Source organism: Blastocatellia bacterium, assembly GCA_025054955.1.
Classification (GTDB): Bacteria; Acidobacteriota; Blastocatellia; order HR10; family J050; genus JANWZE01.
The window spans coordinates 57,672-115,342 of sequence record JANWZE010000031.1 but is presented as its reverse complement, the minus strand read 5'-3'; the positions used below and the strand labels follow the sequence as shown (position 1 = coordinate 115,342).

At 54.9% G+C, this 57,671-nt stretch carries 40 protein-coding genes and 1 pseudogene (1 of these 41 only partly in view); 23 read left to right on the top strand and 18 right to left on the bottom strand.

All coding sequences use genetic code 11. From position 1 onward, the window contains the following. The first annotated feature begins 71 nt into the window (after positions 1–71). From NZ823_04150 to NZ823_04140, 3 genes are all read left to right on the top strand, one after another. Positions 72–686 (top strand): sigma-70 family RNA polymerase sigma factor, encoded by a 615-nt coding sequence (locus NZ823_04150; protein MCS6804320.1) that lies wholly within the window; start codon positions 72–74, stop codon positions 684–686. Between the two features lie 430 nt (positions 687–1,116). Continuing rightward, entirely contained in the window at positions 1,117–1,923 is an 807-nt protein-coding gene (locus NZ823_04145) for an MBL fold metallo-hydrolase (protein ID MCS6804319.1), read from the top strand. Positions 1,924–1,959: 36 nt separating this feature from the next. Next, a complete protein-coding gene (locus NZ823_04140; protein ID MCS6804318.1) occupies positions 1,960–3,483 on the top strand; it encodes a right-handed parallel beta-helix repeat-containing protein in 1,524 nt (507 codons plus the stop codon). A 615-nt stretch (positions 3,484–4,098) separates the two neighbouring features. Here NZ823_04140 and NZ823_04135 read toward each other — a convergent pair. Both NZ823_04135 and NZ823_04130 read right to left on the bottom strand, forming a co-directional pair. Further along, on the bottom strand, positions 4,099–4,782 hold the full coding sequence (locus tag NZ823_04135) for a nitroreductase family protein (GenBank protein ID MCS6804317.1): 684 nt from the start codon (positions 4,780–4,782) through the stop codon (positions 4,099–4,101). 73 nt (positions 4,783–4,855) lie between these two features. Next, complete coding sequence (locus NZ823_04130; GenBank protein ID MCS6804316.1) at positions 4,856–5,233, bottom strand: roadblock/LC7 domain-containing protein; 378 nt, start codon at positions 5,231–5,233, stop codon at positions 4,856–4,858. 402 nt (positions 5,234–5,635) lie between these two features. On the opposite strand from NZ823_04130, the gene NZ823_04125 reads away from it, so the two are divergent. Then, a complete protein-coding gene (locus NZ823_04125) occupies positions 5,636–9,349 on the top strand; it encodes a carboxypeptidase-like regulatory domain-containing protein (GenBank protein ID MCS6804315.1) in 3,714 nt (1,237 codons plus the stop codon). 355 nt (positions 9,350–9,704) lie between these two features. Beyond that, entirely contained in the window at positions 9,705–10,427 is a 723-nt protein-coding gene (locus NZ823_04120; protein ID MCS6804314.1) for a response regulator, read from the top strand. A 462-nt stretch (positions 10,428–10,889) separates the two neighbouring features. Here NZ823_04120 and NZ823_04115 read toward each other — a convergent pair whose 3' ends face one another. The 9 genes from NZ823_04115 to NZ823_04075 all read right to left on the bottom strand — a co-directional run bounded on the left by NZ823_04115 (position 10,890) and on the right by NZ823_04075 (position 23,577). Continuing rightward, positions 10,890–12,638 (bottom strand): FG-GAP-like repeat-containing protein, encoded by a 1,749-nt coding sequence (locus NZ823_04115; GenBank protein ID MCS6804313.1) that lies wholly within the window; start codon positions 12,636–12,638, stop codon positions 10,890–10,892. A 985-nt stretch (positions 12,639–13,623) separates the two neighbouring features. Next, on the bottom strand, positions 13,624–14,865 hold the full coding sequence (locus NZ823_04110; GenBank protein MCS6804312.1) for an endonuclease/exonuclease/phosphatase family protein: 1,242 nt from the start codon (positions 14,863–14,865) through the stop codon (positions 13,624–13,626). 1 nt (position 14,866) lies between these two features. Next, a complete protein-coding gene (locus NZ823_04105) occupies positions 14,867–15,430 on the bottom strand; it encodes a dual specificity protein phosphatase family protein (protein ID MCS6804311.1) in 564 nt (187 codons plus the stop codon). Beyond that, complete coding sequence (locus tag NZ823_04100) at positions 15,366–16,316, bottom strand: radical SAM protein (protein ID MCS6804310.1); 951 nt, start codon at positions 16,314–16,316, stop codon at positions 15,366–15,368. Before NZ823_04100 ends, NZ823_04105 begins: the two co-directional genes overlap by 65 nt. Positions 16,317–18,228: 1,912 nt before the next feature. Then, positions 18,229–20,196 (bottom strand): S9 family peptidase, encoded by a 1,968-nt coding sequence (locus tag NZ823_04095; protein MCS6804309.1) that lies wholly within the window; start codon positions 20,194–20,196, stop codon positions 18,229–18,231. Positions 20,197–20,364: 168 nt separating this feature from the next. Continuing rightward, complete coding sequence (locus NZ823_04090) at positions 20,365–21,396, bottom strand: agmatine deiminase family protein (protein MCS6804308.1); 1,032 nt, start codon at positions 21,394–21,396, stop codon at positions 20,365–20,367. Between the two features lie 85 nt (positions 21,397–21,481). Then, complete coding sequence (locus NZ823_04085; GenBank protein MCS6804307.1) at positions 21,482–22,381, bottom strand: carbon-nitrogen hydrolase; 900 nt, start codon at positions 22,379–22,381, stop codon at positions 21,482–21,484. 367 nt (positions 22,382–22,748) lie between these two features. Further along, entirely contained in the window at positions 22,749–23,141 is a 393-nt protein-coding gene (locus NZ823_04080) for a hypothetical protein (protein ID MCS6804306.1), read from the bottom strand. 61 nt (positions 23,142–23,202) lie between these two features. Further along, positions 23,203–23,577 (bottom strand): PPOX class F420-dependent oxidoreductase, encoded by a 375-nt coding sequence (locus NZ823_04075; GenBank protein MCS6804305.1) that lies wholly within the window; start codon positions 23,575–23,577, stop codon positions 23,203–23,205. 187 nt (positions 23,578–23,764) lie between these two features. Here NZ823_04075 and NZ823_04070 point away from each other — a divergent pair, with 187 nt between their 5' ends. The 12 genes and pseudogenes from NZ823_04070 to NZ823_04015 all read left to right on the top strand — a co-directional run bounded on the left by NZ823_04070 (position 23,765) and on the right by NZ823_04015 (position 38,744). Further along, positions 23,765–24,352 (top strand): DUF2911 domain-containing protein, encoded by a 588-nt coding sequence (locus tag NZ823_04070; protein ID MCS6804304.1) that lies wholly within the window; start codon positions 23,765–23,767, stop codon positions 24,350–24,352. Between the two features lie 263 nt (positions 24,353–24,615). Then, a complete protein-coding gene (ychF, locus tag NZ823_04065; GenBank protein ID MCS6804303.1) occupies positions 24,616–25,695 on the top strand; it encodes a redox-regulated ATPase YchF in 1,080 nt (359 codons plus the stop codon). A 198-nt stretch (positions 25,696–25,893) separates the two neighbouring features. Continuing rightward, positions 25,894–27,771, top strand: a complete 1,878-nt coding sequence (locus NZ823_04060) for a M2 family metallopeptidase (GenBank protein MCS6804302.1) — start codon at positions 25,894–25,896, stop codon at positions 27,769–27,771. Positions 27,772–27,781: 10 nt separating this feature from the next. Next, positions 27,782–28,843 (top strand): adenosine deaminase, encoded by a 1,062-nt coding sequence (gene add / locus NZ823_04055; protein ID MCS6804301.1) that lies wholly within the window; start codon positions 27,782–27,784, stop codon positions 28,841–28,843. A gap of 283 nt (positions 28,844–29,126) precedes the next feature. Then, positions 29,127–30,245: a DUF2914 domain-containing protein gene (locus tag NZ823_04050; protein ID MCS6804300.1), complete on the top strand. Its 1,119-nt coding sequence runs from the start codon at positions 29,127–29,129 to the stop codon at positions 30,243–30,245. 493 nt (positions 30,246–30,738) lie between these two features. Continuing rightward, on the top strand, positions 30,739–31,659 hold the full coding sequence (locus NZ823_04045; protein ID MCS6804299.1) for a lysophospholipid acyltransferase family protein: 921 nt from the start codon (positions 30,739–30,741) through the stop codon (positions 31,657–31,659). 250 nt (positions 31,660–31,909) lie between these two features. Then, a complete protein-coding gene (locus NZ823_04040; GenBank protein MCS6804298.1) occupies positions 31,910–33,412 on the top strand; it encodes a glycosyltransferase family 2 protein in 1,503 nt (500 codons plus the stop codon). A gap of 337 nt (positions 33,413–33,749) precedes the next feature. Beyond that, positions 33,750–35,171 carry a Fe-S-containing protein gene (locus tag NZ823_04035; protein ID MCS6804297.1) on the top strand — a complete coding sequence of 474 codons (1,422 nt, stop codon included), beginning with the start codon at positions 33,750–33,752 and terminating at the stop codon, positions 35,169–35,171. A gap of 28 nt (positions 35,172–35,199) precedes the next feature. Continuing rightward, complete coding sequence (locus NZ823_04030; protein MCS6804296.1) at positions 35,200–36,477, top strand: ABC transporter permease; 1,278 nt, start codon at positions 35,200–35,202, stop codon at positions 36,475–36,477. A gap of 16 nt (positions 36,478–36,493) precedes the next feature. Continuing rightward, on the top strand, positions 36,494–37,636 hold the full coding sequence (locus NZ823_04025) for an ABC transporter permease (GenBank protein ID MCS6804295.1): 1,143 nt from the start codon (positions 36,494–36,496) through the stop codon (positions 37,634–37,636). Between the two features lie 4 nt (positions 37,637–37,640). Continuing rightward, positions 37,641–38,279, top strand: a pseudogene (locus NZ823_04020) (ABC transporter ATP-binding protein). Positions 38,280–38,432: 153 nt separating this feature from the next. Continuing rightward, positions 38,433–38,744 (top strand): hypothetical protein, encoded by a 312-nt coding sequence (locus tag NZ823_04015; protein ID MCS6804294.1) that lies wholly within the window; start codon positions 38,433–38,435, stop codon positions 38,742–38,744. Here NZ823_04015 and NZ823_04010 read toward each other — a convergent pair whose 3' ends face one another. After that, positions 38,745–39,986, bottom strand: coding sequence for a penicillin-binding transpeptidase domain-containing protein (locus NZ823_04010; protein MCS6804293.1), 1,242 nt, complete (start codon positions 39,984–39,986; stop codon positions 38,745–38,747). A gap of 201 nt (positions 39,987–40,187) precedes the next feature. Between NZ823_04010 and NZ823_04005 the strand changes: the two genes are divergently transcribed. Both NZ823_04005 and NZ823_04000 read left to right on the top strand, forming a co-directional pair. Continuing rightward, a complete protein-coding gene (locus NZ823_04005; GenBank protein ID MCS6804292.1) occupies positions 40,188–41,690 on the top strand; it encodes an ATP-binding protein in 1,503 nt (500 codons plus the stop codon). A 20-nt stretch (positions 41,691–41,710) separates the two neighbouring features. Continuing rightward, positions 41,711–43,066 carry a sigma-54 dependent transcriptional regulator gene (locus NZ823_04000; GenBank protein MCS6804291.1) on the top strand — a complete coding sequence of 452 codons (1,356 nt, stop codon included), beginning with the start codon at positions 41,711–41,713 and terminating at the stop codon, positions 43,064–43,066. 2 nt (positions 43,067–43,068) lie between these two features. Here NZ823_04000 and NZ823_03995 read toward each other — a convergent pair whose 3' ends face one another. Beyond that, positions 43,069–43,668, bottom strand: coding sequence for an RNA polymerase sigma factor (locus NZ823_03995; GenBank protein ID MCS6804290.1), 600 nt, complete (start codon positions 43,666–43,668; stop codon positions 43,069–43,071). Between the two features lie 1,042 nt (positions 43,669–44,710). Between NZ823_03995 and NZ823_03990 the strand changes: the two genes are divergently transcribed. From NZ823_03990 to hpt, 4 genes are all read left to right on the top strand, one after another. Next, on the top strand, positions 44,711–46,150 hold the full coding sequence (locus NZ823_03990) for a tetratricopeptide repeat protein (GenBank protein ID MCS6804289.1): 1,440 nt from the start codon (positions 44,711–44,713) through the stop codon (positions 46,148–46,150). Then, complete coding sequence (locus tag NZ823_03985; GenBank protein MCS6804288.1) at positions 46,147–46,632, top strand: hypothetical protein; 486 nt, start codon at positions 46,147–46,149, stop codon at positions 46,630–46,632. Before NZ823_03990 ends, NZ823_03985 begins: the two co-directional genes overlap by 4 nt. A 597-nt stretch (positions 46,633–47,229) precedes the next feature. Beyond that, positions 47,230–50,421: a carboxypeptidase regulatory-like domain-containing protein gene (locus NZ823_03980; protein ID MCS6804287.1), complete on the top strand. Its 3,192-nt coding sequence runs from the start codon at positions 47,230–47,232 to the stop codon at positions 50,419–50,421. 207 nt (positions 50,422–50,628) lie between these two features. Next, the gene (gene hpt, locus NZ823_03975; GenBank protein ID MCS6804286.1) at positions 50,629–51,189 is read left to right on the top strand and encodes a hypoxanthine phosphoribosyltransferase; all 561 of its coding nucleotides are present in this window, start codon (positions 50,629–50,631) and stop codon (positions 51,187–51,189) included. Positions 51,190–51,347: 158 nt separating this feature from the next. Here hpt and NZ823_03970 read toward each other — a convergent pair whose 3' ends face one another. The 5 genes from NZ823_03970 to NZ823_03950 all read right to left on the bottom strand — a co-directional run. Beyond that, a complete protein-coding gene (locus tag NZ823_03970; GenBank protein MCS6804285.1) occupies positions 51,348–52,841 on the bottom strand; it encodes an NADH-quinone oxidoreductase subunit N in 1,494 nt (497 codons plus the stop codon). 205 nt (positions 52,842–53,046) lie between these two features. Then, positions 53,047–54,624, bottom strand: coding sequence for an NADH-quinone oxidoreductase subunit M (locus tag NZ823_03965; protein MCS6804284.1), 1,578 nt, complete (start codon positions 54,622–54,624; stop codon positions 53,047–53,049). A gap of 1 nt (position 54,625) precedes the next feature. Next, positions 54,626–56,593 carry an NADH-quinone oxidoreductase subunit L gene (gene nuoL, locus NZ823_03960; GenBank protein MCS6804283.1) on the bottom strand — a complete coding sequence of 656 codons (1,968 nt, stop codon included), beginning with the start codon at positions 56,591–56,593 and terminating at the stop codon, positions 54,626–54,628. A gap of 151 nt (positions 56,594–56,744) precedes the next feature. Beyond that, complete coding sequence (gene nuoK, locus NZ823_03955; protein MCS6804282.1) at positions 56,745–57,047, bottom strand: NADH-quinone oxidoreductase subunit NuoK; 303 nt, start codon at positions 57,045–57,047, stop codon at positions 56,745–56,747. Between the two features lies 1 nt (position 57,048). After that, positions 57,049–57,671: the 3' portion of an NADH-quinone oxidoreductase subunit J gene (locus NZ823_03950; GenBank protein MCS6804281.1), read on the bottom strand. 19 nt of this gene lie beyond the right edge of the window; only the last 623 of its 642 coding nucleotides appear in the window; its start codon lies beyond the right edge, outside the window; it ends in the stop codon at positions 57,049–57,051.

Genomic DNA, 57,671 nt, shown 5'->3' with positions numbered 1-57,671 from the left:
GTCCGGGCACCGGAAAAGAGAAAACCACAGATCAAAGCTGCCACAGTGACAGCTTGGGAGGAAGGGATGATATGGCGCGAGGAGGACGGCTAGACTTACAGTTGCTCCTGGAAGCCGCCCGCACGGGGGACGCCCAAGCCATAGAGCTGTTCTGGAGCGAGGTGGCTCATGTAGTGTGCCACTATGTGAACTGCCGCATCAGCAACAAGGCAGATGCCGAAGATGTCGCCCAAGAAGTGCTCCTCACCATTGTACAGAAATTGAAGCACCTGCCGGCTCACCAATTCTCAGGTTGGTTATGCCATACGATCCACCATAAGGTTGGTGATCACATTCGCCGAACCACGCGCGCGCAGCAGCTCTTCAGTCCATTATCTGAAGCCGAGTTCTCAATCGCTGATGGAGACAGGTCACGGCCGGATGTGATTTACGAGACCAAAGTATTCGAGTTGGTGATGCACTGGCTCTGGCAAAGACTCAGTCCCGATGAGCAGCAGTGCCTTTCGCTGCTTCTAGCTGAGCACGCTGAGCGGCAGAGCAGGCTAAGCGTCAGTGGTCTTTCTTCAGCAACCTCCTACACCCGCGCTTGCCGGCTCAGAAGGAAGCTGAAGTGTACGCGCAATAAGGTTGTTTTAGGCAACTCGCAATGCAACAGCATGCCACGCTCGATGAAACGTTCGGCGTAGGGCCATTGATCGCGCATTAGAGGGCGACGCATCGCCTGACTACAAACCTATTTTAAGGCGAGGCATGAATGAAGCTAACGCCGTCACAGAGCTCACAAAGAGCCTTTTCCATGGCTGCCCTCCGTAATCATTTTCCGAGGAATCGCCCTTATTCTCCGCGCACGCCACAAAGCATGAAAATAGAGCACCGGCGGGAACGCCTGTGCCACGTGCTCAAGAGTCTATGAAATTGCTTCAGTAGCAAGCTCATACCAAATGCCGACTAACGATCGCAGATTCGCGCTCAGTCGGTTCAGTTCCTACCATGCTTCTTGGCTTCATGAACGTGGCTTATGTTCTGCGCACTCGCCATGACGCCGAAAACAAAAAATTTTTTCTGAGCCGGAGCGTCTTTTGAGCAGAAAACCCTCTATTCATTCGAGCTGACTGCTTGCCATCAGTTTCCCGATTAGGCACAATCATCGCCGACGAGGATATGAGAATCGTGGTGTTAGGTTCGGGTACGAGCGTGCCGCACCGGGCGCGCAATTCAGCCGGGTTTTGGGTGCAAACGGATGAGCTGCGGCTGCTGCTGGATTGCGGCGCCGGCGTGCTGCACGCCATGCCGCGCTACGGACTTGATTGGGTCAACATCACACACGTGTTTTTGACTCACTTTCATCTTGACCACATCGCCGAATTGCCTGCCTTGCTGTTTGCGCTCAAGCATAGTCCAGGTGTCGAGCAACGCACTGCACCGTTGCGCATCATGGGCCCCGTCGGCACGGCGCGTCTGCTCAAGATGTGGGAAGAAGCCGTTGGCTACGAATTACTGACGCTCCGATTCCCCGTTGAAATTGAAGACGTGGAGCCGGGGCGTGAATATGTTCTGCTGCCTGGCCACTGGATGCGCTTGCACAAGACGCCACACACCAGCGAAAGCCTCGCTGTGCGCGTAGACGAACGCGGCACGAGCGTCGGCTACACGGGCGATACGGCTTATGCTGATGACCTGGCCGAGTTCTTTCACCACTTGGACCTGCTCATCGCCGAGTGTTCGTTCGCCAAGCCGCGCGCGGACGTCAGACACATGTCCATCCCTGAAGTAGCCCAGTTGGCCCGACGCGCCAAGGTTGCGCGGTTGGTGGCGACGCATTTGTATCCGGAGCTGGATGCGCTGGACGTGAAAACAGAGATTGCTAAAATATTCCCCGGCTCGGTGATCATTGCCTATGACGGATTGAGCCTCGATATCTAGCTCACGTCGGGCAAACCAACAAGAAAAGGAGGAGCGATGAAGGGTAATCACTGGCTGATCATGACTCTCTCAGGATTCGCACTAGGATTGGCGTTCATGCCAGTGGAGGCCTGGCGTGTCTCTGCGACGGGCGCTCATCCTGGGGTTTTGTACGTTTCGGCCACAGACCCAACCTGCGGTGGACAATCTCCCTGCTTCAGCACGATTCAAGCGGCTGTGAACGCGGCTGCCGAAGGCGACGAGATTCGCGTGGCCGCGGGAACCTACACGGGAGTGGCCACGGCGACGGTCGGTGGCAACAGCTTCAGGCAGGTTGTGCTCATCACGAAGAGCCTGACTTTGCAAGGCGGCTACAGCACGACCAACTGGACGCAACCCAACCCGACGCAGAATCCCACTGTGATAGATGCGCAGCGTCAAGGGCGCGGCATCTCGATTGTGGGTAATGGGACCCAGACGGTAACAGTGGCCGGCTTCACCATCACCAATGGGGACTATAGCGGACTGGGCAATCCGCCCGGCGTCGCCCGCTTGGTCTGCTCGCGCACCGGTAGCGATTGCGGCGGTGGGTTGTTTGCCTTTCGAGTGAGGCTGCATCTACGCGACTGCACGATCACTAACAACATTGCCAGTCGCACGCGCATCTTTAGCGACGGCGGCGGGGCCTATTTGTGGGAGCTCATCGGTGGCAGTCGGGTGGAAAACACGACCTTCACTGACAACCAAGCACCAAGCTCCGGTGGTTCGGGGGGCGGACTGAATATTGTTTTCGGCAGCAGCGTCGCCATCGTCAATAGTCGCTTTGAGAGGAATCAAGCTGCTAGCTACGGCGGCGGGTTGGCTATCTTCCAACCGGATGAGGGAATCTCCATTGAGAACTCGACTTTCACCGGCAACAGGGTGAGCGATGATGGCGGTGCGCTGGAAGCCCGATTGACGTTCGAGGGAACGGCCTTGCGTCTGAACCGCGTGATCATGCGACAGAACCAGGCGCGCAGTCAGGGCGCAGCTATTAGCTTGATTAAACAAGGAACCAGCGCAGCGAGCGTACAGATGACCAACGTTGTGTTAGCATCCAACACGCTGCTCAGTCCTGGAGATTTTGGCGCAGTGTTCAATGTTGATGTCCTCTCTGGTGAAATGGAGCTGCGCCTGGCTCACCTAACATGGGCTGCCCAACCAGCGCTGAGTGCGCTACGTCTGGGCGGAGCTCCGACTAGAGCAACGCTCACCAACACGCTGATTGACTCGGCTGGCAGCGCGTTCGTCGGGCATCAGGTCAGCGGCGAGGTCCGCATCCGGCACATCAACACGCTGACCAATCGCGTCGGCGTATTGCACGCTGCTGAAGCCGGCATGCCAATCTTCGAGGCCGTCAATCCGCTACGTGGCGATCCTCGGCTGGATGCCACGCACCATCTGCAAGCTGGTTCAGCCGCCATAGACGCAGGCGTGAATGCCGGCGTGACCGATGATGTGGACGGCGACCGGCGCCCCTTCGGAGCTGGTTTTGACATCGGCGCCGATGAGTTCGTAGGCCCTAGGGCCAAAGGGCAGTGATGTGGCCGCTCATTCATTACCGCACATGTGGATGAACTGCCACGCATAGGCAAATGGGATGACCGGTTATCCCCTAAGCGGTTTTCATTGCCTATAACCTGGAAGCGCCTATGAAGCCCAAGCTGGCCAGGACAGATGAAAACTGGGGAGCGCCTGCATCCGGCGAGCTCAACAGGCACACCAGAGCGGGCGCTCCTAGAGCGGTTTGCGAATGAATTTATGCTGGGAGCGCTCGCTTCCAGCGTGCTAGCTCGCAAGATGCGGGGCAACCAGGCTAAATGCAATTGAAAATTGCTCTCAGTCAGGCCACACAATACCAAGACGCAGCGTGCGCCTGTTGTCTCTCTAAGCGGCTACCATGAAGCACTTCGGAGGCTGGGCCGTGCCCGCGCTGCATCGCGATTGTTCCAACCATGTGTGGTTTGATTCGGCAACATCTCACTTGCGATGATTCTCACGGCTTGGCCAACACGCTTGGGTGGCTCTGCGGCGGCCGATTGCCTTCTCAGTCGCTTGTCACGTGAATCTTTCTTGTTGGGCGAGCATGCCCACAGCCGTTTGTGCACGGAGCATCGCACGAGTGAATCTTTTCACCACGCAACGCTACGCCAATGGCTACTCAACGATCTGCAGGATTTCATCCAGCGATTTTTTCTTGAGGTTGGGCACCTTGGCTTCGGGCGCTGGATACCCAACCGGGATCAGCAGGTAAGGCTTCTCGTTTTTCGGGCGCTGCAAAATCTGATTGAGGAACCCCATCGGATTGGGCGTGTGCGTCAGTGTGGCCAGCCCGGCTTGATGAAGCGCAGCCAGTAGGAAGCCGACGGCAATGCCGACCGATTCCATCACGTAATAGTGTTTTTTATGGCCGGCTGTGCCGTCCGGTAACGCTGTCGGGCACTCTTCATAGTCAATGCGAAAGACCACGATTAGATAGGGGGCGACTTCGAGAAATTCTTTATGCCAGTCAGTGCCGAACTGCTTCAATTCATCTTTCCATTGTTGAGGGAATCGCCGTTCATAATTTTCGCGCTCTTCTCGCTCGGCTGCCAGGCGGATTTGCCGTTTCACTTCGGGATTGGCTACAACGATAAATCGCCACGGCTGTTGATTGGCTCCAGAAGGAGCCGTGCCGGCTGTTTCGATGGCCTGTCGGATGAGATCGAGGGGGACCGGTTCGTCAGAGAACTGGCGCACCGTGCGCCGCGTTTTCATCCGGCGGTGAAATTGGCGTGCGCGGGCGCGTTGCGCGCGCGGGCTGAGTCGTTCAAATTCGAGTGGCATGAAATCCAGAAGCATAAATGACTCAGCAGGACGCGAACCGCACAAAATGGCTTTAATACTGCCGTCTCATGCTGACCCGCCGATGGCATCAGCCGCCAAGCGCACTGGCGACCTGGTCGGCGAACCGTTTCAAATTCAAAAAGACGAGCCCCAGTTTGGCGTCTTTGTTCAAGATGGCCGCGAGCATCGCTTCCGTTCCTGCTGGCACGACAACCACGTACCCGTTGCTGCCACGCACATAAACTTGATCCAGCTCACCCAGTCCCAACTCACGGCTGCTGCGCTGGCCAACATCCAGCATGGTAGCTGTCATCGCCACAACACGGTCTTCTTCATATTGCGGCGGGAGCGAGCTAGCAATCGTTAAGCCCTCATTACTGACAACAGCCGCGGCTTCGACACCGGGGATTGTGCCGCGCGCCTCTTGAAGCGCTTGCTGTAGCTTACCCACGTCCGTCAATTGCATATTATTTCTCCCAATGACTATTCTGACTTTTGTGACTGACGACCCGCATAGTAATCAGAGCGGTGATAGATGTCAATTGATTCGTCTGCTTCGATGGGCATGAGCCGTTCGTGTCATCGCTTAGAGCGATCTTCAGTTGCCTTTAGCTGGGCCTATATCTTGCGGGCTATGCGCGCTGGAAACGTGCGCCAGGGTAAACTCATTCACAACCGCTCTCGTGAAGCGGGCGGCGTATCCACATTTTTGGATGAATATACAGAAATATGGATGCGGACTGCTTGACGAGATGAATTTATCTGCTCTAAGCTCTGGCCTGTCAATCATCGTCTGAAAGGAGCAATTGGCGGCACAGGATTTGCTCATGCATGGCAGATGAGTCATCAACTATCAAAAGGAGGTTATATGCTTCAGCATCAGTTGTGTTGGAATTTGGTTCGATGCTTTCTTTTACTATGCATCTTGGGACTGATCGGCGGGGGAGCGATGGCCCAAATTGGCACAGCGACTGTGCGTGGGACAATCGAGGACCCGCAGGGCAATGCTGTCGCCGGCGCGACCGTGTCGTTAGCCAATGAAGCCAAGAGCTTCATCCGCACGCAGACGTCTAATCAAGACGGCGGATACGTCTTCAGTGGGATTCCACCGGGCACATATCAAATTGAGGTTGAGGCCTCCGGATTCAGAAAAGCCGTTGTCACGGGCGTTGCTGCGCTGGTTGATAAAGCGGTCACTGTGGACGTCAGGTTGGAAGTGGGCGCCGTGACTGAGTCGGTCACTGTGTCAGCCGGCGCGAGCGAGTTGCTCGTGAACACACAGGATGCCACCATCGGGAACAACTTCGAGGCTCGGCAGATTACGCAATTGCCGTTGGAATCGCGCAACGTCGTTCAGTTGTTGAGCCTGCAACCGGGCGTGACGTCCGATGGCTACGTCACCGGCTCACGCGCCGATCAAGCCAATGTGACGCTCGATGGCGTGGATGTGAATGAGCAGCAAACCGGCCTTGATCCAATCACCGGTGAAGCGTTTTCCAGCGTGTTGCGCGTGACGCCCGATTCCGTGCAGGAGTTTCGCGTCACCACGATCAATCCTAATGCCAATCAGGGACGGTCAGCCGGAGCGCAGGTCTCACTGATCACGAAGAGCGGCTCGAACGAGTTTCATGGATCACTCTATTGGTTTCATCGCAATACGGTGACGACAGCTAATGACTTCTTCAACAACCGAAGCGGCGTGGAGCGACCGGCGTTGTTGCGCAATTTGTTTGGCGGCTCCATTAGCGGACCGATCAAGAAGAACCGCGCCTTCTTCTTCTACACATACGAAGGCCGACGGGACTCCAGTCAGCAAAGTGTCGTCCGTGTTGTGCCGCGAGCAAGCTTGGGTCGCGGGCAACTGATCTATCCGAATTCGGCCGGCGGGATCAGCCAACTGAGCACAGACGAGCTGAATCGGCTCTTCCCCGATGTTCGCATGAATCCGGTGGCGATTGCGGCCTTGGCTGAGGCAGCCCGTCGCTATCCGGTCAATGACAATACGGAAGGCGACGGCTTCAACACGGGCGGTTATCGCTTCAATGCGGCGACGCCGTTACGCTGGAACACCAATATCGCCCGGCTCGATTTCAATCTCACGGAAGATGGCCGGCACCTGCTGTTTTTGCGGGCGAACTACCAACAGGACACCATCGGGCGCGTTCCTCAGTTCCCTGACACGCCGGCGCCGAACTTCTGGAACCATCCATGGGGCGTGGCTGTGGGACATACGTGGACGATTAGCAATGCGCTGGTCAATACGTTCCGCTACGGATTGACCCGCGAGGCGTTTACCAATCAGGGTGATTCAGCGGAAAATCAAATTTTCTTCCGGTTCGTTTTCTCCCCGCGCATCTTCAGTCGGGGACTGAGCCGCACAACGCCGGTTCACAACATCGTCAACGACATGTCATGGCTGAAGGGGAGTCACAATTTCCAGTTCGGCACCAACATCCGGGCGATTCGGAACAATCGGATCAGTTTCGCCACGGCTTTCGATTCGGCCATTGCCAATCCATCGTTCTATGATCTGTCCGGCGCCGTGCTGAGCCAACCATTCACCAACATTGCCCCTGGATTTACCGCGCCGGTGCGCAATGCTGTATGCGCGCTGATTGGTCGGTATTCTCAGTACCAAGCCAATTTCAACTTCAACCGCGATGGCAGTCTGCGGCGTGTTGGCGCGGGCAATGCTCGTAAATTCGCCACCGAAGAGTACGATTGGTACTTCATGGACACGTGGAAGCTGCATCCGACACTGACGTTAACATGGGGATTGCGCTATTCGCTGAGTCGGCCCGTCTATGAAGCAACCGGATTTCAGGTGAAGCCAACGACGAGTCTGGGCGAATTCTTCGAAGCGCGTAAGGTCAATGCGGCGCGCGGCATTCCCGTGAATGATTTGATTACTGTTGATCTGGCAGGGCCAAAGAATCGTCGGCCCGGTTACTACAATTGGGATACCAACAACTATCAACCGCGCGTGGCTCTTGCGTGGTCGCCCAATCCCAGTGGCGGCTTCTGGCGCAAGTTGCTCGGCGGCGACAATGCGTCGGTGTTCCGCGGCGGTTTTTCAATCACGAACGATTACATTGGTCAGCAACTGGCTGTGCAATTCGACTTGAACAACACGCTTGGATTTTCGTCGTCTCAGGTGATTGCGGCGAATACCTATAACGTCACGGATCGGCCGGGGCCGCTGTTTACCAGCTTCGGGCAGGATGTTCGCTCGTTGCCGGGCATTCGCGTGCCCAGCCGCTTGACTTTCCCATTGATGACACCGGCCGACGAGGATCAACGGATCGAGTCTTCTCTGGATGACACGATCCGCTCGCCGCGCAACTACAGTTGGAGCGTTTCATACGGACGCCAACTGCCTGGCGGCTTCTTCCTCGAGCTGTCTTATGTGGGCCGGTTGGGCCGCGATTTGCTGGCCACGCGCGATATTATGGCGCTGAACAACCTGGTTGATCCGCGTTCCGGCATGGACTGGTACACGGCGGCTGGCTTGCTGGCCAACTACCGCGAGCAGAACACGCCGTTGACCGCGGTGCCGCGGATTCCCTATTTTGAAAACTTATTCCCCGGCTTCACGCGCGTTGTCGGTGGCGTTCAACTGACGCCGACGCAAACGGTGTATCGGCTGGTAGCTCGCGACCGCGTCAACGGACTTGACATCTTGGATTGGACGTTCATTCAACTGCTCATAGATGATCGTTCTGTGCTCGGGCGTAACATCTACTTCCATCCGCAGTATGCTGCTCTGGCCACATTCAGCACGATCGCCGATTCAGATTACCATGCTGGCACGCTGACCGTGCGCCAACGGCTTGGCAACCAACTCTCATTCGATCTGAATTACACGCTCTCGAAGTCCATGGATAACGCTTCTGGATTACAAACCAGCGGCGCTTACGGCTCGGCGTTCATTCTCAATCCGCTGCAACCGGAAGCCAACCGCGCCGAATCGGATTTCGACATTCGCCACATCATCAACGCGAATGCCTTGTGGCAAATTCCTATCGGGCGTGGCCGAAAATATCTCGGCGGCATGTCGCGCGCGGCGGATGCGCTGCTTGGCGGCTGGCAACTGAGCGGCATCTTTCGCTGGAATTCAGGATTGCCGGCGCAGACCCCGTTCGATGCTCAGCAATGGGCGACCAACTGGAACGTTCAAAGCAACGGCGTGAGAAATCGGCCGATTAAGTCCTCGCCAACAAAGAGCGGCCCTGCGCCAAACTTGTTTAAGGACCCCGTCTTCGCCTACCGCAGTTTCCGCAACGCCTATCCGGGCGAAACAGGCGACCGCAATGTGCTTCGGTTGCCCGGATACGTCACGTTGGACGCAGGGCTCGGCAAATCGTTCACCATGCCGTGGAGCGAAAATCACACGCTGCAATTCCGCTGGGAAGTTTTCAATGTCAGCAACACGCAGCGACTAGGCGATCTGCTGGTGACGCGCGTCGGCTTGGGACTGGATATTGATCCGCATATCGGCAATCCAGCGCCGAACTTCGGCAATTTCGTCGGCATCCAAGGCTCGCCGCGCGTGATGCAGTTTGCCTTCCGATACGAATTCTAATTCGATTGAAGGCTCGTCAAGACGGCTGAAAGCGGGCTATGGCTCCGGTCATAGCCCGCCTTTTTGTCTCAAAAATGAAACAAGTGTCCTCAAGATAAGCAGAGCGGTGAATCAACCCCATCGCGCCGTGTGCTAGCATCTTCTGTCGGTGGGTGATGTTAATCGTTTGATGTGCCTACGATTGTAATCCTCGGCCAGAGCAACGCTGTTCCTTCCAGGGTGTGGCACGCAATTTGCCTGCAAATAAACCGCATTGGCCAAGCTCGCCATTGGCCGCAGTATGTGGATGGTCACGCTACCACATGAACGCATTGCGTTAGTTTGCTTCAGCAAATTCATATCGAACGGAGGCGCTATGGGGTCGAGAATCATCATGGTCATAGACAACTCCGAGATTCAGTGTCGCTCCTTGGCCAGAGCGTTTTCCAAGTTCAACATCCTCACACTGACAGCACTGAGCGGGTCTGAGGGATTGACTCAAGCGTCTTTGAATAACCCAGACGTGATCGTGCTGGATTTGGTCATGCCGGACATGGATGGCTTGAAGGTGTGTGAGCAACTGAAGAAATCAGCTTCCACTCAGCAAATTCCTATCATCTTGTTCACTGGTCGAACACGAATCGGCGACATCATGCAGGGTTTTGCTGCTGGCGCTGACATGTTCATCGGCAAAGGACTCGGTTACGACCGCCTGATTCATTACGTGCGAGCCATCCTGGCTGAGAAAGGCGGATATGAGGTGTTTGAAGAACGCCAGCACGCAGAAAAGACCCATCAAGAACTCTTGAGAGCTGTGTACGGCGCTTTCGACGGCGTCGTGCGCGCGGGCTTGGAAGCATCATTGGGCAAAGAACAAACGGGCGCACTGCTGCGCGAGGCGACGCAACAATGCCAGTCTGACTGGGACCTACACGCCTTGTGTCAATCAGCAGAAACGCACGCGGCAGTGCGGCAGCGAATGATCGAATTCAACCGGTTCATGTCGGGCCTATTTCAACTGGTCAGCAGCAGGGTTGGTCACTTTGCCGCCATCCAGTTGAAAGAGACGTTCGATCAGCAACTCGCGCCGTTTGACTGAATCCACCACCCACACGACCGGCCATCAACAGTTGTTTGAGCTGGTGCAGCGGATTATACCGGGCGCAGCGTGTTGGCGGCGCTGTGTGTTGAAGCGGATCGTGGATTGGCCACTTCACCTGAATCAGCGCCGGACAGCCGATGACTGTGTGATGATCCCCTCCTCCTCTCCTCTAAAAAATAACCATTTTCCGTGGCGTGCCTCACACATGAGCAATTCTTCGGAAAAAGTCCAAACTCAGCTTGCGCCGGAGGCGCAAACAGAAGGTAGCCAGACGTGCAACGTCTGGAACAGCCGATCAACCAATCGTAGCGCGTTGCAGATGCGCCAAGACATGGGCGTTCGCGGTGAGTGTTTCAGTTGCACGCACGACCCATGGGAGAACTGCTGGCGCCTCTCCGACGTGCCCTGGGAATTGGGGATGGCGTCCGACCCAGACGTTTCAGGTCTGGCTACCCTCTATCATCCCCGCTCACCGAGCCAGTTTTTGACCAGTCGAGCCAGGCGCGACGCAAACGATTCATCGGATGGCGACGATGATGGTGGTGGCCCTGAGCGACCGGGATTCCGATATAGGAAATTGCTTCCCTCAGCCCGGCCGACGAATAAATCAGCAAGGCCATCGCCTGTGACATCCAACCACGCTGCCGCGCCGCCCGCAGCCATATCCGTCATCCCGGAGAATGGTGCAACCTCGTTGAATGTGCCGTTGCCGTTGTTGCGATAAAGAAAGTCCTGACCATCATTGGCGACGAAGAGGTCAGCATCATTATCGCGGTCGTAATCGGCCACAGCCACGGCTATGCCCGCAGCCATGTCCATCAGGCCGGCAGCCACTGTCACGTCTGTGAACGACCCATCACCGTTGTTGCGATACAATGCATCAGTTGTCGCTGTGACCACGAACAGGTCCTGATCGCCGTCGCCATCGTAATCGAGCCACGTCGCCGCGCGAGCGTTCAGTGCTTGAATGCCAACCATCGCTGTCACATTTGTGAACAGGCCAGCTCCATTGTTTCGATAGAGCGCCGATTCGCCCTCATTGGCAACGAACAGGTCAGGTCGGCGATCGTTATTGTAATCGCCGACAGCAATCCCTCGTCCGTTGGCCGATTCTGCCGTTCCATTCATGGCTGGGCTGCTTTTGCTCAACATGCCCATCTGATTGATGTAGAGCGCGTCTTGACCGTCGTTGACCACATATAAATCAAGCTGGCCGTCGCCGTTGACATCAACCCAGGCGGCTGCATAGCCGACTGCTTCATCGCTGATCCCAGCATCAGCGGATACATCGGTAAATGTGCCGTTCCCGTTGTTTCGATACAGCCGGTCTGATCCAGCATTGACGACATACAGGTCTACATCGCCATCGCCATCCACGTCACCCCATGCAGCAGCTTGGCCCAGGGCATCGCCGGCAGCGAGGCCAGCCGCCGGCGATACGTTGGTGAACGTCCCATTCCCATTATTGCGATAGAGCGCGTAGGCGTCCGCCAGAAACAGATCGTCATCGCCATCCTTGTCATAATCACCCGTCGCAATGCCTCTTCTTGTCGGCGCTACGTTGGCCGAACCGCCAATGTTGACAAAGCTGAATTGCCCTTTTGCCGTGGCCACGGGATTGGGCGTCGGATTGTAGATAAAGTCTCCCAAGTTCGTCCCGTCGCCGTTGGCTGCATTGCCTGAACCGTAGAAATTGACATCGCCAACATTAGTGGCTGGCGCAACCCAATCAAAGGTCCACGTTCTCCCACCTATTTGGCCAAGGTTCGTCCCGCGAAGGGTGTGTCCTAGATACTGGCGATTAGCTGCGACGCGAATGGACGTATTTGCTGCGTCAGTCACCACCAAGGCCCCTGCTTGCGTGAATGTCGTGGCCGAGATCACGGACAACTGGAAGCCCCAACGGCGCCGGGATGGGTCAGGATGAGTAACACTCAACTGGAGTGTGTATCGCCGGCCGGGAATGTAATTATCGGGCACGCCTGCGAGTGTAACGCGGCCCTGCGTGTCAGGGTTCAGCGGTCGCCCGTCATGACAACCTGCCGAGTTACACGTCAGTTCTGCCGGAAACCCGCCTCCAGCCGGTATGCCACTGCGCCCCGTTACAGGCCCAGTAGAATTTGAATGCGCAACACCAACAAGAACGACCGTCAATACAAAAGCCATCATGGCCAGCTTCATCGTTCGCGTCATCACACGATGCTTCATGTATACTCCTCCTCAAAAGTGGTTGTTACAGGACCGGGCTTCAATGTCGCTCATAGCATGAGCAACAGCTCATGGATCGTCATCAACCGCCATCGCACGTCGGCGCTTAGCTTCAAGCGCCTACCACTTGAGCGTTGCGCCGATTTCCGAGCAAACCTCATCGAACGGCTTCACCGCTCGTTCAATACAATCTTCTGCACGCACCATAAAACACCTACCCGTCGCCACAGCCTCAGATGAGCAGTCTTGTAGCCATGCTCCGCCAACCGATAGCCCACTGTTGAACCAGATCAGTCCGACGACGAAAATACTTGCTCGCCAAACTCGATCTCCGTTCGTAACCTTCGACCCTCGCTCAGCCATGCGGTTGGCAAGTATACCCACCCGTACAAAAAGAGGACAAGCCAACAAACCAGGTATATCCCAGTACGTCGCCACAGCCGCCTCAATCCTCCAGTGAAATCGCTGGGAGCGCATGCCTCCGGGCGTGCCTGTTGAGCCCGCAAGCTGCGGGCGCTCCCAGGTTCTTCGCGGTGTGCAATCGCATGGGGACGATTCCCTTGAAGATAGCCCACGAAACACACCAACTTCACGAAAGAATTGTATTTTCCTCGTTCGTGGCGTGCTCAGCGCTCATGGGCAATTCCTCGGAAAACGTCCGAGGGCGGCTTGCGCTGGAGGCACAAACAGCAGGTAGCCAGACGTGCAACGTCTGGAACAGCAGGCCGAACAATCGTGGCGCGTTGGAGACGCGCCAAGACGTGCGTGCCCACGGCGAGCGGTTCAACTGCATGAACGACCCAATGGGGGAACTGCTAGCGCCCCTTCAGGGCGTGAGGGATTGGGTATGGCGCCCAGCCAGACGTTTCACGTCTGGCTACCCGCTTGCGGCGTCTAACGACGCCGCTTCCTGAGATCGCCCCTTTGAGAATGTGGCACAGGCATTCCTGCCTGTGTGCTCCATTTTTATCCTTCGTGGCGCGCGTCAGCTCATGAGCGATTCCTGTGCATGGCGTTGGACTTCGGTCAGCCGGATGTCCACTACAATCGGGTCGTGATCGGCGATCTTCCGGCCTTGGTAGGTCAAATGTTTAATGGTTTGCGGGCTGATGCTGGCAATGCCAGAATGCGAATCGGTCAGTTGATCGGCGGTCAACGGACTGATCTGACGCCCAGCGATCCAATCGAGCTTGAAGTCGAGCCGGAAATCGTACTGACGCAGTTTACGTATCACCCAGTTTCTCAGCAGCGCGGGCAGATGATCATTTTCTTCCAACTCGCTCAACGAGGCACGGTGCGTTGCCTCGCGCGTATTGAACGCTTCAAACGAAAATCCGTGTCGTCGTAGCAAATCAAACAAAGGTTCTCGGTGATCCTTGTCAGGGTGTAACAAATCGTCTTTGAGCTGCGCCGGCTCAGCCCAGAGCAATCGAGCGATGCTCTGAAACGTGCGCCACCGATTTCCACGGGAAAATATCGCCGTGTTGAAATCGCCGCCGATCAACACCGGTCCTTCGACGTGATCGAGTCTGGCAAGCAATGCGGCCATTTGCTTGGCGCGCCCGCGCGGTGTGGCGCGAACTTCTAAGTGCGTGCTGACGACGGTGAGTTTCTCTCGGTTGATGAACACTTCAGCGACCAATGCAATCCGTCGTCCGAATCGCTTCTCTTCAAACTCAAACGGCTCAAATTGCGTGGGCAGGTCAATGATGCGAAGTTGATCCATCGGATAGCGGGACAAAATTGCGTTACCCTGTAAGGCCGTTTGATTATCGCCCTCGGCGCTCCGGTCATCGCCGACGCCTTTGGTTAATTCCAGATGGGCCGGCGCAAAGGCGACGTGCATGCCGAGCCATTGGCCCAGCTCGCGCGCGACGTGCCGCTGTCCGGAGCGGGCCATGCCATAATCAACCTCGTTCAACAGGATCAGATCGGCGTAGCGCAGTATCGGGTGAGCCGAAAACGTCTCGACCAATCCTTCAAAGTTTTTGCCTTTTTCGATATTCCACTGGACGACACGCACAAAATCATGCAGGCGTGGCCGCGCCGTCTGCAGCAAATAGGGCTGAGGCACGCTGAGCACCCAAAAGAGCGCCTGTTGGTGAGCGCGGTAGGCATCGGATCGGTAGAGTTGTTTGAGCGTGGAAAATCGGCGCAGTTGCTCGATCAGCGATCGGTAGTTCACTTCATGAAGAATCTCTTCGCCCGGTAGCATCCTGCGGCTCACCTTAGACTCGTCGTTGAACCTGACGATCGGCCAGAAACTCACGCGTTGCGGTGCGCAGCGCCTCCAGGCTGGGTGAGCAGGGACGTTGTCGCTTGACATGGGCAAACGCCTCGTCCAGAGGCCACCCTTGACACCAGTGCAGGTATGCAATGACGAGCGTCGGCGCGCGCCACACGCCGGCGGTGCAGTGAACGTAGACGGTATGGCCAGCCTGTAACAGTTGACTCAAGACATGGACACCTTCGGGCAGTTGCCGGCCCAAGTCAACGACATCGAAGTCGCGGATCGGAACGCGCCGAACCTGTATCCCACACCTCAGATAGTGTTCGATCAACGTCGGCCAATCGCACTTCCAGGCGCGAAGATCGTCGTCAGTTTGTAGGTTCAGCACAGCCGTAATCTGGGGGCCGCGCCGCAGATATTCAATCTCTGCGCCGCCTCTAGGGTGCGCGCCGACAAACAGGTTGGGGATAATCAGATCGTAATCGAGCATTGTGTGCTTACACTGACTGCCAATACAGTTGCCTGAGTGGTCGTTGATCAAGTCGGCGTATGCCCTCTTCATACGCTGCTTGCAAGGCGGCTTCGTATTCCTCCGGTGTGATGCGCCGATTAATCTCAGTGTATTTTTCTCTGCTCACTTTGCCTGCCGGATAGTACTGCCCCATGATATTGACGTAGGTGGCAGGCGAAATCTCCTGCGCGATGAACCGCATGATCTGGCGCGTCCCGGCCAGCTCGCCAGGCATCACCAGATGACGCACCAGCAGACCACGCCGAGCCAATCCGTGTTCGTCCAACACAAGGTCGCCGACTTGACGGTGCATCTCTTTGATCGCGCGACGGGCCACTTCAGGGTAGTCTTTAGCTTTCAGGTAGCGCAGCGACAAGGCAGAGTCCCAGAACTTGAAATCGGGCATGTAGATATCTATGACGCCATCCATCAACTGTAAGCTTTCCAGTGAGTCGTAGGCACTCGTGTTATAAACGAGCGGCAACCGTAAGCCGCGCTCGATAGCCAGCGGTAACGCTTCCAGAATTTGCGGCACCACGTGCTCGGGCGTGACAAAGTTGATGTTGTGGCAGCCCCGCGCTTGCAGCTCAAGCATCATCGCTGCCAACTGCTGAGGCCGCGCTTCACGCCCCTGTCCGAGTTGGCTGATGTCGTAGTTTTGACAAAAGACGCACCGCAGATTGCACATCGAGAAGAAAATCGTACCTGAGCCGTTCCAACCGCGCAGGCAATCCTCTTCGCCGAAATGAGGAAAGTAGCTACTGACGATGGCATAGCGACCCGTATGACAAGCGGCCGTTTTGTCTTCCAAGCGGTTCACCTTGCAATCGCGTGGGCAGGCCCGACAGGACTCCAGCAACGCCCGCGCTCGTTCCACACGCGCTTGGAGCTCGCCCGATTCATAAAGCCGGCGATAGGCTGGCTCATCGTGCGTCATTGCGCTCGCTGGTTGTTGTGTGTGCCTCATGTACATAACCGTATCGGCGGATTGTTAGTTTAATGCCCAAGCTAGCAGAGAGCAACAGGTTGAATGCTCTTGGAGTGTGTAGCAAAGCGAATGCAAAAAGCCAAGAAGGCTCATGTGGATTTGCGCATGGGGTAAAACTATATCAGACTGATCTGTTCCATTGTCATCGTTCGTGGCGTGCTCAGCGATCATGGGCAATTCCCCGGAAAATCACCACGGATGGATACACATCAACATGGATCGTCTCATCACACGGTGTCCATCTGTATTCATCCGTGGCCGGATTTTCATCGCTTCTCCCGTCCGGGGATCCCCATTCTCACAACGGTGAAAATTTTTTCAAACTCACGCCTACTCTCCAGTGTCTCAACATTTCGGGCAACACAGTTATGAGAAAGACACTAAGGAGGGACACGCCCAACGTTGGTCTTCACCGAGGAATCGTTCATGAGCTGAGGCTCGCCAAGAAGCATGAAAATAGAGCACAGGCGCGAATGCCTGTGCCACATGCTCAAAGGAGAAAAATCAGTGGGAATCCGAGCAATCTGTGACTTTTTTGACGGAGGAGATCATGAACAGACTTACACGAATTGGCTGTCTTGTTGTTGTGATTGTCTTATTAGGAATGCGTGCTCCAATTGTCAGCATGCGTGAAGTGAATGGCCATAATGAGCGTATGCCCAACGAAGGTTTGGGCAGCGAGAAGTTGCGCGCCCTTACCTCGGCAAACAACTATGCTCAAGCCACGCCCTCGAACCGAGCTGAAGCAAACTGGGAGCGTGCAGCGTTCCAAACGGCGATGCCGGCCACCAACGACTTCACGCCCTGCACCGGCTATGGCATCCCGCCGCCTGGCCCGGAGGGCCGACAAGGTCCTTGGGCCAACCGGCTGATGATTGCCTACTCTGACGATGGCCTGACCTGGACCCGCGCCAATCGCATTGTGAGTGATCAGGCTGACGTTCCCGACGCCATCGTGGACGATGATGGCGTGTTGCGCCTCTACTACGTGACCTGGTGTCCTCAGGCCGTCCGCAACAAGGTCGTCGTCGCGCTCTCACCGGACGGCGGCCAGACGTGGAACTACCGTCGGGTGACCATCGCCGGTTTGACACCAGGCCAGCCCGACCCAGTAGACCCAGACATCATCCGGACACCCGATGGAAAGTGGAGACTTTACTTCACGACCGCGCCGGCCGGCCCCGGCAACAGTCCTCGCACCTTTTCCGCCATCTCCGATGACGGGTTCACCTTTCAACTGGAACCCGGCTTCCGCCTGACCGTGCAAGGGAGGGCCGTCTTAGACCCGTCTGTGATACTGATTGGTAACTCCTGGCACCTGTTTGCCGGTGGGCAGGTCAGTACACCCGGCGCCAACTGGTATGCTACCTCCACCGACGGCCTGAACTTCACTCGCCAAGCCGACTTCTCCACCGGCAACATGATCATGGCCAACGGCCTAGCTGTAGATGGTGGCTACCGCTTCTACGGTTTTCGCGTAGCTGCCCAACCGCCTCCACCGCCTGCTATCCCGCCCATGGCCATCTACTCAATCTTTACCACTGACGGTGTGACATGGAGGGTGGACGCCGGAGCGAGATTATTGCCTGACCCCTCCTCCAGCCTCGAAGCCTTGGGCGTTAAGGACCCCGCTGTGGCTCGCCTGCCCGATGGCCGCTACATCATGATCTACGCCACCACCATCCCGGAGTACCTGCAAGGTCGTCGTTCCACACTCAATCCGAGTCCGCCTCAATCCCTTACCTTCAATCGCCCAATCTCTTCGTCTACCGAGGCTGCGACATCACCTGCGCAAACCGAATCGGCGAGCGGCTTCGTGCTACTGCTACGCGTTTCATCGTTCTTGCGCTTGCTTGTTGATTCACTTGGTGACCACCATTGGTTTTCCGCTCAGCAAAAATTCTTCCCAAAACAGCGACATGGCGTTCAAGTAGAAATCGCGATTGAATTTCTTGCGAAATCCGTGTCCTTCATCTTTGGCAGCCAGATACCACACCTGTCCGCCGTTTTGGCGAATCGTTTTGACCATCTGCTCCGATTCGGTGTACGGCACGCGCGGGTCATTTAGTCCCTGCACGACGAACAACGGTTTGGTGATCTTGTGCGCATTCGTCAGCGGTGAAATCCGCAAGAGAAACTCGCGCATCTTCGGGTCGCGTTCGTCGCCGTATTCGACGCGACGTAGATCGCGGCGATATTCCTGCGTGCTTTCCAAAAATGTGACGAAATTACTGATGCCGACCACGTCAACGCCCGCGCGGATGCGATCGTTATAGTGTGTCATGCTGGCTAGCACCATGTACCCGCCATAGGAACCGCCCATCACGCCGACACGCTCGGCATCCAGTTCAGGTTGCTGGGCAATCCAATCGAGCAACGCCCCGATGTCTTTCACTGCGTTCTCGCGCAACATGCCGTTATCGAGCGTCAAATAGGTTTTTCCATATCCGGACGAGCCGCGCACGTTCGGCGCCAGCACAGCAATGCCGAGTTCGTTGACGAGGTACTGATAGGTCGAATTGAAGCTGGGGCGCTCCTGCGCTTCCGGCCCGCCGTGAATCGAGATGACGACGGGCGCTTTGCCGGTGATATGGCGCGGTCTGTAATAGAATGCCGGAATCAGGCGTGGCTGCCCGTTGACTGTATCGAATGTCGGATAGTGGATCAGTTGCGGCGAAACGAAATGCTCAGGATTCAGCCCGCCCGTTTCGCTGAACGTCCAGCGCACCAGCTTGCGCGTGGTGAGCCGAATCGAATAAGCATCGCCCGGCGACTGCGCTGAGTCGAGCGTGAAGCCTAATTCATTGCCGTCTTTGGAAAATTCCAATCCTCCGATGACGCCTATCGGCACGTCCGGCATTGTGAGCGGCCGGCGGGTCTTGGGATTGATCACATGCAGTTGACTGATGCCGCCGGCGTTCAGCACAAACGCCAAGCGCCGCCCGTCTGGCGATAGCTCAAAACCTTGCACATCCCAGGGCAGATTCTCCGTGAGCACTGTTTTCTTCTTGGTGGCCAGCTCATAGTAGGTGAGCCGCTGAAATTCGCTATCTTCATCCGAGGTGTAGTACACCCCTTGACCATCTCGACTCCATCGCGCCGAGCCATAGGCAGTGGCCGCTTTTTGTGGATTGATTTGCGTCAGCTTCTTGGTGGCAAGGTCACACCAATACAGATAGGATTCATTGACTGACACGTTGCGTCGCACGAGCAGCCGGCTCTGATCAGGCGACCAATCCAGCACCTCATAGCTGCCTTTGGCTTCGACGAGCACCTCAGAAACGCCCGGCTGATCAAACCGCATCAAGCGAATGTCGGTATCGCGACCATTGCGTAAGTTGCTGGAGAAGGCGATCCATTTGCCATCAGGCGACCAGCGCGCTCCTGTATTTCGGGATTGACCATCAGTGAGCAACGTCACGCGACCTGTGTCGAGATCGAAAAAATAGAATTGAAAGAACTCAGCGCCGCCTCGATCCATGCTGAACAGAAAGCCGCGCCGATCCAACCCCGGATAGTAACGGGCATCGGTCACCGGTTCCTTGAAGAACGTGAGCTGCCGGCGCGCGCCGCCCGGCTGCTCAACATAGTGAATCTGACTCGTTTCACCAAACCGCGTCGAGATCAACATCCCCGGACCAGACGGATTCCAATCAAGAAATGAGGCAGAGCGCACGTTCTGGTACTGCTCCATGCGCTCGGCAATGGCTTTGGGAATCTCCGGCACGCCGTCAATGATGAGGTTGCCCAGTTCCCGGCGCTCAGCCTGCGTCGGCACACTCACACTGACCAGCACCAGTAGAGCGAGCAAAAGGCAACGATATTTCATGGGTCGTCTCCTTGTTGAATCAGAATCAAAATTAAGCAGCATCATCATACGGCGTGACCGCTGCCCTGTGCAAGCAGTGGCCCTGCGTGGCATGATTGCAAAGCGTGGTCGCTCGTTGACAAGGGGGCAGTCGGGCTTGTATGCAAGCAAGGAGCCTGCGTGGCGCGATCACAAACGGGGCTGCTGCTGCGTGAGGCAATGGAGCGTGCCAAAGCCCCATACGAGGTCAACAGCATGAATGCCAATCACCGGACGATCAGAGAATAATTCGGCTAGCGTGCCAAGCGCGATGCGATCATTCGGATCGTTGAACGTCGGCACAAGCACGGCAGCGTTCGCAATATAGAAATTGGCATAACTGGCCGGCAATCGTCGGCCAGCGAAATACAGAGGCGCGGGCATCGGCAGCGGAACAATCTCTATTTTCGAGCCATCTTCCAGTCGCATGCCTTCAAGCCGTTCGCGGTTTTCTTCCAGCGGACGGTAATTAGCGTCCTTCGGATTTGTTTCACGACACAGGACCACCGTGCGCGGGCCAACAAACCGGCAGAGATCGTCAATGTGACCGTGCGTATCGTCGCCAGCAATGCCCTTGCCCAACCAGAGCACATTGGTCACACCGAGAAACGCTTTCAATGCAGCGTCCGTCTGCTGGCGCGTCACTCCTGGATTGCGCACTTGCACAACGGGATCAAGCAAGCACTCTTCCGTTGTCATCACGGTGCCGTGTCCATTGACGTCAATGCTGCCGCCCTCCAGCACGAAGAGCCGTCCGTTGACCTTCGCCGAGAACAACCGGTAACCAAGCACGCGCGCCGCGCGTTCAGCCACCCGATCATCTCTTTGCCAATTGCGATAACGCGCCCAGCCATTGAAGCGAAATCGTATGACGGCCGCTTCTCGGCGACGGCCTGCCTTGCGCACAAACCACGGACCATAATCGCGCGTCCACGAGCGATTAGTAGGAATGCGAAAGAATTCGACGCGAGTTGGATCAACGCCCACGCGAGCCAGTAATCGGCGCGCCTGCGCTTCATGCGCTGCCGAGTTGACTAAAATGCGAATGAGTTCGCCAGGCGCTAGTTTGCGGACGATCTCGCCGTAGACCCACTGAATCGCCGCCAATTTGCCCGGCCAATCCGTGCGATTATGCGGCCAGGCAATCCACGTGGCTTCGTGCGGCTCCCACTCAGCAGGCATCTGAAAACCGAGCGAGGCCGGCGTCGGTCGGCTGATGAGCTGCTGCGTCACGACTCCTCCGCAGGTCCACAGGCGCTCTGCCCCATCACCGCTCCTCTTCGAGATAGCGCCGGTCCAGCCCGACATACGCATCAATCCGCCGGTCGCGCAGGAATGGCCAGTTGCGCCGCACATCTTCGATGCGTTCCGGGTCAACATCACCGAGCAGAATTTCTTCCTTGTCGGTGGAGGCTTCAGCAATGATCACGCCTTGCGGGTCGGCAATGAATGAGCTGCCCCAAAACTCGATGCCTGCCCCACCTGTTGGAGGGATTTCATGTCCCACACGATTGACGGCCGCCACGTACACGCCGTTGGCAATCGCATGGCCGCGCTGAATGGTGCGCCACGAATCGCGCTGCACCGCGCCGTACTGCTCTTTCTCATGCGGATGCCACCCAATGGCTGTCGGGTAAAACAGCACACTGGCGCCACGAAGCGCCGTCAAGCGCGCGCCCTCTGGATACCACTGATCCCAACAGATCAACGCGCCGAGCCGCCCGACGCGCGTTTCAAACGCACGGAAACCGAGGTCGCCAGGCGTGAAATAGAATTTTTCATAATAGGCCGGATCGTCAGGAATGTGCATCTTGCGATAAAGGCCAACAAGCTGGCCATCAGCGTCAATGATAGCCGCGCTGTTGTGGTAGAGGCCCGGCGCGCGCCGCTCAAACACTGACGCAATCACAACCACAGCCTCTTGCTGAGCCACTGCGGAGAGCGCCTCAGTGGTTGGTCCGGGAATGGGTTCGGCTAAGTCAAACCACGCCGCGTCCTCGTGCTGACAGAAGTAGCGCGAGCGGAATAGTTCGGGCAGGCAAACGACCTGCGCGCCCAACCGGGCTGCCGCGCGAACATGTTCCAGCGCGCGCGCCAGGTTCTCTGCCGGCTCAGCCGACATGGCCATCTGCACAAGGCCAATGGTGAATCTCCGCTCAGTAGGCATGTTCGATACGAATGAGCAAGCCAAGCCGCTCAGTGGGCATGTTTGATACGAACGAGCAAGCCAAGCCGCTCAGTGGGCATGTTCGATACGAATGAGTAAGCCAAACATCACTGCAAAAGCGCTCGGTTCGTCACGATCATGAACCAAGGGTCAAGCTGTAACGTGCCGTCGTTGGTTTTGGATTGTGCAACTTTCTCACCCACATCTCTTGAGTATGTGGCACAGGCGTTTCCGCCTGCGCTCCCCTTTTCTTCGTGGCGTGCTATTGCATAGGAGCGATTCCCTTGGCTGCAAGCAATGGATCAGTGGTGACCCGGCGTTACTTGGTCTGCACTATGCACGGCTTGCGCGTCGAGCAAAAGATCGCTCACTGAGCGCCGCCGGCACTGTACTGCTTCAACGTTTTTTCGCTCTCAAAATAAAGCACGCTGCCATCAGCTTTGGCGCCGATCACGGCGGTGGCTTTGTCAATCTTTTTGTTGGTCACAGGATCAACGGCGTACCGCACCGCTTCATCATTGGCCAATCGGCTTTTGCACATCTCGCAGCATCCGTAGTAGGTTTTGCCGTCAACTTCAACCGGAATCTGCTCGCGGGAAAAGACGGTGTTGTTCACCATGCAAACCAAATTCGGCTTGACAACCTTCAGGGTAGCGCGCTTGGCAACAGCCTTTTTAGGCTTTTGGCTCGCTTCTGCCGAAGTAAGCAGTAAGCAACCGAGCGTTAACAGCAACGCTGACACGATGGTGATTCGTTTCATATCCATATCTCCTTGAAGCAATTTACAGGCGGGGTATGATGGCGCGTCCGGCGCCTGTCTGTCAAATCTCAATCGCAATAACGACCGGCGTGCGTCCTCGCAAGCTGGAGAAGAAATCAATGACTGTTTTCTGCCAACCGTATTTGCGATTGAGCAACTGCAAGCCGCGTTGCCGCTCCGAGTGGCCGACCAGCCGGGCTTTGGCCTCGACCCACGTTCCCTTTGGGTTGCCGCGGACATCACAGGGCACAACCCGCACGGCTGAATTGTTACGAATTCGTTTCACCTTGCCGGCTGTTGATGAGGTGTAGACATACAGCAAGCCGTCCTGCTCGGCAAACCACATCGGCGTCCGCACAGGCACGCCCGTTTTGCGATACGTCTCCAGATTGAGATAAGATTGACCGGCGAATTGAGCGAGCTTCTCGTTACTCATAGGCGTGAATTATGCAACACGCTGCCGGATCGGCCAACTCTCGTGAGCGCATAGAGCGCGCGATGCGCCGATTGTAAAACACTGTAAATCAGGCCATGCGTTGGGTCATCGGCTTGCTGTGTCGTCCGCCGGTATGCTTAACTACCAGCCTATCGTTGAACTCAAACTCAAACATTGAGGAGGCACCATGATGAAAAGAATGATGAGCATGAGCTTGGTCATCGGCGTATTGTTCGCTGCCGTGCCACTGGCAGCGCAAGATGATCCGGCCAAACGTCCTAGCCCGATGAGCATGTCGCGCATCATGCTGGGCGATACTTATATCCGCGTCGTGTACAGCCGTCCGTACAAGCGGGACCGCACGAACATTTTTGGCACGAAAGAGTCAGGAGCATTGGTTCCGTTTGGCGAAATCTGGCGCACCGGCGCTAATGAAGCGACTGAGATCACTGTCACTCGCGACGTCATGATTGGCGATAAGAAATTGCCAGCCGGCACCTATTCGCTCTTCACGACCCCTGGCCCTGAGAAGTGGACCATTCACTTTAACAAAGCGCTTGGCCTGTCAGGCACAGCCCGCTATAACCCTGAGACGAAGAAGTTCGAGGAAGGCTACCTTGCCGCCAATGATGTGGTGGTCGTCACAGCTCCTGTTACCAAGCTTGAGAAGGAAGTTGATCCGTTCACCATCGCGTTTGAGAAGGTGAATGACGGAGCGCACATGATCTTCAAATGGATCACCACGGAAGTTCGCGTGCCGATCAAGGTCAAGTAAACCTTCCCTGCCATCCCCCTGGGAGCGCATGCATCTTGCATGCTTGTTGGAGCGGACAGCTCGGCACGCCGGAAGCGTGCGCTCCCGGATTTTTATCGCGCATGGCGTGCATACGAACATGGGCGATTGATGCACTCCGTCGGGAAACGAACCGCAGAGCGGGCGCAGCGCAATGACGCTGTTTGCTTAGCGTTCTGCGCATGCTCTGCGGTTTCTTTTTTAATGAGCGCCAGATATACTAGCTGCCTCGATATGAGGCGGCTATGAAAGTCACCCTCATCGGATTGCCAAACAGCGGCAAAACCACCGTGTTTAATGCGCTGACGCGCGGCAGGGCCGAGACGTCTGCTTATGCGTCAGGACGGCTTGAACCGAATGTGATGATGGTCAAGGTGCCAGACCCGCGACTGGAAGTCCTGGCCGAGATGTACCATCCCAAGAAAATCACCTACGCCGACGTGCAATACGTGGATATAGCTGGGCTGGGCGGCGAGTCCCACAAAAGCCGCGGGCTGCCGCCGGCTCTGCTCAATTATTTAGCCACTGCCGATGCGCTGCTGTACGTGGTGCGCGCGTTTGAAGACGTAACAGTTCCCCATCCATCAGGCTCATTGGATGTTGCCCGCGACGTGGCGGCGCTTGATCTGGAGTTAGCATTTTCCGACTTGAGCATCATCGAGCGACGACTGGAACGATTGGAAACGGACATCCAGAAGATCGCCAAGGATCGAGAGAAGCGCATCCACGAGCGTGAGCTGTTGCAACGGCTCAAAACGGCGCTGGAGGCTGGAACGCTGATCCGTGACGTTGACCTGACGCCGGACGATGAATGGCTGCTGCGGGGTTACCAATTTTTGACGGCGAAACCCGCGCTCATTGTCATCAACATCGGCGAGGATCAAATCCAGTGTCCGCCACAGTTTGATTACCCGCATCGGAAGAGCGATGTGATCGCCTTCTGCGGTAAGCTTGAAGCCGAACTGGCGCAGATGGAGGACGCCGAAGCCCGCGTCTTCATGGATGATCTAGGAATTCGCCAACCGGCGCGTGATCGGGTCATTGCTCAATCATACAAGCTGCTTGGACTGATCAGCTTCATAACAATTGGCCCTGAAGAAGTGCGTGCCTGGCCAATTCGCCAAGGGACATCAGCGGTTGACGCGGCGGGCGTGGTTCACTCGGATATGCAGCGCGGCTTCATTCGGGCCGAAGTCGTGCGCTTTGAAGACCTGGTCGCCGCCGGCAGCCTGGCTGAAGCAAGAAAACGCGGCACGCTTAAGGTGGAAGGCAAGCACTACATTATTCAGGATGGCGACGTCTGTCATTTCCTGTTCAATGTGTGAGGCAACATCCTAAAATATCGAATGCACCGGTGGACATGCGATTGGAACAGTTCAAAACTGACGGGAGAAAGCGGGGACTTGAAACTGGAATATCGAATGTGTCGAATGCCCAGGCGGACACGCCATCTGGGACAGTTCAAAACTGATGCGAGAAAACGGAGACGTGAAGATCGAATCATTGATCCTTGAGGAGGCTCTATGGAATTTTCATGTCGTGTTGGTGGGTGCTGTGTCATAGGGTTAGCGTTATTGCTGATGCCTGTGTTTGCCCTCGCTCAAACAACAAAAACAAAATCCCGAAAGCCGGCTAGCCCGTTAGCCCGTCGCGTGATGGAAGCGGAGAAATTCATCACTGAAGTTGAACAACGCCTGGCCGAGCTGGCCGAGAAAGCCGAACGAGCCGATTGGGTCAATAACAATTTCATCACCGACGATACCGAACTGATCGCCGCCGACGCCAGAAAGGAATACATTGCCGCGTACACCAAGGCGGTGGAAGCCGCGCGCGCGTTCGATGGATTGAAACTGCCGCCCGTGGTAGCACGCAAATTCCAATTACTCAAACGGTCGCTCACGCTGCCGGCGCCGAGCAATCCGGCCGAACGCGAGGAACTGACCCGCTTGGCCACTTCGATGCAGAGCGCTTACGGCAAAGGCAAATACTGTCCGCAAGGCCCGGACGGCCCCTGTCTGAGTCTTGGCGACCTGGAACAGATCATGGCCAACAGCCGTGACCCTGAAAAACTCAAGGAGGCATGGCTCGGCTGGCATGCTGTCTCGCCGCCCTACCGGGCTGACTATGTGCGCTTCGTCGAGTTGGCCAACAAAGGCGCGCGCGAAATGGGCTATCAAGACCTCGGCGCTCTGTGGCGTTCCAACTATGACATGCCGCCGGATGCGTTTGCTGCCGAAATGGAACGGCTGTGGCAACAGGTCAGGCCGCTCTATGAATCGCTCTACATTTACACGCGAGCCAAGCTCTCCGAATACTACGGTCGCCAGCTTGTTCCAGAAAACGGCCCGATGCCTGCTCATCTGCTCGGCAATATGTGGAGCCAGCAATGGGATAACATCTATCCCTTGCTCAAACCGGCGACGAGCGATCCGGGCTATGACCTGAGCGACATCCTCAAACAAAAACAGATTGACGCTAAACAGATGGTGCGAATCGGTGAAGGGTTCTTCACCTCGCTGGGATTTGATCCGCTGCCGTCTACCTTCTGGGAACGCTCACTCTTTACCAAGCCGCGCGACCGCGAGGTCGTCTGCCACGCGAGCGCCTGGCACATTGACGGCAAGTCAGATGTTCGCCTCAAAATGTGCATCAATCAAACCGCTGAAGACTTTGCCACCATCCATCACGAACTCGGACATACATTCTACCAATTAGCCTACGCGCACCAGCCACGACTTTTTCAAGACAGCGCCAATGACGGCTTCCACGAAGCACTGGGCGATACGATTGCGCTCTCTGTCACACCCGATTACCTGAAAAAAATCGGCTTGATCGAGACCGTGCCCGACGAAAGCGCCGACATCGGATTGCTGTTGCAACGCGCGCTGGACAAGGTCGCGTTCCTGCCGTTCGGTTACCTGGTGGATCAATGGCGATGGAATGTCTTTTCCGGCAAAACAAGTCCGAACGAATACAACAAAGCATGGTGGGACTTGCGCATGAAATATCAGGGCATCGCCCCGCCCGTGCCGCGCACTGAAGCCGATTTCGATGCCGGCGCTAAGTACCACGTCCCGGCTAATACGCCGTATGCGCGCTACTTTCTGGCCACCATTCTGCAATTCCAATTTCATCGCGCGTTGTGCCAGGTCGCCGGTTACACGGGGCCGCTGCATCGTTGCTCGATTTACGGTAATAAACAAGCCGGCGCGAAACTCAAAGCCATGATGGCCATGGGGCAGAGCCGACCGTGGCCAGAAGCGCTCAAGGCGCTCACCGGCTCCGAGCAAATGGACGCAACGGCCATCCTCGATTATTTCGCGCCGCTCAAGAAATGGCTGGATGAACAAAATCAGCGCCTGGCGCCAGCCGCCACGATGCCGACAATCACCGACCCGTAGAGCGTGTACGATGTCTCTTGAAACATTCATTCGCGCGATGCCTAAGGTCGAGCTGCACGTCCATCTGGAAGGCTCGATCCAACCGGCCACGTTACTGACGCTGGCGCAACGTCACGGCGTTCAGTTGCCGGCGCAGACGGTTGAAGGACTGCGCCAATGGTATACGTTTAGCGACTTTGACAATTTCGTCCGCGCCTATTTGACGATTTGTTCATGCATTCGGACGCCCGACGATATTGAATTGATCGCTCGGGAATTTCTTGCTGGTCAGGCCGCGCAAAACATTCGTTATAGCGAAGTCACCTATACGGCCTACTTGCACTATCATTTCAAGAAAATTCCTTTCCGCGATCAACTGGCTGCGCTCAATCGCGCGCGCGCCTGGGCTGCTGCCGAGCATGGCGTCCGTGCAGGATTCATCATTGACATCCCCCGCATGATCGCGCCCACTGAAGGGGTACTCGTGGCCGACTGGGCAATCAGTGGAATGGGCGACGGCGTTGTGGCGCTCGGGCTGGGCGGCCCCGAAGTCGGACATCCACCGGAACGATTCCAAAAAGCCTTTGACCGCGCGCGACGTGCCGGTCTGGCCAGCGTGCCGCACGCTGGCGAAACGGTCGGGCCGGAAAGCATCTGGGGGGCGCTCCGCGCATTGCACGCCGACCGGATTCAACACGGCGTGCGCTGCCTGGAAGACACTGCGCTGGTCGCAGAACTGCGCGAGCGGCAAATTCCCCTCGATGTCTGCGTCACCAGTAACGTCTGTTTGCATGTTGTGCCGACGCTGGCCGATCATCCGCTCCCGCGGCTGTTGGCCGAAGGATTATTTGTTACACTCAACTCCGACGATCCGCCATTGTTCAATACAACGCTGACGGATGAGTACCTGGCAATCGCCCGTACATTTCAGATGGGCGCCGATCAATTGGAACAATTGGTATTAAACGGCGTGCGAGCTTCACTACTGCCAGCTTCTGAGCGAACCGACATGGAAGCGGCGTTCAAGTCCGAGTTCATGCAATTGCGCAAAATTCATCTGCCGAACGAAGAGAGCCATGAACCAACACAATAACCTTGCGCACCACACGAAGCGATCCATGAACCAACGCAATAACCTTGCATACGACCTGCCGAATGAAGAGAACTATGAGCTAACGCACTAATTCGGCACACGACACAAAGAGAAACATGAACCGGCACGATCATCTCACATACGACTTGCTGTTGAGGTCGGCGTTAGCATTCAGTCTCGACATAGCGCGACAGAAACACCGCCGCTTTGCGCGTCCAAACAGGCTCACCAGCAGCCCGTCGAAAACGAGCGAAATGACAATGGCTTTATAACCACAACGACTATGTCCGACGAGCATATCGCGCGCACGCCACCAACCATCGCACATCGCCACCAACTGCTTAAATACTGGTATCAGCGCTATGAGAAATACATCCCGTTGGGAGCGTTCATCGCCGGATTCCTCTGGGATACGCTTACGCTCACACGGATTGACAAATGGTCTGACAATCTGATCCTGCTCGGCTACGCCTTGGCCGCCGGCTTGCTTATCGTCATCATCGGTCGCGTCGAGCAAGGATACCTCACCCGCGCTTGGGTCATCCGTCGGCTGGACCTGATCACCGCTGCTACCCACTTTTTCTTGGGTGGCTTGCTTTCCAGCTATGTGGTCTTTTATTTCAAAAGCGCTGGCGTGGGAAAATCCCTGATCTTCGTCCTCCTGCTTGTGGGATTGATGTTGGCGAACGAATTCTTTTCGCATCGGCTCCGCAATCTCACGCTGCTCACGGCGATCTATTACTTTTGCTGCTTCGCTTTTTTCACATTTTTCCTGCCGGTGGTAACCCGTACCATGAGCGACGGCCTGTTCATCACAAGCGGCCTTGTGAGCTTTGCGCCGCTGGCCGCCATCCTGGCGCTCATTCATGGCAAGCGATGGCGCAACCAGATGCTACATGCTGCTCAACTCCCGTTGGTGATTTTCGCCGCGCTTGTCTGCTTCTATTTCTTAAACTGGATGCCGCCTGTGCCGCTCGCGCTGAAAGATGGCGGCATCTATCGCAGCGTCAAGCGCCTCGGCGACAAGTACGAGGTGACATATCGTCAGCCAAGTTGGTGGCAATTTTGGAAACAGGATGAACGCGATTTCCACTACGCCACGGGTGATACCGTTTACTGCTTCACAGCCGTGTTCGCGCCGACGCAATTGAACGAGCAGGTTGTGCACGAATGGCAACAAAAAGACGCAAACGGCCGGTGGACCATCCGAGGCCAACATAGCTACCCGATTGTAGGCGGTCGCGAGGGCGGCTATCGCGGTTACTCGCTCAAGCGAAACATTGGACCGGGCAAGTGGCGCGTGGAAGTGAAAACAACGCAGGGTCGGTTGCTCGGCCGCCTTTCGTTCGATGTGATAGCGGTTCAACAACGACCGTCGCAGATGAGAGTCGCATACCGCTGATGCTTGGCGTATGATTGTCACCCGATTCGTCTACAGCAAATGCCATTGCCCGAGCCACCGTATACCGGTGATGCTTGGCGTATGATTGTCACGGCTGCGGCGTGCCTCGGTTGCCTCTCCGCTATGGCCAACAGGCTCGGCTTAGGAACTTGTCACGGCTTGCAACCAGAGAAAAAACAAAGAAGCGTTGAGCGCCGCCGGTTTGACCGTGCAGCCCCCCGATTGTCTCAACGCTTCTTTGACGTGTTACTGTCCTTCGCAACCAAGATTGAGCAACTGCCATGCCATGAAAGCTGGGCAACTCACCATCATGAACAATGAGTTGGAGGAGAAAAATTTACCAACCAATCGGGCGTCATCGCCGAATTCGCTCGACCAATCACACCACACTGGATTGTCAGTGTGGTAACCCAAAACGTGCGCACTGACCTGGCTTGAGCAAATTGACAGCCGAATTTTAGCTGTGGTAGTTTGCCGCCCGCTGCATCAGAACATGAAAGCACGCAGCCTCATCCGCGATTGGCTTGAATTCATCATTGCTTTTGCGGTGTTGAAAGGCCTGGGCATGCTGCCCCGTTCATGGGCGCTTACAGCCGGATGCGTCATCGGGCAATTGACCGGTCACGTGTGGAGAAGGCTGCGGCGAGTGGGACGACGTAACCTAGAACTGGCCTTTCCAGATATGAGCCAAGCGGAACGCGACCGAGTCCTGCGCGGCGCCTTTCGTAACCTCGGACGCTTGCTAGGTGAGTTCAGTCAATTTCCAAAACTGACTCCGGCGAACGTCTCTGAGATTGTCGAATATGACGGCCTCGAACACTATCAACAGGCGTCAGCACAAGCACGCGGCGTGCTGATACTGACGGCTCATATCGGCGCATGGGAGCTGAGCTCGTTTGCCCACGCGCTGTTCGGCTATCCCATGTATGTTCTGGCGCGACGGCTAGACAATCCTCGGCTGGATCGCTTGATCGAACGCTATCGCCGATCAAGCGGAGTCCTCGTCGTGAACAAAACAGACTCAGTCAGGCATGTCTTGCAAGCTCTCAGGCGCGGCGCAACGGTTGGCATCCTGCTCGATTTGAATACACAACCTCACGAAGGCATTTTTTGCGACTTTTTCGGACGCCCAGCCTGTACATCTCCGATCATGGCCATGCTGGCACGGCGCACCGGCGCGCCGGTCGTCCCCGGCTACCTCATCTGGGACGAGCAACGGAAAAAGCACCGACTGCATTTTGAGCCACCCGTGCCACTGCAAACAACGGACGATGCACAGCGCGATATTCAACTTAATACCACCCGGTTCAACCAGGTCATCGAACAGATCATCCGTCGTCATCCAGATCAGTGGCTGTGGGTTCATAAGCGGTGGCATACACGACCGACCGGAGAACCAGACCTTTATCAATAGGATTTTGCACGATACGCACCTGGGACAAAGATGCGCTCATCTGCGCTACATCAGTAACGCCGGCATGACCAGCATGGGATGCCAGTAAACGAAGAGAGAACCGATTGGAGCATCTTCACAATCAACTGATGCATTTCTCACCAGCTAGATTGACGGTCCGACGTGAGCCATCAGCAAAAAATTTTGAATACACACCCAAGGCTGTGTACAATCGCTGATTCAGTGAAAACTGCAAGGACGTAACGACAAGATGAAACCGTTGACAGCTATCATACCTGATTTCTCTGATCACGCTGGCGCTTCTGGGTTTGCTCGCCAGCTCGAACTGTTCACGCAGAATCCGCTGATCGAGCGCACCGTGGTGTTACATCGGGAAACCCCACCGCTACAAGCGCCGCCTGACGGCGTGCAATTCCTTCAGGCCGATTCCTGGTTCTCCGGTGATTGCATCGAGCGCGCCCTCGATGCTGTCACGACTGAGCATCTGTTGCTTCTTTTACCCGGTCACGAGGTGGACATCAGTCAGCAAGCCATCGAACGGTTGCTCGCCGTGATGGATGATACACAGGCCGGAATCATATATGCCGATTTTAGAGAGCGGAATCACGGTCAGGTGACCGAACACCCGACCATTGATTATCAACTGGGCAGCATCCGCGACACCTTTGATTTTGGTTCGCTGTTGCTGATCTCAAAACAAGCAGCAGACCGGGCGCGACGGCAGCACGGGCGCATTGAAGCAACGATCCGCTGGGGCGGCGTGTACGATCTTCGGCTGAAAATCTCAATTGATTCAGCCATTGTCCGCGTTCCGGAACCGCTCTACACGCGCTGCCCGGTGGCCATTGACGAGCAAGCCGATCTGGAGCCTGTCCATCGTTATGTTGACCCCAATAACCGCGATTACCAACTGGAGATGGAGCGAATTGCTACTGCCCATCTACGTCGTATCGGCGCGTTTTTGGAGCCGGTCTTTCAATCACCGCCGGCGACCGAAACCGCTTTTCCCGTGATGGCAAGCATCGTCATTCCAGTGCGTAATCGAGAGAAAACGATTGCCGATGCTATCAATAGCGCCCTGAGCCAGGAAACCTCGTTCGCTTATAACGTCATCGTGGTGGATAACCACTCGACTGACGGCACAACAGACATCGTCAAAAACTCGGCTCGACAGCATAAGAATTTGATTCACAAGATTCCTCAACGAACCGATCTCGGTATTGGTGGTTGCTGGAATGAAGCGATTGATTCACCGGAGTGCGGGTTAATTGCTGTCCAGCTTGATTCGGATGATTTGTATCGTGACACACATACCCTACAAACGATGGTTGACAAATTCTGGGAATCGCCAACGGCCGCGCCTCGATATGCGATGGTCATTGGCTCGTACACGACCGTCAACTTCAACCTCGAAGAGACCCCCCCCGGGTTGATTGATCATCGGGAATGGACGCAGGAGAACGGTCGCAATAATGCGTTACGGGTTCTTGGTCTGGGCGCGCCTCGCGCGTTTTATGTGCCTGTGCTACGACAGATCAAGTTTCCCAATACGAGCTATGGCGAAGATTATGCCGTCGGGCTGCGCATCAGTCGAGAGTATGAAATCGGACGCATCTATGAATCGCTTTATTTGGTCCGGCGCTGGGAAGAGAATACAGACCGAGCCTTGCCTTTAACCACGATGAATCAATATGACGCCTATAAGGATTGGCTGCGGACAGTCGAGATACGCGCGCGGATGAAACGTCACTGAACGCGACCCTGTGCCGCGCTCATCCTTCTCACTAAAGCGATTTTCATTTGCCTTTACCCGGGGAGCGCCCGCATCTTGCGGGCTCATGCATGCTGGAAGTGCGCGCCCCAGGATAAACTCATTCGCAAATCGCTCTAGCTCGTGTCCAGATACGCGCGCGGATGAAACGTCACTGAACGCAATCTAGCCCTGCTCATCTCTACTAATACACGTCGAAACATGCGTGCGGATGAAACGTTGCTGAACGCGCTGGCCTTGCTCGTTGACTTTTTCCCCTTCTGTCGTTAATCTCTTCTGCTCGAAATTGAAAACCATTTTCAAATTAGGATCCATTCCTATGTTTCAAGCACTCGTCATCATGTTGCGTGAAGGCGTTGAAGCCGCCCTCATTATTGGGATCATTCTGGCCTACCTGCGCAAAATTGAGCGAAGTGATTTAACGCGCTCGGTCTATTTGGGGTTAAGCTTGGCTGTGCTGGCTAGCCTCATCGGGGCGTGGAGTCTCAGTCGCATTCAGTTCAACGCTGAGTTATTTGAAGGCGTTGCCATGCTGGTGGCTGCTGTGTTTGTCAGCAGTATGATCATTTGGATGTGGCGCACGGCTCATAGATTAAAAGGAGAGATTGAGCAGCGCGTCGGCACAATTGTCGAGGGAGCTGCTGCCGGCTACTCGTGGGGACTTGTTGGATTCACTTTTGTCATGATCTTTCGCGAAGGCATCGAGACGATCCTATTTCTGAGCGCAGTCAATTTGACAACCGACGCGCTGCTTAGCTGGCTTGGCGGAATAATAGGTCTTGGTTTGGCCGTGACGCTGGGCATTGCCATATTCAAAGGAGCGGTACGCATTGATCTAGGCCGGTTCTTCAAGGTAACAGGTATTGTGCTGCTGGTCTTTGCCGTGCAGCTTGTAATCGGTGGTCTGCACGAGTTGGCGGAAGCCGGCGTCATTCCTCTGGGGCCGCGCCAAATGAGCCTGATTGGACCACTTGTCAAGCACGATGTGCTGTTCATCTTGACGATCATTGCGCTGCCACTGATCATGACACTCGTTCCCAGTCAACAAGCGCGACAACGCCTGAGCATGGCGGCTGAACTTCACGGGGCCGAAGCACGCAAACAATTGGCCCAGCTCAATCGGGAAAAGCGGTGGCGACTGATCACGGCGACGGTTGGCGTTTTGATCGTCACCGTGTTGACAGTCAATTATGCTTACTCGACGCGCTCGAGAACGATTAGTCCACCGAAGCTCGTGCAAGCCGACAATGGTCTGATCAAAATTCCTATCGCTGAGGTCAATGACGGCCAGCTTCATCGCTTCGGCTTGCCGGTCAATGGGACGACGGTTCGCTTTTTGGCGCTCAAGACAGACGAGGGTAAAATCCGCACGGCATTTGACGCCTGCGAAATTTGCGGCGCTTACGGATATGTTCAGGAGGACCGGGCGATCGTCTGCCTCAACTGCGCGGCAGATATTCATGCGCCGACGATCGGCGAAACCGGCGGCTGCAATCCCATTCCACTGGCGTCTCACGTTAATGGAGATTGGTTAGTGGTCGCTGCCAGCGATGTGATGAAGGAAGTTGGACGATTCGGCAACAGCGAGCCGGTCGAACTTCTTGATCCTGTTTGCCAGATGAAGCTGCGCATGGCTGATGTGGGCAAGCAGGTTCAGCACAATGGGCGGACTTACTATTTTTGCAAAATGCCGGAATGCGCTAAGGCATTCGAGAAGAACCCAGAGATGTACGCTCGTTAACGAGAAGTAAAAATCAGGAGTACGCCTGATGTTTTTTCGTGTGGTCGCACAATCGTTCCGCCGACAGCGACGTAGCAAATTGATTGCGACGTTGGCGCTGATGCTGGGCACAAGTGTGATCGTCGTTCTACTCAACATCACACTGGATGTGGAGGATAAGGTCAATCGTGAGCTGAAAGCGTTTGGAGCCAACTTGCTGATTGTGCCCAAAGGGACGGCTCTGCCGTTAGAGATTGGTGGCGAGGATTTGAGCCGGCTTAAACCCGAAGGCGCATTGCCTGAAAGCCATCTGCCGAGAATCAAAGAGGTCTTCTGGCGACACAACATTTTGGCATTCGCTCCGATATTGGACGAGTGGGCCTCGGTGCGTGGTCGGGCGGTCAAATTGGTCGGAACTTGGTTTCATCAGCCGGTTCGCTTCGAGGGCGGGGCCATGGAAACCGGCATGAAGACGCTCAATCCGCTTTGGCATGTGGAGGGTCAGTGGGTTGATGAAACCAACGCGCCTCAACAGGCCCTGGTTGGCCAAGCGGTAGCCAAGGCATTACAGATTCAGCCTGGCCAGACGCTTGAGATCAAAGTTGGCAACCAGCAGGATTCGTTTTATGTCACCGGTGTCCTGACAACCGGCGGAGCGGAAGACGATCAAATTTTCACCACGCTTGCTGCTGTACAGAAGCTCACCCGGCGTGAAGGACAAATCGAGCGCGTATTGGTCAGCGCGCTCACGACACCGGAAAGCAAAGTCTATGAACGCCTCGGGACTGACCCGCACCGGTTGCCGCCAGAAGAATTCGAGCGGTGGATGTGTACGCCATTCGTCAGTTCGATTGCCCACAATCTGCGTGAGGTGTTCCCGATGGCTGACGTCAAACCGATTCAGCGGGTTGTTGAATCCGAAGCTCGAATTCTGCAGAAAATGAAACTCATGATGATACTGGTTGCTGCACTGGCATTGGTGGCATCGGCGCTGGCTGTGATGAGCACTATGATGACAACGGTGCTGGAGCGACGAACCGAGATTGGATTGATGAAAGCCATTGGCTCGACCAACGCACAGGTGGTTGTTCTGTTTCTTACAGAGGCGTCGTTGATGGGATTGATCGGCGGGTTCATGGGCTGCGGCTTAGGGATCATACTAGCCAAGCTGGTTGGCAGCGTGGTTTTCGGTTCAAGCGTCGCTCTTAAGCCGATCATATTACCACTGGCATTGGGCGTGGCAGTAGCCATTGCGCTGATTGGGTGCGCTGTGCCGGCAAGACAATTGCTTGGTTTCCGTCCGGTTGAAATTTTGCGCAATACATGACGATACACGAAGGCGTATGAATCAGCAGCAACTTTTTTGGCAGATGCTCAAACAATCGCTGGTGCGACGGGGCGTCAAAGTGGCGCTGGCTTTACTGGCTGTCATGGTGGGAACGGCGGCGGCAGCGACGCTGCTCAATTTGACGTTCGATGTGGAGCGCAAAATGAACCGAGAGCTCAGAACCTACGGAGCGAACCTGGTTGTGATCCCCCGGTTCCCTGAAAGCCATTTGAGCGAGTCGTGGGTGGAAGTGGAACGCCTCAGCGGCACTGATAAGGTGATTGGTTCAGCGCCCTATCTTTACGCAACGGGGACAATTCAGGCCGACCCCAGCAACGAGGCAGTCATCGTTGCTGGGGTCCGATTCAACAGCGTTCGCCAAGTCAGCCCATATTGGCACGTTCAAGGAGAATGGGCTCGCGATGACAATACTGATGCAGGCATGATTGGCTCGCAACTGGCCCAGCGATTGGGATTGCAAGTCGGCGATCGCATTCAGTTGGCCATCGGCGATGGGAGCTGGAAAGGCCTGCTACGAATCACGGGCATTGTTACGACCGGTGAATCCGAAGATGAGCAAGTATTCATGAGCCTCTCGACGCTCCAACACGCAACCGGCCTGAAGGCTCAGATTTCACTCTTGGCATTGAGTGTCATGGGTGGCCTTCAACAGGTTCAAGCCACAGCGCGAGAAATTGAACAACGGATTACAGGCGTTGAAGCGCGTCCGCTCAGACAAGTCGCGCAATCCGAAGCTCAGGTGCTGAGCAAAGTCAAATGGGTGATGTTCGTGCTGACGGCTATCATCCTGATCACTTCAGCGTTGTGCGTGATGACGACGATGATGGCGCTTGTGATGGAACGTCATCGTGAAATTGGTTTGATGAAAGCGTTGGGCGCGCAACCGCGTCAGATTTTGGGACTGTTGTTGAGTGAGGCGTCGGTGTTGGCGTTGGTTGGCGGGTTGGCGGGCTTTGCTATCGGCGTGATCGGGTCACGGCTCATTGGCCTGCGTCTATTCCAGACCGGCGTCTCACCTCGGCCAGAGACGATTCCATTGACACTGGCGCTTGCTCTGATTGTGTGTTGGCTGGCAGCATACGCGCCGCTCAAGCGGGCGCTCACGATCGAGCCGGCCTCGGCGTTGAAAGGAGAGTGAAATTATGTCATTCATCACGGCGGAAAAATTAACCAAAGACTACGGCCCGGTTCGCGCGCTTGATCACGTGGATATGCGTATCGAGCAAGGCGAGTGGGTATCCGTGATGGGGCCATCGGGTTCAGGTAAAACGACACTGTTGAATTTGCTCGGTTGCCTGGATACACCAGACGAAGGACGACTGGTGATTGCCGGCCACGATGTGACGCAATTGTCCGGCGCGCAATTGACTGAATTCCGTCGTGAACATGTCGGCCTGATTTTTCAACAATTCCACTTGATCCCTTATCTGACAGCCCTGGAAAACGTCATGCTGGCTCAGTACTACCACAGTATGGTTGATGAGAAAGAAGCTGCCGAAGCGCTCGCGCGAGTTGGCCTAGGCCACCGCTTGACCCATCGGCCTTGCGAGCTCTCCGGAGGTGAACAACAGCGCGTATGCATCGCTCGGGCGCTGATCAATGAGCCGCCTTTGCTGCTGGCCGATGAGCCAACGGGCAATCTTGATGAAGAGAACGAACGCCTTGTCATGGACCTGTTGAGCGAACTGCATCACGAAGGCCATACCATTGTGCTGGTCACACACGATGTCCGCATCGGTCAGAAAGCGGATCGGCAGATTCAACTGGATCATGGCCGCGTCATCGGTTTTGATCTGACGCCGGAAAAAGTCGAGGAGAACATTGACGAAATCATGGAGCAACTCTGGGTGCTCAGAGAAGACGGTCAGTTGACACGCGATGCAGTGATCAAAACACTCGGACGGTTCGGTGAGGCCTATATCAATGCGGAGCGGATGAATCGGTTGTTCACGCTCAACGGCAACGACATCTTTCTCACCTCGGAAGGCGAGGCACGCGCTCGGAGCTTGATTCGACGACATCGGCTCGCTGAGACGCTTTTCTCAAACACGCTCAGCATGCCGGATCAACAGGCTGAAGCTGAAGCCTGTGTGTTCGAGCACATTTTAAGCCCGGAAATGACCAATAGTATATGCGCCTTCCTTGGTCACCCGACGCACTGTCCGCATGGCAAACGGATTCCTCCGGGTCCGTGCTGTTATCAAGGACATGCCGCGCTGCCCGCCAGCGCTAGCAACAACCTATGATTACGGATGTCGTAATTGGAATCGGTCGGCAAGTTGCTGGTAGATATGACCAGCAATCTGCGCTGCTGAAGAACCCCGTTCATTGATTCCCTGCGTTATGACCACCACCACGAGCCTCGGTCGCTCGACGGTCGCAAACGAAGCGAACAGGCCGAGACGAACGCCGGCGTCGCCAGTACAACTGCCGGTCTTGCCAGCTACCTGAATTGTCGGGTCGTATGACCGGCGGGCTGTACCAAATTCGACGGCGCCGGTCATCCCAGCCAGCAGGTTCAAGCGCTCGACCTCACTGATATTCAGATGGCGATGCAAAATCGGCTTGAAAGCAACCGTCGGGCCCCCGGACGCCAAATCGCCGTGGCTTTCGCCATGCTGATCACCAGCAGGCTGCGCTTGCATATCATCAATCACCACTTGAGGCCTGTACACCGCTCCATAATTGGCGATAGCTGCCGTGAAGACGGCCAACTGAATCGCCGTGACGGCAAAGCCGGTGCCATGACTTGATGCTGTCCCTACAACAGGGCCGTCAGGGATACGGCCAGCAATCTCACCAGGCAAATTGATGCCTGTCAGTTGTCCCAGTCCAAAGTCGGTTGCGTAGCGCCGCAGGCGCTCAGCGCCGAGGCTCGCGCCGATTCGCTGAAAGTAGATGTTGTCCGAACGTGAGAGGGCATCAAGCAAGCTCAACGACAGCGAGGCTTGACCAGCAGGGAATGTGGGCCGAATCAGATTCTCCTTCAAGGCAGCAAGAGCCACAAAAGGTTTGATCGTCGAGCAGGGAGTGAACCCTTGGCGAATCGCCCACTCCTGGTTGACGATGCTATAAACTCGGCCTGTTTGCGCATCCATCACCACCACCGTTCCCGCCTGATCGCCAAGGGCATTGAGGACAGCTTGACGTACCTCAGGGTCTTCACCGCGCACGTCATCTTGAGCGATAGCCATTTGCGATTGCAGTCGCAGAGCACGGGCTCTGGCCGCCAGTATCTCAGCCATCGTCGGGCCACGCCGGCGCCGTGCCCGACGCCAGCGCGTGCCGGCTGATCGCTGTCTTGCTTGCGACGTCTTACGTTTCGATTGCAAGGAGGCTTTGCGAGCCTTGACGCCGCTCCGATACGCTTTGCGTTGGCCGAGGACAGCCGCAGAGCTGGCGTAACTGAGCCCGCTGGAGGGCCACCCCAAAGATGTGACAAGAAATGTCAAACCTAATGTCAGCGCACGTATCTTTCTGTTCATCATCTCTTCGCTCCCGTCATCGCAATATACCGTTATTCACTTTTTGCCACAGCACTTCAACGCCGACTCGCCGTAAGTTAATATAACACTGTCATGATGCCGGAGACAATCATCTTGTTGCCACCACTGAGGGGCTCAGCCAGGTCCATCCTGGATGAGCGCATTGGACGAAGCGATCAATTTCGCTGGTCATGAGGTGACGATATGCAAAGGAAAGATGGTCGCTACATGAGCTTCATGCTGCAAGTCACGCTGTTGCTGGTGACGATGGTCGGATTAACAACCTTTTTGCTGTATCAGCTCAACGTGAAAGCTGAGGCAGAAATTCACGATAAAGTGGACGAGCACGTCGGCGCGTTAGCTGAGGCTGTGCAGGTTTCATTAGCCTCCATTCCCACACCACTGTGGCTCTCCGAATACATTGAGCAACATCCCATGCAACCGCGATTTCGGCCAATCGTCTTGCTTATCTTCATCACCGACCATCGTCGCGTGATCAAGGACAGTACCAACCCGGCCGTCTTCGGCAAAGAGCTGGTCAGCGCCGGTCCGTTACCCGATCCAGAGCACCAGATCAGCTACAACGAACTCTTCCAGCAAGCCCAACAGACAGCGCCCGGCGAAGTCCGTTATTACAATTTCCCCATCACTACAGGCAATGGTAATGCTACCCAACAAGAGCGAATCCATGTGCTGCTGTCGTGGGAAGGGATTTCCAACGTGTTGACACAAAACTCGCGTAACCGGCTGTGGGCGATGATCGGCATGATGAGCGTGACCGCCTGCCTGTTAATCTGGTTAGTGAGGCGATTCACTCGTCCGATTGACGATTTGCTCAAAGCTGAACGCCGCGTGGCCCAAGGCGACCTTGATGTGCAACTCCAAGTCAGACATCGCGACGAGATCGGTAGCCTGGCAGCCACGTTCAATGAAATGGTTCATGGCTTAAAGCGCAATCGGCAGCTTGAAGAACGTCTGCGCGAGGTTGAACAAGCAGCCGCCATCGGACGCTTGGCGTCCGGCATCGCTCACGAAATCCGCAATCCGCTGAACTTCATCAACCTCAGCATTGACCATGTACGCAGCCGTTTCCGCCCAAGCGCCGAGGCCGATCAATCCATGTTCGACAATTTACTGGATTCAATTAAAAGCCAGATAGCGCGATTAAACCAACTTGTGACTGACTTCCTCAATTATGGCAAACCAACAAAACTGTCACCTCAATCGGTTAACCTGTCCCAATTGCTCAACGATGTCGTTTCCCCATTGCAACTGCAAGCAAAAGAACAGAAAATTCATTTGCTCGTTGAATGCAACGGTGATGTGCCAGAGATTCAGGCAGATGAGCAGTTACTGAAGATTTGTCTCTCCAATTTGGTGATGAACGCCATTCAAGCTATGCCGACAGGCGGTCAATTGAGGATCACCCTGGCTTCCTCTGATCAGGATGTGCAAATCACGGTGAGCGATACAGGCGTTGGCATTGCCCCTGAGCAACTGGACAAAATCTTTGAGCCGTACTACTCAACGAAGGAGACCGGCATTGGCCTGGGGCTGGCTGTGACTAAAAAATTGGTGCAAGACCACGGCGGGACTATTAGCGTTCACAGCCAGCTTGATCAAGGCTCGTCGTTTACGATCACGCTACCACGCTTGCATACCCCAACGCCGGCCTCTGACACAAATGCCAACCAACAGCACGGATGAACTACTAAGGAGACGGCCTCATGCGTAGCAGAAAGATTTTGGTTGTAGATGATGAAAAGCTTCAACGCGATATTCTGCAACTGATCCTCGCTGAAGAGGGACATCAGGTCAGCACAGCCGCAAGCGGCCATCAGGCTATGCAGCTTGTCGCACATGAGCATTTCGATTTAGTGCTCACCGATCTGAAAATGCCAGGCATGGATGGCTTGCAGCTTCTGAAGGAGCTTCTGACGCAGGACTCATCCACCTGCGTCATCATGATGACAGCCCATGGCTCGATTGATTCGGCTAAGGAAGCTATTAAGCTAGGCGCCTATGACTACCTGGAAAAACCACTGGAGCGTGACACACTGCTGAAAACGATCCAAGAGGCGCTTAAGCAATTGGACGCGATTGACGAAGAGATCGTCAGCGCCTCAGCAGCCATGGAGCGCGTCAAAAAAATGATCTTAAAAGTGGCCAATTCATCTTCAACGGTGCTCATTCGCGGCGAGTCTGGCGTCGGTAAAGAGCGCATCGCACGCGCGATCCACAAAGCTAGTCAACGGTCAAACCAGATTTTTCAGGCAGTCAACTGCGCGGCTATCAATGAGAACCTGATGGAGTCCGAATTGTTCGGCCACGAAAAAGGCAGCTTCACCGGCGCCCACGCGCAGAAAAAAGGCCTGTTTGAGGTCGCCGATCAAGGGACACTGTTCTTAGACGAAATTGCTGAGCTCAACACAAGCATGCAAGCCAAGCTACTGCGAGCGCTGCAAGAGAAAGAAATCATGCGCGTCGGCGGCACGCGACCGGTCAAAGTTGACGTTCGCGTCCTGACGGCCACCAATCGGGATTTAGACGCAATGGTGCAAGATGGTCGGTTTCGCGAGGACTTATTCTATCGCATCAATGTGCTTTCGATTGACGTGCCGCCGTTGCGGGAACGTCGTGAGGACATCCCGGTGTTGGTCAATCTGTTTCTGGCTAAGCATGCCCGAGCCGCTCACCGACGGATCAGCGGCCTGACACGCTCGGCGATGGAGGCGCTCATGAACTATGGTTGGCCGGGCAATGTGCGTCAACTTGAATCAGTGATTGAGCGCGCCATCTTACTGTGTGAAAGCGACCAGATCGGTCAGGACGATTTGCCCCCGGAATTACGCCAACATCAACAAGAGCGAAGCGCCGCGATCTTTAAGTTGCCGCCCGACGGCGTGGTCCTGGACGAAGTCGAACGCTCGCTGATCGTCCAAGCTATGCAGCGCACGGATGGAAACATCACGCAGGCCGCTAAACTGCTGGGCATTTCGTTTCGCACGCTACAGTACCGGTTGGAAAAATATGGCTTGCGCAGTAGCCCTCAGAAAGAACCGATTGAAACTGACACTGAATAAAGTTATTGAACGGTCGCCGTCACGAGTTGTTGCGGGTGGGTAGCTCGCAGCGCTTGTCGCAGTTTCAACCGAGCTTTGTGCAGTTGAGATTTCGCCGTTCCGACGCTAATGCCCAGTAATTGACTAATCTCATTGTGCTCATATCCTTCGATATCATGCAGGATAAAGACCTGGCGGTAGCCATTTGGTAGATCATTGATCGCGTTCTGCAAATCAACTGCCTCAATGGGAAAATCAGGATGCCCAACCTGTTTGCGATTCTCCAGTGGATCGGCCATTTGGTTTGCTTCCAACGTCTCTTCCTGCCTATGCCCCTTCTGTTTGCGCCGTAAATACATGAGCACCATGTTAACTGTCAATCGGTGAAGCCAGGTGGTGAAAGCCGAATTGCCCTGAAAACTATTGATCTTACGATAGACCTGGAGAAAAACCTCTTGGGTCACATCCTCCGCCTCTTCGTGGTTCCTCAGCATCCTCAAGCACAGACTGTAAACCCGTCGGTGATGCTGGCAGTAAAGCATTTCAAAAGCCCGATGATCCCCAGCGGCTGAAGCTCGAGCTAACTGAAAATCCGTCAATCTTGCAACCATTTGTGCAGCCATAGCTGATCCTCCATAACTCTCCATAACAGGAACCAAGCTGAGCGTGATGGTTTGGTAAATGCTCAGCTTGGTCCCGATGTTGACCTGAAAGCTGGTCAGGGTACGATTGAACAAGTTCCCGCGCTTAGTGCAAGCAACAGGGCTATCAAAATGGTAACGGGATCTATTTGTCCGAGCTGTCGCGTAATCGCTTTCATGTTTCGTCTCCTGATTTGCAGGCTGATGCGTCGTGATTAGCGACCCAGCGCAATAGGGCAAGCGCCTGTGCCCAGCGCCAACAACAAAGCCAGCAATAGGGTGATGGGGTCAATCTGTCCGAGTTGCTGTTTGATCTTATTCATGTCATTTCTCCTTTTTTATTTGATATTTTGAAAGTAAGAAAAACCTGAATTACGACTAAAAGCTAATCGGGCAAGCACCCGTGCCCAGCGCCAACAATAAAGCCAGCAATAGGGTGATGGGGTCAATCTGTCCGAGTTGCTGTTTGATCTTATTCATAATCATCACTCCTTGATATGAAGTTAAGAGAAATCTCAATTGCTAAAACCTAATAGGGCAAGCACCTGTGCCCAGGGCCAGGAGCAAAGCTAACAGTAAAGTGATCGGGTCAATCTGACCAAATTGCTGCTTGATTCTGTTCATTGTCGTTCTCCTTTTATATTTTTGGATAGAAAGAGACTCCTTACTGCGTTGGAATGGGACAAGCACCGCTAAAGAACGTGCCAAGCGCCAGCAAGAGAGCCAAAGCCAAGGTAATTGGATCAATCTGTCCGAGTTGTTGTCGAATGTTTTTCATCGTTCACTCCTTATGAGTTCATAATTGTCAAACACGTCATTAGTATAGCATGATAAATCTATTTGTCAAGAAGAAAATTTATTATTGTGAACTTTTTTATTGAAAATTTTATAATTCTTTGTTATTGAGTGAATTAGTTGCAGTAATCGAAACTAGATAATTTTTTGAATTGACTATTAATCATCATTTTGGTATACTCATGTTGACTATGGTAAGAATTGATACTCGTAAACAAGGAAGGCAATTATGACAAAATCCATTTTGCACACCACAGACATCTCCCAAGTTGAGGATTTAGTACTACGTGGGAATTACAAGCAAGCAGCGAAGCTCATCGAGCGTATCCCTGATACGAGTGAACTGCGAGCTTCGGCTATCAAGGCGCACATTCTGATCTATCAAGGGCGGCTTGAAGAAGCGGAAGAGGTGCTCCAATCGTCTGAAGACAAGATTGACGACGAGACAAACCTGAAAGACACGGCTGAATTTGGGTTGGCCAAAACAGAATTATTGTACTGGCGGGGTGAGTATGAAGCGGCCGAGAAGCAATTACAGAATGTGCTGGGCATCTACCGGATTAAGGGCGATAGGTTTGGTCAAGCTCGTGCGCTCTCTGTGTTGGGCAGGATTTACCGTCGCCAGGGTCAATATGAGCTTGCTAAAAAACATCTGGACGAAGCACTAGACGTTATCGAGTCACAGACAGACATAGACACAGACTTCATTACCGGGATCATTTCGTTCAACCTGGGAGTCATTCATCACCAGTTAGGTGAGTTAAGTCAGGCCGAATCGTTTTACAACAAAGCCATAAAACTGCTCAAAAAGACCGAAGATGGGCGATACTATGCAGGTGTGTTGAATAGTTACGCCATCTTGTTGCGTGCAAAGGGACGGTATGATGAGGCGGCGGAGCTGTTTCAAAAAGCGATTCATTACTTTTCAGAAAGCGCGGTCTTTGATGACCTCGGCCATGCTACAAACAACTTAGCCTACACCTATATTCGCCTTGGTAAGTACAAAGCAGCCGCAGACCTGCTTCAAGAGAGCCTGGAACTCCGTCGTCGGGCCACTGATATTGCTGGCGAGTCCATGACGCTTGAGCTGATGGGCGTATTACATCTTGAGCAAGGGCGCTTGGAGGAAGCTCGTCAGGTCCTTTACTCAGCTATTCAACTGGCTGACTTAGCCAAAAATGACCAGGAGAAAGCGTTCGCGCTCATCACACTGGGTCGTGTGTTGGCTACTCAAGGCGCGCTGGACGAAAGCAAGGAAAAGCTCGACGAGGCCTTGCGGCTTGCTATTCAGCTCAAAAGTAAAATGCTCGAATGCGAAAGCTGCACGTATTTGGCTGAGGTCTACGCTCGCAAGGGTGAGGGAGTTGTGGCTTATGAATATCTTCATCGAGCGAAGAACTTGCTAAACGGCTATACAGATGCCTATATCAAGACGCAGATCGAGCGAATCGAGAACCTGCTCAAGGAAGAGAAAATCAAGACAGCCGGCGGCGTTTTTGTTATCAAAAGCAGCTTTCTGCCGACGTGGCGAGAAGCCCATGAGTCACTGGGTAAGTTTTTACTGACGGAAGCGTTGCAACGCGCTAATGGAAGTCAGGTGCGCGCTGCTGAGTTACTTGGGGTCACCAAGGCTTATATCACTATGTTGAGAAGGAAATATAATGTTTGATTCCAATTTTATATCGTCAGACAATGATTGCAACCAAGCAACGTCTTGGCTGCGCAATCATACTAAGTAACCGTGTTTTTGATAGCGGAACGGAGGAAAGCATGAAGAAAACATTGACGCTTTTCGCACTCTTCATTTTATTCTTGGCTACGGTTCCAGTTTTTGCACGAGAGGGCCATACAGGCCGACCCGGTGGAGACATTCGCATAAGTTCACAAGCCTCCAGAGAGGGTCACACCGGCCGACCCGGTGGCGGTAGTGGAGTTGTTGGCGGTGCTAGCTCCAGCAGTGGGACGATCGGGCATGTCAGCGTGAGTGGCAGTATCATGGGTGGCTCCGGTTTTGGTCGTGGTTCCGTCGCGGGTGTTCAGGCCAATTCATATTCCTCCTATGGCACTCATTATTGGTCTTACCAGTCATCGTGGCGCGTGTTTCAGTGGCTTTTTGACCTGTTTTCATTTGAACTGTTTGGCGGCTTCTAACAAAACCGCCTGATGACTGAATCAGCCACTCGCACCTGTGGGTGCCACTACATAATAGCCCTGAAAGATAGATGGGTGGCTGCAGCAGCCCTCTGGAGTTGTGGCTCCAGTGCCGAGCATGACTTCAGGCTGGTGACCATAAGACGATAAATCCGCTGCACACTCCACTAACTGTGCGGCGGGAGGTATTCTACCAATATCGAGCCAAGATCGGACATTCCCCTTCACTCAGTTCGGCTCCCGCCATGCTTTTGCCTCCATGAACGTGTCTCCTGTACTAGAGCGGTTTGCCCTACCCTAGGAGCGCCCACTCAAGCGTACATGAGGCGGGTGCTCCCCGGGTAAAGGCAATTGTCGCTATAGAACATTCTCGGTACGCAGAAGCCGATTGAAATCAAGGAGACGGTTGCTTATTGATCGGGCGCAGGCATCCATTTTTTTGGTCACAGATTTCCAAAAAAATGGATAATGTCAGTCGGCGATAAAAATTAACTCATTGCTCTTTCAAGGATTATAGGTTTACCCTGCCGGTGGCATGCGGATTGCTGGCAACATCGCTTGTACTTCGGCATTTTCTTATCAAACTTGGAGGAAGCTATGAGACCTACGAAACAAATTCTAATGCTTCTGCTGATATTCACAGCAGTGAGCACACATGGGCTAGCTCAATCTACGACCGGAACCATTTCTGGAACGGTAATGGATGAGCAAAAGGCCGTCATCACGGGTGCCAACGTGACGGTGCGCAACATGCAAACCAATACGTCGCGTTCGGCAACCACAGATAGTGACGGTCGTTATCGGTTTCCCGGCCTACCCGTGGGGACCTACGAGTTGACAGTTGAACAGACTGGGTTTGCTCGGTATGTTCAATCACCCATTACGTTGGCTTTGAATCAAGAAGCGGTGGTTGAGGTCACGTTGAAGCCGGCCGGCGTACAAGAAGTTATCACGGTGACAGGCGACGCGCCGCTGCTGAACCGCACCAACGCAGAAGTCGGCGTGCAGTTTGATACACGTCGTATCTCGGAACTGCCGCTGGCGCCTGATCGCAATGTGCTGACGGTGGCACTATCGGTGGCCGGCGTTAGCCAGCTTTCCGCTGGTAATTCGCAATTCACCACTGGCGGCGTTAGTTTCTCGGTCAATGGCATGCGCACGCGCTCGAACAATTTCATGATTGACGGACAAGATAGTAATGATCCGTCAATCACGGGGCTGCAGCAGCCACTGAACAATCCCGACCTCATTCAAGAGATTCGACTCATCACCAATCAGTTCCTGGCTGAGTACGGCCGCGCAGCCGGTTCAGTCATGAACATCATCACCAAGCAAGGCACCAACGAGCTGCACGGGTCGGCCTTCTGGTTTCACAATTCCAACAAATTGAATTCGCGAAACAATCTGGACAAGGTGCTAGTTGGCGGTCGCCCGCGCTTCAGTGATGCGCCGTTCCGGATTGAGAATCAGTTTGGCGGCACGGTCGGTGGACCAATTGTCAAAGACAAGTCGTTCTTTTTCGGTTCGATCCAGGGTTGGACGGATCGGCAGCTTGGCTCGGGCAGCACCATCAATGGCGTTCCAACAGAAGAGGGCCGTCGGTTGCTTCAGCAACTGGCCGGCAATCGGCCACAGGTGCAAGCCCTGCTGCGATTCCTGCCAGCAGCCCAAGCGCCGCTTAACCGCAGCATTCCATTGACCGTTGGCGGGCAGACAGTGCAAATCCCTGTGGGAACATTGAGCAACGCAACGGGCTTCAAGCTCAATAATTCTCAGTTCTCTGTCCGCGGCGATCATCATTTCAACGCGAAGCATCGAATCGGCGCTCGCTACCTGTGGAACGATCAGGAGTCTGACGGTGCTGGTCAGGCCAATCCACCTGGATTAACAACGGCCAACCAAGCTCGACAGCAGGCTGCGACGGCATATTTCAACAGTGTGTTCACGCCGCGACTGCTCAATGAATTCCGCGTCTCTTATCAACGGCTGGGCACGATTACCAGCGCATCCGACCCATCGTCGGAACAAATTCCTTCAATTGAAATTCCACAACTGGGTTTGACCGGATTCAATGCGGCAGCGAGCCGAACCGCCATCGGGTTGGCAGTCAATCTGCCGCAGTTCCGTTACAACAACACCTATCAGATTCAGGAAACAATTTCCTATACGGCCGGTGGCCATGCGCTCAAAGCAGGCATTGACTTCCGCCGGATTGATGTGAAGAGCTTCTTCTTCCCCACGATCCGCGGTCTATTGCGCTACCCCACGCTGCAGGCCTTCGTGGATGACGTGGCTGAGGCAGCTAACATCAACAAACCATTGCCAGGCGGCGAAGCGATTCAATACTACAAGTGGTACGACTACTTCGCGTTCTTCCAGGACGAGTGGCGGGTCCGCCCGAATTTCTCACTGACGTATGGATTGCGATATGAGACGCCGGGCGAGTCGTTGCTGAGCCTGTTGCCGGTCAATCAGCGAATCATTGCAGCAGCCGGTGGCGATCAACGATATGCCTTGAAGCCTGTACCCAAGCGCGATACCAATAATTGGCAACCTCGCTTCGGATTCAATTGGAATCCGCGAACGAGCGAAGACGGCATTCTGGGCTTCTTCACCGGAGGTGACAAGCTGGTTGTGCGTGGCGGCTATGCTCGCACCAACGATTATGCGTTTATCAACATTGCGCTGAACGTCGCCAGCTCATTCCCATTCGTGGCAGCCATCAACCGGTCGAATCTGGCCAATGCATTTGTTGTGCTGCCGACGTTGACGCCTACGGTGGCGAATCCTGACGCGCTAACCCGGACGATTGTGGCAGCCGACTTCCGCTCGCCATACGCCGATCAGTACAGCTTGCAGATTCAGCGCGAGTTGACGACGGACGTTGTGCTGAGTGTCGGCTACGTTGGCACGAAGGGCACAGCTCTGTTCCAAACGATTGACGGCAATCCGGCGCTGCCGCGTACGTCGGCTAGCCAACCGTTGGTCCGCGTCAACCCGAACGAGGGCGTGCGACGTTTGCGCGCCAACGCATCTTCGTCCATTTACCACTCGATGCAGGTCAGTCTTGAAAAGCGCTTGTCTCGCGGTTTCAGCGCGGGCGCGCACTACACGTGGAGCGCTTACATTGACGACGCATCGGAAATTTTCAATCCGTCGGTCAATGGCGAAGTGGCCGTGTCGCAAGACTCGTTCAATCGTCGCGCTGACCGTGGTCGCTCGACCTATGATCGTCCGCATCGTTTCTCGGCCAACTTCGTTTATGAATTGCCGTTCTTCCGTGAGCAGCAGGGTCTGATTGGCCACATTCTCGGCGGTTGGCAAGTCAACTCATTTGTGACGCTGCAATCGGGCGCTCCATTCACGGCATTGAACGGTGCGGACCCAACGGGCGCGCTGGCCGGCATTGACGGACTCGTCGGCAACGCCATCCGCGCCAATCTCAACACGGGGCTGGACCTTTCTTCGATGAGCATTGAAGAGATTGTTCGGGCCGGCGGTCAGAGCTTGTTCCGTCAAGTTGATCCAGCTCGCGGCGAGCGGTTGGGCAACGTTGGTCGCAATGTGCTGCGCGCCGATGGCATCACCAACTGGGACCTCGGTATTTTCAAGAACACCAACATCACCGAGTCGCAGCGGATTCAGTTCCGTGTCGAGATGTACAACACCACCAACACGCGCAATTTCGGTATTCCTGAAGCGCGTATCAATTCCGGCAATTTCCTCAACCAGTGGGGAACGGATGGTGGTCGCCGTCGCGTGACACTTGGGTTGCGCTACATTTTCTAAACTGGTTCTGCCGCAGTTTGTTTCGTCCTGCTGAGGACGTGAACGAACTTCGGCTTAGGTAATTTTCATCGGAAGCCGCCAGGGTATCCGCTCTTGCTCTGGCGGCTTTTTTCTATCGCCGGCCCGAAGAAGTTTGACAGAGACAGCATGGGGTTCATATATTTTGCCCCCGTTTATTCAACTCACTCACAGGAAGGAGAGCGGCGTATGTCCGTTGGGGTTGCTCATCACTCAGAGTTCCATAATCCAGCCGTTGAAGTGCTCATTGACGAAATCACCATTCGAGAAAAAATCAAGGAAATGGGCGCGGCCATCACGCGCGATTATGCAGGTCGAACGCCACACCTGATTTGTGTGCTGAAAGGCGCGGTGGTCTTTATGTCGGAACTGGCCAGAACGATTGATTTGCCTGTCACGATTGATTTCATCGCGGTGTCCAGTTATGGCGCGGCGACAGAAACATCGGGCGAGGTTCGATTGATTAAGGACCTTGACACGAGTCCAGCAGGCCGCGACGTGATTGTCGTCGAGGACATTCTGGACACTGGGCTGACGCTGAATTATCTGCTGAACAACATGCGAACGCGCGGCGTGAACTCGGTATGCGTCGCCGTCCTGCTCAATAAACCGTCGCGGCGCATTGTCGAAGTTGACATAGCCTACAAGGGATTTGACATTCCTGATGCGTTTGTTGTGGGCTTTGGTTTGGATTGCGGCGAGCGATACCGCAATTTACCCTACGTCGGCGTGCTCAAAGCGAATTCCTAGAGGCGAATTCCTAGCGTGATCGAAGGTGGAGCCGCGCTCTTTGAATTGGAGCAAGCCGCCGCTCAGCCAAGAGGGAGCCAATCCACTCAAAATTCGCTTTCGTCTGCTCGCTCAGCATCGCAACCTATGCTCGTTTGTAGGTCCTCGTGTCGCCGATTTTATCTGATCAGTCCGGCCACGGCGGTTTGCGCGGCGTTGAGGAATTGAAAGACGCGCTCAGGCAGCAACCCCAGATAAAACGTGCCAAACACGGTCAGAGCCAGCGTCAACGCAAACACCCGGGGAAGCGGCACCGATTCAATGTCGCGCTTGGGCTCGCGGAAGAACATGACAATGACAACGTACAGGTAGTAGTAAGCCGCGACCACCGTATTGATGACGGCCGCGATCACGAGCACAGGAAAGCCCGCTTCCCAGGCCGACTTGAACAACCAGAATTTGCCAACGAATCCGGCTGTGCCGGGGATGCCTGTCAAGCTGATGAGGAACACAGTGAGCGGAAAGCTCAATCCCGGTTGGCGAAATCCTAATCCGTGATAATCTTCGATCAAGACCTTTTCGTCATGACGTCGAGCGATGAGCGCAACGACGGCGAAGGCCCCCAGATTCATGATCGTATAGGCCAGCATGTAGAACGCCACCGCTTTCCAATCGCGCGCGACAAGTCCCATCAGCACGTACCCAGCGTGAGCGATGGATGAATATGCCAGCATGCGTTTGATATTGGTCTGCGTGATGGCAATCAGATTGGCAATCGTCATGGTGAGAATAGACATGACGGACAAAGCCGACACCCAATGACTTTGCAACATGCTGCCCGCACTGTCGGGCGTGAACGGCAATCCAAAGACGAGCGAAAAGACGCGCAAGAAAGCCGCGAATCCGGCTGCTTTGGTGGCTGCTGAAAGGAATGCCGTCACCGGCGTCGGCGATCCTTCGTAGACATCTGGCGTCCAGATGTGGAACGGCACCGTTGTCACCTTGAATCCAAATCCAATGAGTAACATCGCCGCTCCAGCCAGCATCAACGCCCGTTCTGGTTCGCCCATCGCCCCATTTAAGGCTGCCTGAATGCCGGCCAGGTTCGTCGTCCGCGTCGCCCCGTAAATCAACGCGATCCCGTAGATCAAAAAGGCAGATGAGAATGCGCCGAGAATGAAGTATTTCAGCGCCGCTTCGGTCGAGCGCACATCGTCGCGGCGGTATCCGGCCAAGACGTACGTAGAGATGGTGACTGTCTCCATCCCCAGAAAGACCATGATCAGATCATGACTGCTGGCCAAAAACGCCATCCCAACAGCGCAGAACATAATGAGCGCATAGTACTCAGTCGGTTGAATGCGCTCTTCATCCAGGAAGTTCCACGCTAACAATACAGACAGCATGGCGCCGATAACGACGATCAACGTGAACAGCACCCGAAACCCATCTACGATGACCATGCCGGCGAACGCTGTCTGCGGCGGTATATCTCGAAGCTGCCATGTAACCAGCAACGCAGCAGCCAATCCTACCAATGAAATCACGCCTGCGCGTATTTTTCGCTCGTTTGGCGCGAAGGCGTCTACCAACATCAGCACGATGCCAGTAGCCGCCAGGATGATCTCTGGCAGAATGACGCGATAGTTGATTGCCAAACTTTCGATGCCCATAAACTAAAAATCTGAAATCCCAAGTACGCCAGTGATTCGTGGCCGGTGGTCGGCGGTTTGTATCAATGGTCAGTTGATGAGTGCTGTGGACTGTCCACTCTAGAGCGATTTTCCATTGCCGTTAGCCTGGGGCCTGCATCTTGCGGGCTGATGCACGTGCGTGCCCCCCAGGATAAACTCATTTGCAAACCGCTCTCACTCTCCACTACTCACCGCCCACTGTCCACTGAGCATGCCCACTCTCCACCGCTGTCACAGCCGCCGGCATCACCGCTCGCACAGCCGGGTCCATCTTCCGCAAAAACCAATTTGGCACGACGCCTAACACAATCACCAGCACCACCAGCGGCATCATCGCCATTTTTTCGCGTGCGTTCACATCCGCCAATGCAGCGTTCTCCGGATTGGTGATCTCGCCCATGAAAACCCGTTGGAACAACCACAGCAGATATACAGCAGAGAGAATCACGCCCAGAGCGGCCAGGACGGTGAACCAGCGAGCATAGGCGATCTTAGACGTGTATGTACCAACCAGGACGAGAAACTCGCCGACAAACCCACTTAACATTGGCAACCCGACCGAGGCCAGCATGATGATGCCAAACATCCCCGTGTAAACCGGCATGACGTTAGCGATGCCGCCAAAATCAGCAATCAACCGCGTGTGACGCCGGTCGTAAATAATACCAACCAGCAAAAACAATGCGCCCGTGGCAACGCCGTGACTGAGCATCTGAAAAATGGCGCCGTGCAATGCTTGCTCCGTCTGGGCAAATGTGCCGAGCACGACGAAACCCATGTGACTGACTGACGAATAGGCGACGAGCTTTTTCATGTCGGGCTGCACCATAGCGACCAACGCGCCATAGATGATGCCAATGACAGCGAGAATGCAAATCGGCGTCGTCCATTCGGCTGTCGCTTGAGGAAACATCGGCAGATTGAATCGCAACAAGCCATACGTACCCATCTTCAGCAAGACGCCAGCCAGCATGATCGAACCGGCCGTCGGCGCTTCAACGTGCGCATCCGGTAACCATGTATGCAATGGGAAGAGCGGAACCTTGATCATGAAAGCAATGGCAAAACCGAGGAACAACCACATTTGAACCTGTGGGTCCAACGTCAAGACGCCTTGCTGCAGGTTCTTGGTGATCTGGACGAGATCGAACGTATACTGCCCGGTTGCTTGCCCGTTCAAATAGTAGAGAGCCAGCATCGCCACTAGCATCAGCACCGAGCCAGCCATCGTGTAAATGATGAACTTGATGGCCGCATAGATGCGCTGCTCGCCGCCCCACACGCCGATCAGAAAGTACATCGGCACAAGCATCACTTCCCAAAACAAGTAAAAAAGAAACATGTCGAGCGCAACAAATACGCCGAGAATGCCTGTTTCCAACAACAAGAGGAAGATGAAGAACTCGCTGACATGTCGCTGAATTGACTGCCAACTGGCCAGCACCGAGACAACGGTCAGAACTGTCGTCAACACCACTAACCACAGACTCAATCCATCCAGACCGAGGTGATACTCCACGTTTAGGCCAAAACTGTTGATCCATGGCACTCGCTCAGTGAACTGCATGCCACTCAGTCGCGGGTTGAATCCAACTACCAGCGGCAGCGACATGATGAATGTCAGCAAAGAAAACACAAAGGCGATGAATCGCACGACATCATCGTCTTTGCCGCTCCACAAGCTGTAGAGCAACAATAGCGCCGCGCCGACTGTAGGCAAAAACACGACCAAGGTCAACGGATGATCCAGTAGAACGTCCATGTCATCTCCCACCGAACACAAAATAACCGATCACCACGACAGCCCCCAAGAAAATCATCACCACATACGAGCGCACTAATCCTGTTTGCATGTGCCGCAGGCCGCGCCCAAACCAGCGGACTAGCTCGGCTGTGCCGTTGACGGCGCCGTCAATCACCTTGACGTCCATCAATTGCCAGAACAGATGCGTGGACGCGGTTTTGATTGGTCGAACCACCAACCGGTCGTAGATTTCATCAACCCAATACTTATTGACCAACACCGCTGGCGGCGTCCAGAGCGGCTTCCGTTGATAAGCGCGGTAGGCCAACACAATCGCGATGAGCGCCAGCGCCACAGTCATCACAGCCAGTCCAATTTCCAGCGCATGGCTCGGATGTTCAACAGCAGCTAGACTGTGACTGGGATGGACCGGCGACGGCGCCACGGCCGGCTGCAAGAAGTGCTCAAACCAATTTGGAATCTTGCCGCCGGTCAAGCCTTCGGAAATGCCCATCCACCCGCCGACCACTGACAGGATGGCCAGCACGATCAACGGCACGGTCATGACGGCAGGCGATTCACGTGGCGCTTCATGCGGATGATGCTCCCCATGATGACTGGCTGAAGCGCCAAAACGCGCCTCACTGTAAAACGTCATCACCATGAGGCGCGTCATGTAAACTGCTGTGAGCATCGCCGTGAGGAATCCCAGCAACCAAAGCAGCTTGCCCCACGGGTCGGGCAACACCGGCGTCGCCCACGTGCGCCAGAGAATTTCATCCTTGCTGAAGAAGCCTGACAGAGGAAAGATGCCGGCCAACGCCAACCACCCGATCACGAACGTTCGGTAGGTTACCGGCAACCGCTGCTGCAATCCACCCATCCGGCGCATGTCCTCTTCATGGTGCAAGGCCAGGATCACGCTGCCCGCCCCCAAGAACAGCAGCGCCTTGAAAAATGCGTGCGTCACCACATGAAAGATGCCGGCCACAAATGCGCCGACACCGCACGCCATGAACATATAACCAAGCTGTGAGATAGTTGAGTAAGCCAGCACCTTTTTGATGTTGTCCTGACCCAGTGCAATTGTCGCAGCAAACAAGGCGGTCACCGCGCCGATCACAGCGACGACTGCCAGCGCCGTCGGCGCTTGCGCGAAGATGAAACTGGCCCGCGCTACCAGATAGACGCCCGCTGTGACCATCGTCGCCGCATGAATCAATGCAGAAACCGGCGTCGGGCCGGCCATCGCATCGGGCAACCAAACATAAAGCGGAATCTGCGCGCTCTTGCCGGTGCAGCCAAGGAAAAATAACAAACTGATCGCCGTCAACAGGCCTATTGTGCCCAGCGGCTCAACCGGCATCTGTTTGGCAGCAATCATGACCTGATAGTAATCAATCGTCTTAAAGTGGGCGAACACCAGCAATACGCCCAACACGTAGCCAACATCGCCAATCCGATTCACGATGAACGCTTTCTTCGCCGCATCAGCCGCATAGCCGCGCTTGAAATAAAATCCGATGAGCAAATATGAGCATAGTCCGACGCCTTCCCAGCCAACGAACATGAGCAAGAAATTATTGGCCAGCACGAGCGTCAGCATCATGAACATGAACAGATTCATGAAGCAGAAGAAGCGATAATATCCCGGCTCCCCACGCATGTAGCCGACGGCGAAAACATGAATCCAGAAGCCAACGAACGTTACAAACAGAATATAGATGCCAGACAATTCATCCAGTTGAAAACCGAACTCGGCTTTCAATGGCCCAGACACAATCCAGGAGTAGACCGATTCGAGGATGATCCGTTCGCCTTCAGGCAAGAATCGCAATCGGGCAAAGAAAACATGAAAAGCCGCCATCATCGAGACGCCGACCGAGGCGCAACCGATCAAACTAATCAGGCGCTCGCTCCACCGGCGACCAAACAGGCCGATGAGCGCCGCGCCAACCAGTGGACTGAAGACAACGAGTTTTAACATGGGCTTCTCATCGCATCACAGGTTTCAACAAGACTGGCTTCATCAACGTTGAATGCAATGTGTTTTAGATTTCTCACCCCCATCACAACTTCAACAGGCTCGCTTCATCAACGTTGAATACAACATCCTTTACCTAGACTTCTGATCCCCATCACAACTTCAACATGCTGGCTTCATCAACGTTGATCGTTTGACGATTGCGGAATAACAACACGACAATCGCCAATCCGACAGCCGCTTCTGCCGCGGCCACGACCATGACGAAGAAAACTAACACCTGTCCGCTCAGCTCGCCAAAGTAACTGGAGAATGTCACCAGTGTCAGATTCGCCGAATTGAGCATCAACTCAATGGCAATCATCATGGAAATGACATTGCGCTTGACGACCACGCCAACAGCGCCAATTGTAAACAGCACAGCGGCCAATGCTAAGTACCATGACATTGGAATCATATCAACCTCTTTCCGTGGTCCGTGATTCGTGGTCCGTGATCCGTGCTCCGTGATTCGTGGTCCGTGATCCGCGATCCCTTTGCGCCAACACCATCGCTCCGATGATCGCAACCAAGATCAGGATTGAAGTGAGTTCAAACGGCAATAATCCCCTGGTGAATATCGCTTTGCCAACAGACTCAGTCAATCCAATATCGTTGCCGACCGGCACTGGATTCGCCTCAAACAACCGCAGGACATACACGATCTGTCCGGCTAATCCGATGGCAAAGGGAATTGCCAACCATTTCATCACCGGCCAACGATCTATCCGTGTCTCTTCCGTTCGCACATTAAGCAACATGATGACGAACAGGAAGAGGACCAACATGGCGCCGGCGTAAATGATGACCTGCACAACGGCGATGAAATGAGCATTGAGCAATATGTACAATCCTGTCAACGCTGCCATTACGGCAAGCAATGATAAGGCGCTATGCAGCGGATTACGTCGCAGCAAGACGTTGAGCGCCGCCACGACGGCAATCCCGGCAAACACGATGAAAAGCGTCTGTTCCATATCAATCCCGCTGTCCGCCGCTTGTCGTCCGATGCTGGTCAAGCCAAAGGCGCTAACGAGCAACG

What these genes read in the sequence shown, in the direction of transcription:
- NZ823_04150 (MCS6804320.1), top strand. Translation starts at nt 72, where the DNA reads ATGGCGCGAGGAGGACGGCTAGACTTACAGTTGCTCCTGGAAGCCGCC.
- NZ823_04140 (MCS6804318.1), top strand. Translation starts at nt 1,960, where the DNA reads ATGAAGGGTAATCACTGGCTGATCATGACTCTCTCAGGATTCGCACTA.
- NZ823_04135 (MCS6804317.1), bottom strand. Translation starts at nt 4,782, where the DNA reads ATGCTTCTGGATTTCATGCCACTCGAATTTGAACGACTCAGCCCGCGC.
- NZ823_04130 (MCS6804316.1), bottom strand. Translation starts at nt 5,233, where the DNA reads ATGCAATTGACGGACGTGGGTAAGCTACAGCAAGCGCTTCAAGAGGCG.
- NZ823_04125 (MCS6804315.1), top strand. Translation starts at nt 5,636, where the DNA reads ATGCTTCAGCATCAGTTGTGTTGGAATTTGGTTCGATGCTTTCTTTTA.
- NZ823_04120 (MCS6804314.1), top strand. Translation starts at nt 9,705, where the DNA reads ATGGGGTCGAGAATCATCATGGTCATAGACAACTCCGAGATTCAGTGT.
- NZ823_04115 (MCS6804313.1), bottom strand. Translation starts at nt 12,638, where the DNA reads ATGAAGCATCGTGTGATGACGCGAACGATGAAGCTGGCCATGATGGCT.
- NZ823_04105 (MCS6804311.1), bottom strand. Translation starts at nt 15,430, where the DNA reads ATGAAGAGGGCATACGCCGACTTGATCAACGACCACTCAGGCAACTGT.
- NZ823_04100 (MCS6804310.1), bottom strand. Translation starts at nt 16,316, where the DNA reads ATGACGCACGATGAGCCAGCCTATCGCCGGCTTTATGAATCGGGCGAG.
- NZ823_04095 (MCS6804309.1), bottom strand. Translation starts at nt 20,196, where the DNA reads ATGAAATATCGTTGCCTTTTGCTCGCTCTACTGGTGCTGGTCAGTGTG.
- NZ823_04090 (MCS6804308.1), bottom strand. Translation starts at nt 21,396, where the DNA reads ATGCCTGCTGAGTGGGAGCCGCACGAAGCCACGTGGATTGCCTGGCCG.
- NZ823_04085 (MCS6804307.1), bottom strand. Translation starts at nt 22,381, where the DNA reads ATGCCTACTGAGCGGAGATTCACCATTGGCCTTGTGCAGATGGCCATG.
- NZ823_04080 (MCS6804306.1), bottom strand. Translation starts at nt 23,141, where the DNA reads ATGAAACGAATCACCATCGTGTCAGCGTTGCTGTTAACGCTCGGTTGC.
- NZ823_04075 (MCS6804305.1), bottom strand. Translation starts at nt 23,577, where the DNA reads ATGAGTAACGAGAAGCTCGCTCAATTCGCCGGTCAATCTTATCTCAAT.
- NZ823_04070 (MCS6804304.1), top strand. Translation starts at nt 23,765, where the DNA reads ATGATGAAAAGAATGATGAGCATGAGCTTGGTCATCGGCGTATTGTTC.
- ychF (MCS6804303.1), top strand. Translation starts at nt 24,616, where the DNA reads ATGAAAGTCACCCTCATCGGATTGCCAAACAGCGGCAAAACCACCGTG.
- NZ823_04060 (MCS6804302.1), top strand. Translation starts at nt 25,894, where the DNA reads ATGGAATTTTCATGTCGTGTTGGTGGGTGCTGTGTCATAGGGTTAGCG.
- add (MCS6804301.1), top strand. Translation starts at nt 27,782, where the DNA reads ATGTCTCTTGAAACATTCATTCGCGCGATGCCTAAGGTCGAGCTGCAC.
- NZ823_04050 (MCS6804300.1), top strand. Translation starts at nt 29,127, where the DNA reads ATGTCCGACGAGCATATCGCGCGCACGCCACCAACCATCGCACATCGC.
- NZ823_04045 (MCS6804299.1), top strand. Translation starts at nt 30,739, where the DNA reads ATGAAAGCACGCAGCCTCATCCGCGATTGGCTTGAATTCATCATTGCT.
- NZ823_04040 (MCS6804298.1), top strand. Translation starts at nt 31,910, where the DNA reads ATGAAACCGTTGACAGCTATCATACCTGATTTCTCTGATCACGCTGGC.
- NZ823_04035 (MCS6804297.1), top strand. Translation starts at nt 33,750, where the DNA reads ATGTTTCAAGCACTCGTCATCATGTTGCGTGAAGGCGTTGAAGCCGCC.
- NZ823_04030 (MCS6804296.1), top strand. Translation starts at nt 35,200, where the DNA reads ATGTTTTTTCGTGTGGTCGCACAATCGTTCCGCCGACAGCGACGTAGC.
- NZ823_04025 (MCS6804295.1), top strand. Translation starts at nt 36,494, where the DNA reads ATGAATCAGCAGCAACTTTTTTGGCAGATGCTCAAACAATCGCTGGTG.
- NZ823_04015 (MCS6804294.1), top strand. Translation starts at nt 38,433, where the DNA reads ATGAATCGGTTGTTCACGCTCAACGGCAACGACATCTTTCTCACCTCG.
- NZ823_04010 (MCS6804293.1), bottom strand. Translation starts at nt 39,986, where the DNA reads ATGATGAACAGAAAGATACGTGCGCTGACATTAGGTTTGACATTTCTT.
- NZ823_04005 (MCS6804292.1), top strand. Translation starts at nt 40,188, where the DNA reads ATGCAAAGGAAAGATGGTCGCTACATGAGCTTCATGCTGCAAGTCACG.
- NZ823_04000 (MCS6804291.1), top strand. Translation starts at nt 41,711, where the DNA reads ATGCGTAGCAGAAAGATTTTGGTTGTAGATGATGAAAAGCTTCAACGC.
- NZ823_03995 (MCS6804290.1), bottom strand. Translation starts at nt 43,668, where the DNA reads ATGGCTGCACAAATGGTTGCAAGATTGACGGATTTTCAGTTAGCTCGA.
- NZ823_03990 (MCS6804289.1), top strand. Translation starts at nt 44,711, where the DNA reads ATGACAAAATCCATTTTGCACACCACAGACATCTCCCAAGTTGAGGAT.
- NZ823_03980 (MCS6804287.1), top strand. Translation starts at nt 47,230, where the DNA reads ATGAGACCTACGAAACAAATTCTAATGCTTCTGCTGATATTCACAGCA.
- hpt (MCS6804286.1), top strand. Translation starts at nt 50,629, where the DNA reads ATGTCCGTTGGGGTTGCTCATCACTCAGAGTTCCATAATCCAGCCGTT.
- NZ823_03970 (MCS6804285.1), bottom strand. Translation starts at nt 52,841, where the DNA reads ATGGGCATCGAAAGTTTGGCAATCAACTATCGCGTCATTCTGCCAGAG.
- NZ823_03965 (MCS6804284.1), bottom strand. Translation starts at nt 54,624, where the DNA reads ATGGACGTTCTACTGGATCATCCGTTGACCTTGGTCGTGTTTTTGCCT.
- nuoL (MCS6804283.1), bottom strand. Translation starts at nt 56,593, where the DNA reads ATGTTAAAACTCGTTGTCTTCAGTCCACTGGTTGGCGCGGCGCTCATC.
- nuoK (MCS6804282.1), bottom strand. Translation starts at nt 57,047, where the DNA reads ATGATTCCAATGTCATGGTACTTAGCATTGGCCGCTGTGCTGTTTACA.